Source organism: Pseudomonas fluorescens (genome assembly GCF_000968015.1).
Lineage (GTDB): Bacteria > Pseudomonadota > Gammaproteobacteria > Pseudomonadales > Pseudomonadaceae > Aquipseudomonas > Aquipseudomonas fluorescens_W.
The window spans coordinates 1-57,671 of record NZ_LACH01000061.1 but is presented as its reverse complement, the minus strand read 5'-3'; the positions used below and the strand labels follow the sequence as shown (position 1 = coordinate 57,671).

Annotated in this window: 51 protein-coding genes and 5 pseudogenes (1 of these 56 running past the window's edge); 25 read left to right on the top strand and 31 right to left on the bottom strand. The window is 59.6% G+C overall.

Annotated elements, in window-relative coordinates:
• The 3 genes and pseudogenes from VD17_RS25185 to VD17_RS25175 all read left to right on the top strand — a co-directional run.
• Positions 1–235: pseudogene (locus VD17_RS25185) on the top strand (PACE efflux transporter); its annotated part reaches 83 nt to the left of the window's first position; the annotation flags it as partial.
• 56 nt (positions 236–291) lie between these two features.
• A complete protein-coding gene (locus VD17_RS25180) occupies positions 292–924 on the top strand; it encodes a glutathione S-transferase family protein (RefSeq protein WP_046056179.1) in 633 nt (210 codons plus the stop codon).
• Positions 925–964: 40 nt separating this feature from the next.
• A complete protein-coding gene (locus VD17_RS25175; RefSeq protein WP_046056178.1) occupies positions 965–1,705 on the top strand; it encodes an NAD-dependent epimerase/dehydratase family protein in 741 nt (246 codons plus the stop codon).
• 118 nt (positions 1,706–1,823) lie between these two features.
• Here VD17_RS25175 and VD17_RS33205 read toward each other — a convergent pair.
• The 3 genes and pseudogenes from VD17_RS33205 to VD17_RS25165 all read right to left on the bottom strand — a co-directional run.
• Positions 1,824–2,249 (bottom strand): annotated as a pseudogene (locus VD17_RS33205) (methyl-accepting chemotaxis protein); the annotation flags it as partial.
• Positions 2,250–2,366: 117 nt separating this feature from the next.
• Positions 2,367–3,038, bottom strand: a pseudogene (locus VD17_RS33200) (PAS domain-containing protein); the annotation flags it as partial.
• Between the two features lie 496 nt (positions 3,039–3,534).
• Complete coding sequence (locus VD17_RS25165) at positions 3,535–4,407, bottom strand: LysR family transcriptional regulator (protein WP_046056176.1); 873 nt, start codon at positions 4,405–4,407, stop codon at positions 3,535–3,537.
• Between the two features lie 99 nt (positions 4,408–4,506).
• On the opposite strand from VD17_RS25165, the gene gstA reads away from it, so the two are divergent.
• Complete coding sequence (gene gstA / locus VD17_RS25160; RefSeq protein ID WP_046056175.1) at positions 4,507–5,103, top strand: glutathione transferase GstA; 597 nt, start codon at positions 4,507–4,509, stop codon at positions 5,101–5,103.
• A gap of 162 nt (positions 5,104–5,265) precedes the next feature.
• Here gstA and VD17_RS25155 read toward each other — a convergent pair whose 3' ends face one another.
• The 4 genes from VD17_RS25155 to VD17_RS25140 all read right to left on the bottom strand — a co-directional run bounded on the left by VD17_RS25155 (position 5,266) and on the right by VD17_RS25140 (position 8,920).
• Positions 5,266–6,279, bottom strand: coding sequence for an ABC transporter substrate-binding protein (locus tag VD17_RS25155; protein WP_046056174.1), 1,014 nt, complete (start codon positions 6,277–6,279; stop codon positions 5,266–5,268).
• Positions 6,276–6,818 (bottom strand): sigma-70 family RNA polymerase sigma factor, encoded by a 543-nt coding sequence (locus VD17_RS25150; RefSeq protein WP_046056173.1) that lies wholly within the window; start codon positions 6,816–6,818, stop codon positions 6,276–6,278. Before VD17_RS25150 ends, VD17_RS25155 begins: the two co-directional genes overlap by 4 nt.
• 226 nt (positions 6,819–7,044) lie before the next feature.
• Positions 7,045–7,836 carry a phosphate/phosphite/phosphonate ABC transporter substrate-binding protein gene (locus VD17_RS25145; RefSeq protein ID WP_046056172.1) on the bottom strand — a complete coding sequence of 264 codons (792 nt, stop codon included), beginning with the start codon at positions 7,834–7,836 and terminating at the stop codon, positions 7,045–7,047.
• A gap of 142 nt (positions 7,837–7,978) precedes the next feature.
• On the bottom strand, positions 7,979–8,920 hold the full coding sequence (locus tag VD17_RS25140; RefSeq protein WP_046056171.1) for a fatty acid desaturase: 942 nt from the start codon (positions 8,918–8,920) through the stop codon (positions 7,979–7,981).
• Positions 8,921–9,256: 336 nt separating this feature from the next.
• Between VD17_RS25140 and VD17_RS25135 the strand changes: the two genes are divergently transcribed.
• On the top strand, positions 9,257–9,682 hold the full coding sequence (locus tag VD17_RS25135) for a GNAT family N-acetyltransferase (protein WP_046056170.1): 426 nt from the start codon (positions 9,257–9,259) through the stop codon (positions 9,680–9,682).
• A gap of 130 nt (positions 9,683–9,812) precedes the next feature.
• Here the strand turns inward: VD17_RS25135 and def are convergent, their stop codons facing one another.
• From def to VD17_RS25120, 3 genes are all read right to left on the bottom strand, one after another.
• Positions 9,813–10,352, bottom strand: a complete 540-nt coding sequence (def, locus tag VD17_RS25130) for a peptide deformylase (protein ID WP_046056169.1) — start codon at positions 10,350–10,352, stop codon at positions 9,813–9,815.
• Complete coding sequence (locus VD17_RS25125) at positions 10,349–11,305, bottom strand: YihY/virulence factor BrkB family protein (RefSeq protein WP_046056168.1); 957 nt, start codon at positions 11,303–11,305, stop codon at positions 10,349–10,351. The genes def and VD17_RS25125 overlap by 4 nt, the downstream gene beginning before the upstream one ends.
• Positions 11,306–11,476: 171 nt before the next feature.
• Entirely contained in the window at positions 11,477–11,668 is a 192-nt protein-coding gene (locus VD17_RS25120; protein WP_046056167.1) for a CsbD family protein, read from the bottom strand.
• A 198-nt stretch (positions 11,669–11,866) separates the two neighbouring features.
• On the opposite strand from VD17_RS25120, the gene VD17_RS25115 reads away from it, so the two are divergent.
• Positions 11,867–12,244, top strand: a complete 378-nt coding sequence (locus tag VD17_RS25115; RefSeq protein WP_033056806.1) for a hypothetical protein — start codon at positions 11,867–11,869, stop codon at positions 12,242–12,244.
• Positions 12,245–12,368: 124 nt separating this feature from the next.
• Here VD17_RS25115 and fadD1 read toward each other — a convergent pair whose 3' ends face one another.
• Together fadD1 and fadD2 are read right to left on the bottom strand one after the other, a co-directional pair.
• The gene (gene fadD1, locus VD17_RS25110) at positions 12,369–14,069 is read right to left on the bottom strand and encodes a long-chain-fatty-acid--CoA ligase FadD1 (protein WP_046056166.1); all 1,701 of its coding nucleotides are present in this window, start codon (positions 14,067–14,069) and stop codon (positions 12,369–12,371) included.
• Between the two features lie 377 nt (positions 14,070–14,446).
• Complete coding sequence (gene fadD2, locus VD17_RS25105) at positions 14,447–16,135, bottom strand: long-chain-fatty-acid--CoA ligase FadD2 (protein WP_046056165.1); 1,689 nt, start codon at positions 16,133–16,135, stop codon at positions 14,447–14,449.
• 246 nt (positions 16,136–16,381) lie between these two features.
• Here fadD2 and VD17_RS25100 point away from each other — a divergent pair, with 246 nt between their 5' ends.
• Complete coding sequence (locus VD17_RS25100) at positions 16,382–17,326, top strand: alpha/beta hydrolase (protein ID WP_046056164.1); 945 nt, start codon at positions 16,382–16,384, stop codon at positions 17,324–17,326.
• A 41-nt stretch (positions 17,327–17,367) separates the two neighbouring features.
• Positions 17,368–17,838, top strand: a complete 471-nt coding sequence (locus VD17_RS25095; protein WP_046056163.1) for a MaoC family dehydratase — start codon at positions 17,368–17,370, stop codon at positions 17,836–17,838.
• A gap of 103 nt (positions 17,839–17,941) precedes the next feature.
• On the opposite strand, the gene VD17_RS25090 is transcribed toward VD17_RS25095, so the two are convergent.
• The 4 genes from VD17_RS25090 to VD17_RS25075 form a co-directional block, all read right to left on the bottom strand.
• Positions 17,942–18,802 (bottom strand): efflux RND transporter periplasmic adaptor subunit, encoded by an 861-nt coding sequence (locus VD17_RS25090; protein WP_046056162.1) that lies wholly within the window; start codon positions 18,800–18,802, stop codon positions 17,942–17,944.
• Positions 18,803–18,812: 10 nt separating this feature from the next.
• The gene (locus tag VD17_RS25085) at positions 18,813–19,019 is read right to left on the bottom strand and encodes a DUF1656 domain-containing protein (RefSeq protein WP_008151119.1); all 207 of its coding nucleotides are present in this window, start codon (positions 19,017–19,019) and stop codon (positions 18,813–18,815) included.
• Positions 19,006–20,994, bottom strand: a complete 1,989-nt coding sequence (locus VD17_RS25080; RefSeq protein ID WP_046056161.1) for an FUSC family protein — start codon at positions 20,992–20,994, stop codon at positions 19,006–19,008. Before VD17_RS25080 ends, VD17_RS25085 begins: the two co-directional genes overlap by 14 nt.
• Before the next feature lie 210 nt (positions 20,995–21,204).
• Complete coding sequence (locus tag VD17_RS25075) at positions 21,205–21,672, bottom strand: ferritin-like domain-containing protein (RefSeq protein WP_046056160.1); 468 nt, start codon at positions 21,670–21,672, stop codon at positions 21,205–21,207.
• A 203-nt stretch (positions 21,673–21,875) separates the two neighbouring features.
• On the opposite strand from VD17_RS25075, the gene VD17_RS25070 reads away from it, so the two are divergent.
• Both VD17_RS25070 and VD17_RS25065 read left to right on the top strand, forming a co-directional pair.
• Positions 21,876–22,112 carry a DUF3820 family protein gene (locus VD17_RS25070; protein ID WP_007949456.1) on the top strand — a complete coding sequence of 79 codons (237 nt, stop codon included), beginning with the start codon at positions 21,876–21,878 and terminating at the stop codon, positions 22,110–22,112.
• A gap of 36 nt (positions 22,113–22,148) precedes the next feature.
• On the top strand, positions 22,149–23,330 hold the full coding sequence (locus VD17_RS25065) for an aminotransferase class V-fold PLP-dependent enzyme (RefSeq protein WP_046056159.1): 1,182 nt from the start codon (positions 22,149–22,151) through the stop codon (positions 23,328–23,330).
• A 2-nt stretch (positions 23,331–23,332) separates the two neighbouring features.
• Here VD17_RS25065 and VD17_RS25060 read toward each other — a convergent pair whose 3' ends face one another.
• The 4 genes from VD17_RS25060 to zwf form a co-directional block, all read right to left on the bottom strand.
• The gene (locus tag VD17_RS25060) at positions 23,333–24,058 is read right to left on the bottom strand and encodes an intradiol ring-cleavage dioxygenase (protein WP_046056158.1); all 726 of its coding nucleotides are present in this window, start codon (positions 24,056–24,058) and stop codon (positions 23,333–23,335) included.
• Between the two features lie 171 nt (positions 24,059–24,229).
• Positions 24,230–24,895 (bottom strand): bifunctional 4-hydroxy-2-oxoglutarate aldolase/2-dehydro-3-deoxy-phosphogluconate aldolase, encoded by a 666-nt coding sequence (locus VD17_RS25055; RefSeq protein ID WP_046056157.1) that lies wholly within the window; start codon positions 24,893–24,895, stop codon positions 24,230–24,232.
• Positions 24,896–24,912: 17 nt separating this feature from the next.
• Positions 24,913–25,626 carry a 6-phosphogluconolactonase gene (gene pgl, locus VD17_RS25050; RefSeq protein WP_046056156.1) on the bottom strand — a complete coding sequence of 238 codons (714 nt, stop codon included), beginning with the start codon at positions 25,624–25,626 and terminating at the stop codon, positions 24,913–24,915.
• Positions 25,613–27,082, bottom strand: coding sequence for a glucose-6-phosphate dehydrogenase (gene zwf, locus VD17_RS25045; RefSeq protein WP_008151108.1), 1,470 nt, complete (start codon positions 27,080–27,082; stop codon positions 25,613–25,615). The genes pgl and zwf overlap by 14 nt, the downstream gene beginning before the upstream one ends.
• A gap of 243 nt (positions 27,083–27,325) precedes the next feature.
• Here zwf and VD17_RS25040 point away from each other — a divergent pair, with 243 nt between their 5' ends.
• Positions 27,326–28,186, top strand: a complete 861-nt coding sequence (locus VD17_RS25040; protein WP_185753217.1) for a MurR/RpiR family transcriptional regulator — start codon at positions 27,326–27,328, stop codon at positions 28,184–28,186.
• A 139-nt stretch (positions 28,187–28,325) separates the two neighbouring features.
• Here VD17_RS25040 and VD17_RS25035 read toward each other — a convergent pair whose 3' ends face one another.
• The 11 genes from VD17_RS25035 to edd all read right to left on the bottom strand — a co-directional run bounded on the left by VD17_RS25035 (position 28,326) and on the right by edd (position 42,185).
• Positions 28,326–29,180: a D-hexose-6-phosphate mutarotase gene (locus VD17_RS25035; protein WP_046056154.1), complete on the bottom strand. Its 855-nt coding sequence runs from the start codon at positions 29,178–29,180 to the stop codon at positions 28,326–28,328.
• Between the two features lie 277 nt (positions 29,181–29,457).
• A complete protein-coding gene (locus VD17_RS25030; protein ID WP_046056153.1) occupies positions 29,458–30,804 on the bottom strand; it encodes a carbohydrate porin in 1,347 nt (448 codons plus the stop codon).
• A gap of 194 nt (positions 30,805–30,998) precedes the next feature.
• Positions 30,999–32,159 carry an ABC transporter ATP-binding protein gene (locus VD17_RS25025; RefSeq protein ID WP_046056152.1) on the bottom strand — a complete coding sequence of 387 codons (1,161 nt, stop codon included), beginning with the start codon at positions 32,157–32,159 and terminating at the stop codon, positions 30,999–31,001.
• 2 nt (positions 32,160–32,161) lie between these two features.
• Positions 32,162–33,007: a carbohydrate ABC transporter permease gene (locus VD17_RS25020; RefSeq protein WP_046056151.1), complete on the bottom strand. Its 846-nt coding sequence runs from the start codon at positions 33,005–33,007 to the stop codon at positions 32,162–32,164.
• On the bottom strand, positions 33,000–33,908 hold the full coding sequence (locus VD17_RS25015) for a carbohydrate ABC transporter permease (protein WP_046056150.1): 909 nt from the start codon (positions 33,906–33,908) through the stop codon (positions 33,000–33,002). The genes VD17_RS25020 and VD17_RS25015 overlap by 8 nt, the downstream gene beginning before the upstream one ends.
• Before the next feature lie 148 nt (positions 33,909–34,056).
• Entirely contained in the window at positions 34,057–35,358 is a 1,302-nt protein-coding gene (locus VD17_RS25010) for an ABC transporter substrate-binding protein (protein ID WP_046056149.1), read from the bottom strand.
• A 117-nt stretch (positions 35,359–35,475) separates the two neighbouring features.
• Complete coding sequence (locus tag VD17_RS25005; protein ID WP_046056148.1) at positions 35,476–36,735, bottom strand: D-mannose isomerase; 1,260 nt, start codon at positions 36,733–36,735, stop codon at positions 35,476–35,478.
• 298 nt (positions 36,736–37,033) lie between these two features.
• Positions 37,034–38,503 (bottom strand): ATP-binding protein, encoded by a 1,470-nt coding sequence (locus VD17_RS24995; protein WP_046056146.1) that lies wholly within the window; start codon positions 38,501–38,503, stop codon positions 37,034–37,036.
• Positions 38,493–39,224: a response regulator gene (locus tag VD17_RS24990; RefSeq protein WP_033056827.1), complete on the bottom strand. Its 732-nt coding sequence runs from the start codon at positions 39,222–39,224 to the stop codon at positions 38,493–38,495. The genes VD17_RS24995 and VD17_RS24990 overlap by 11 nt, the downstream gene beginning before the upstream one ends.
• 178 nt (positions 39,225–39,402) lie before the next feature.
• Positions 39,403–40,362 carry a glucokinase gene (locus VD17_RS24985; RefSeq protein ID WP_046056145.1) on the bottom strand — a complete coding sequence of 320 codons (960 nt, stop codon included), beginning with the start codon at positions 40,360–40,362 and terminating at the stop codon, positions 39,403–39,405.
• Positions 40,359–42,185 carry a phosphogluconate dehydratase gene (edd, locus tag VD17_RS24980; RefSeq protein ID WP_046056144.1) on the bottom strand — a complete coding sequence of 609 codons (1,827 nt, stop codon included), beginning with the start codon at positions 42,183–42,185 and terminating at the stop codon, positions 40,359–40,361. Before edd ends, VD17_RS24985 begins: the two co-directional genes overlap by 4 nt.
• A gap of 220 nt (positions 42,186–42,405) precedes the next feature.
• Here edd and gap point away from each other — a divergent pair, with 220 nt between their 5' ends.
• From gap to VD17_RS24915, 14 genes and pseudogenes are all read left to right on the top strand, one after another.
• Positions 42,406–43,407: a type I glyceraldehyde-3-phosphate dehydrogenase gene (gap, locus tag VD17_RS24975; protein WP_046056143.1), complete on the top strand. Its 1,002-nt coding sequence runs from the start codon at positions 42,406–42,408 to the stop codon at positions 43,405–43,407.
• 215 nt (positions 43,408–43,622) lie between these two features.
• On the top strand, positions 43,623–44,087 hold the full coding sequence (locus tag VD17_RS24970) for a methylglyoxal synthase (RefSeq protein WP_008155845.1): 465 nt from the start codon (positions 43,623–43,625) through the stop codon (positions 44,085–44,087).
• Positions 44,088–44,164: 77 nt separating this feature from the next.
• Positions 44,165–44,683, top strand: coding sequence for an RNA polymerase sigma factor (locus VD17_RS24965; protein WP_046056142.1), 519 nt, complete (start codon positions 44,165–44,167; stop codon positions 44,681–44,683).
• A gap of 124 nt (positions 44,684–44,807) precedes the next feature.
• Complete coding sequence (locus tag VD17_RS24960; RefSeq protein WP_046056141.1) at positions 44,808–45,773, top strand: FecR family protein; 966 nt, start codon at positions 44,808–44,810, stop codon at positions 45,771–45,773.
• 122 nt (positions 45,774–45,895) lie between these two features.
• A complete protein-coding gene (locus tag VD17_RS24955) occupies positions 45,896–48,460 on the top strand; it encodes a TonB-dependent receptor (protein WP_046056140.1) in 2,565 nt (854 codons plus the stop codon).
• A gap of 114 nt (positions 48,461–48,574) precedes the next feature.
• Positions 48,575–49,165 (top strand): biliverdin-producing heme oxygenase, encoded by a 591-nt coding sequence (locus VD17_RS24950; protein WP_046056139.1) that lies wholly within the window; start codon positions 48,575–48,577, stop codon positions 49,163–49,165.
• 163 nt (positions 49,166–49,328) lie between these two features.
• Positions 49,329–49,724 carry a YbaN family protein gene (locus VD17_RS24945; protein WP_046056138.1) on the top strand — a complete coding sequence of 132 codons (396 nt, stop codon included), beginning with the start codon at positions 49,329–49,331 and terminating at the stop codon, positions 49,722–49,724.
• Between the two features lie 178 nt (positions 49,725–49,902).
• Positions 49,903–51,183, top strand: a pseudogene (locus VD17_RS33195) (PDC sensor domain-containing protein); the annotation flags it as partial.
• Positions 51,184–51,285: 102 nt separating this feature from the next.
• Positions 51,286–52,041, top strand: a complete 756-nt coding sequence (locus VD17_RS33190) for a methyl-accepting chemotaxis protein (RefSeq protein ID WP_440130583.1) — start codon at positions 51,286–51,288, stop codon at positions 52,039–52,041.
• A 129-nt stretch (positions 52,042–52,170) separates the two neighbouring features.
• On the top strand, positions 52,171–53,502 hold the full coding sequence (locus VD17_RS24935) for a CoA transferase (RefSeq protein ID WP_046056136.1): 1,332 nt from the start codon (positions 52,171–52,173) through the stop codon (positions 53,500–53,502).
• A 180-nt stretch (positions 53,503–53,682) separates the two neighbouring features.
• Positions 53,683–54,042 carry a DUF5064 family protein gene (locus VD17_RS24930; protein ID WP_046056135.1) on the top strand — a complete coding sequence of 120 codons (360 nt, stop codon included), beginning with the start codon at positions 53,683–53,685 and terminating at the stop codon, positions 54,040–54,042.
• A gap of 175 nt (positions 54,043–54,217) precedes the next feature.
• Complete coding sequence (locus tag VD17_RS24925) at positions 54,218–55,726, top strand: sigma-54-dependent transcriptional regulator (RefSeq protein ID WP_046056134.1); 1,509 nt, start codon at positions 54,218–54,220, stop codon at positions 55,724–55,726.
• Between the two features lie 449 nt (positions 55,727–56,175).
• The gene (gene gcvH / locus VD17_RS24920) at positions 56,176–56,559 is read left to right on the top strand and encodes a glycine cleavage system protein GcvH (protein ID WP_008027813.1); all 384 of its coding nucleotides are present in this window, start codon (positions 56,176–56,178) and stop codon (positions 56,557–56,559) included.
• 11 nt (positions 56,560–56,570) lie between these two features.
• Positions 56,571–57,671: pseudogene (locus VD17_RS24915) on the top strand (glycine dehydrogenase); the annotation flags it as partial.

Sequence of the window (57,671 nt, the reverse complement as noted above, 5' to 3'; positions counted from 1 at the left end):
GCCTTCGCGAGCCCGCACCGTTAAACGGCGCATCGCCCATGCCGTGGGTTTTCAACTAACCTTGATAGTGTTCCTCATCCCGTTGATCGCCTGGTGGATGAACATCAGTCTGGCGCAAGCCGTCCTGCTGGACGCGGCGCTGATCATTTTCATCCCGTGCTACACCTTCGCCTTCAACTGGCTGTTTGATCGCACGTTTGGTTTGCCAACTTCGGCGCTGCCGGATCCGGTTTGAATACGCTGAATGTCTGTTAGATTCCTGAAGCGTCGAATCGCTAACGGAGTAGCTCAATGGAACATGCACTGAAGATTCTGGGTAAAGCCTCGTCCATCAACGTCAGAAAAGTCCTGTGGACCTGTGAGGAACTGGGTGTTGCCTACGAACGTGAAGACTGGGGCGGCGGTTATGCGTCGACTCACACGCCGGAGTTTCTCAGGCTCAATCCCAACGCACTGGTGCCGGTGATCATCGATGAGGCCGGTGTGCTGTGGGAGTCCAACACCATCTGCCGCTATCTGGCCGGCAAACACCACAACACCGATCTGCTACCCCACGATCCCGCGGCCCGCGCTCGGGTGGAACAGTGGATGGATTGGCAAGCGACTGAACTCAATGCCTCCTGGAGCTATGCGTTCACGGCATTAGTACGCAAAGATCCGGAGTTCCAGGACCCGCATCACATTGCCGCCGGTGTACACGGCTGGAATCAGAAAATGGGTATCCTCGAACATCAGCTCGCGGCCACCAAAGCGTATGTCGCCGGGCCACACTTCACGCTGGCGGACATCGTCATCGGGCTGTCGATCAACCGCTGGCTGATGACACCGATGGAGCGTCCCGACTACCCCGCCATCGATGAGTATTTCCAACGGTTGGCACAACGCCCGGGATTTCTGAAACATGGCTGCAACGGCCTGCCATAACGCCAAACCCGCAACGCCCCTACCCTGAAAAGAGAGACTCATGAACGGACTCAACGTACTGCTGACCGGTGCCTGCGGCAGAATCGGCAAAACTTTTTTCGAAGCCTCAAAAGACCGCTACACCTTCGTCCTGACGGATCGCGTCGAGCCCGACTTTGTGGTCGATGCGCCTCACCGTTTCGTCAGCCTGGACCTGTCCAGCCCCGCGGCCATGGGCGAAGTATTGAAAGGGATCGACGTCATCGTGCACCTGGCCGGCATTCCTCACGCCACTGCCACTTTCAATGAGCTGCTGCCCAATAACATTCTGGCCACCACTTACCTGTTCGAAGCTGCGGCAACGGCTGGCTGCAAACGACTGGTGTTCGCCAGCAGTGCGCAAACCATCGAAGGCTATCCGGTGGACCGGCAGATCACCCCGGGCATGCAGGTCATGCCGGCCAATCTGTATGGCGTCAGCAAGTGTTATGGCGAAGCGTTGTGTGCGTTCTATGCTGCCAAACGCAACCTCTTGACTATCGCGATACGGATCGGCGCTTTCGAATTCCCCGACCGTCATGAACTGACCAATGCCCGAGACCTGAGCGCCTGGCTGAGCCCGCGCGATGCGGTGCAGTTGCTGCAACGTTCGGTGGAGGTCGAAGGCGTGCAACACCTGATCGCCCACGGCATTTCCAACAACCGCTTCAAGCGTCTGGACCTCAGCGAAACCATGCGGGTGTTGGGTTACCGGCCGGTGGATGATGCGTTTCAGACGTTCGATATCCCGATTGCGCCATAAACCCTCCGATCAGGCCGCCTTCGCCTCGGCGACGTTTCTCGGGTTGTTCCTTGGCGCGAGCGAACCTGCAATCAATAAAAGAGGGTCCCTTCGAGGGACCCTTTTCAATGTGCCGCTATCAACTTATCTGCAAGGTCGAGTTGAACTGACTGATTGCATCCACCACATGCCGCGACCCTTGTTGAATCTCCAGAATCACCGCTCCCGCCTCATTCGCCAGTTCCACCCCAAGCCCGGTTCGACTCAAACTGGACTGCATGCTCGACACCGCACTCAATGACAAATCGTGGTTCTTGCGCACCACTTCAACGATCTCCACCGTTGCCTGGCTCGTTCGTGCCGCAAGGCTGCGAACTTCATCGGCGACTACCGCGAACCCCCGCCCGTGTTCCCCGGCCCGGGCCGCTTCGATCGCGGCGTTGAGCGCCAGCAGGTTGGTCTGATCGGCAATTCCGCGAATGGTCTGAACGATGGTGCCGATGATGTCTGACTGTTTGCTGACAGCATCAATGCTCTGCGCCGCTTGGTTCAAGTCTTTGGAAATGTCCTGGATGGTCTGCACCGTTTGCTGCACCACCTGAGAACCTTTCTTCGCACAAGCGTCGTTTTGAACCGAGGTGCTGTGGGCCGACTCCGCGGCGGTTTGCAGAGTGGTCACTTGATCGGTGATGTCGCTGGCGAACTTGACCACTTTGTACAACCGCCCCTTAGTGTCGAACAGCGGGTTGTAGGAAGCCTCCAGGAAAACCGTATGACCGTGCTTATCTTTGCGCTCGAAACGTTGCGAGTGATATTCGCCGCGATTGAGCGAGGTCCAGAACGCTTTGTAGGCCTGAGATTCGGCTTCGGCACGATGACAAAACAGGCTGTGGTGCTGGCCAACCACTTCGTTGAGCGAGTAATGCATCGTCTTCAAGAAGTTGTCGTTGGCCGTGATGACGTTGCCATCCGGGGTGAATTCGACCACGGCCATGGAACGACCGATCGCCACGAGCATGCTCTCGTTTTCGTGTTCTTTGTAGGTCCTGGCTGAGATGTCGGTGGCGACTTTGATCACACTCCGGACCTGACGATCAGCGCCGAACACCGGCATATAGCTGGCTTCGAGCCAGATCTCCTTGCCGCTCCTGTTCAAGCGTAAAAAGGTCCCGCTCACCGGTTCGCCACGGGCCAGGTCACGCCACAACTTGGCGTAGGCCTCGCTTCGATGAAACGCTTCTTCGCAGAATATCCGGTGATGCTTACCGCGCACTTCTTCGACGCTGTAACCCATGGCACTGCAAAAGTTGTCGTTGGCATCGAGCACGATCCCTTCGGGGGTGAACTCAATCATCGCCATCGAGCGGCTGACCGCTGCCAACTTCGCGTTAGCCTCGGTCAGCGCGCAACTGAATCGTTCGATTTCCAGCAAGTCAGACTTGCGATGTCGGTTAAACATAGTCGTATCACCTTCAGCGGGGTCTTTTGTTTGATGAAAGTTCGTTGGTCTTTCAACAGGCACACGCATCCCTCCACAGGAAGGACTTGGTCAGGTGATCAATGATGTTTAATCGGAGAGTCCATGCTGCAACGCTCTCATCAAGACATCCTTCTCTTGATAGCCCGGAATCGGGCCAGCCCTAACGTTCTGATAAGACATTCCATTGACCGGACAGCTCCGTGTTGTTCAGTGTCGGTGCCTTGGGTTGCGCACACTTCTAACGTGTAGGACGGCCTGCTCTTGGCGGCCGACATAGTTAGTTACGAGTCAGCATAGACAGGCGAGAAAGGTAAGCAAGGCCACTAGTCGGCCAGTATTGAGGACAAAATCGGTTCAGCTTCGATATGCGTCATTTCTCAGCGAGCATGCCCATCAACGCCTGCACCGCCGCCGAAGGTTGCTTATTCGCAGCGGCCACCAAAGCAAACTCTCGATCGATACGCGGTTTGACCGGCACCACACGCAGCCCCTGAAGTTGGCTCGGCAGTGTCATCTCCGGCACCAGCGTCACGCCGATGTTTTCCCGCACCAGGGTGAACGCACTGCTCCATTCACGAACCTCGACCCGCACATCAAGCAGTTGCAGTCCGGCATCCTCCGCCAGGCTACGAGCGTTGGTCGAGCAACCGCCCGTGGCCACTACAAAAGGTTGTTCCGCCAACTCAGCCAGGGAGACGCCTTCTTCATTGGAACGGCGAGCCAAGGGATGGCCGCCGGGCACCACCGCCATCCAGGCATCACGTCCCAGGCGACCGGCATTGCGCTCCGGCGCCGGGTTCAACACTACGCCGACATCCACCAATCCGGCGCCGAGCAGCGTTTCCACCTCATCGTCGCTGACCTCCAGCGCGACCACCTGAATGCCGGGATAAAGCCGGTTGAACTGACGCAGCAGCGGCGGCAGGAAAGTCGCCAACACCATGGGGAAACTGGCCAGGCGAATCGTCCCGCGCTGAATGTCTTTGGTGGAATCGACAGTGCTGCGAATGGTGTCCAGAGCACCAAGCATGGTTCTCGCGTGTTCAATCACAGACAGGCCGATTGCCGTCGGCAAGGTCTGGCGATTCTCTCGACTGAACAGTTGAACGCCCAGGGTTTCCTCGATCAACGCCAAGGCCTGGCTGGCACCGGACTGCGTCATGCCGACCCGCTCGGCAGCCCGGGTAATGTTGCCCGTGTCAGCCACCGCCACCACCATTCGCCAGTGCATCAGATTCATCATGACAGTAGCTTTCCTTATGGCGGCTTTCTGAAAGATTAATTTTACCGAGGGTGCCGCACACTATGACACTGGCGCAAATCCCCAACCAGAGCCCCGCCGATGAAGTTGTATTACGCCCCGCACGCCTGCTCGCTGGCGCCGCATATTGTCCTGCGCGAACTCGATCTGCCGTTCGAATTGATCCGCGTCGACAACACCACCAAGCGAACCGCCAACGGCGACGACTTCCTCGCCATCAACCCAAAGGGCTACGTCGCGGCACTGCAACTGGACAACGGCCAAGTACTGACCGAAGGCCCGGCGATCCTGCAATACCTGGCAGACCTGCGACCCGATGCGAACCTGGCACCCTTGAGCGGGACGTTCGAGCGGGTACGGTTGCAGGAGTGGCTGAATTTCGTTTCGACGGAGATTCATGGCGGGTTGGGTTGGCTGTTCAGTTCGCAATTCCCGGATGAGGTCAAAGCGCTGATCAAGGAGAAACTGTTCAAGCGGTTCGCGGTGTTGTGTCAGACGCTGGAGCGCCAGGATTATTTGATGGCTGACGGGTTCAGCATTGCCGATGCGTATTTGTTTACGGTGTTGCGCTGGGCGCCGTTGTTTGCGATTGATCTGGATCAGTGGCCGGCGTTGGTGCGGTTTCAGATGCGGGTTGATCAGCGGCCCGCCGTAAAGGCTGCATTGGCCGCTGAGTAGGTGTAGGCCTCAAGACCATCGCGAGCAGGCTCGCTCCCACAGGTGATTTCGGGTGATCACGAAGTTGTGATCGACAGAGATCCCCTTGTGGGAGCGAGCCGGCTCCGGGCGGCGTTCCGACGAATACGGTAGCTCATGCACCGCAAAAACATCAGGAAAAAACTACAAACTCGCACTCACTTTGGTGGCCACTTCACCGGGCACCCAGCCCTTCCAGATCTGCGGCTGATCACGCAAAAACGCTTCGGCCACCTGACGCGGTTGCAGGCGTTTTTCGCTCATCTGGCCGAGCGTCTGGTTCAAAAGATCAATCGGCAGGTCGACCTTTTCGAAGAATGCCACCAGGTCCGGGTACTGCGCCTTGAACGGCGCGGACACGCCGATTGCCAGGTTCGCGGGCATCGAACGCGTGCCTTTTGGATTCGGGTTGTTGGCGTCGGCCAGGGTCTTCCAGGCGTCGGCGTCGAAGGCCGGCTCATCGAGCTTCACCAGTTTGAAACGCCCCAACAGCGGCGTCGGTGACCAGTAGTAGAACAGCACCGGTTTGCCACGACGGATCGACGAAGCCACCTCGGCATCCAGTGCAGCGCCAGATCCCGTGCGGAAGTTGACGAAGCTGGCGGTCAGGTCATAGGCCTTGAGTTTTTGACTGTTGACGATCTCCGAGGTCCAGCCGGTCGGGCTGTTGAGGAAGCGTCCTCGGCTCGGGTCTTCCGGGTCGCGGAACACATCTTTGTAACGCACCAGGTCGGCGACGGATTTCAGCTCCGGGGCCAGGGGTTTGATGCCGCGTTCGGGATCGCCCTTGATCACGTATTCCGGCACCCACCAGCCTTCGGTGGCGCCTTTGACCGTGTCACCCAGCCCAAACACTTTGCCTTCCGAGGCGGCTTTGACCCACGCAGGACTGCGCCCGGCCCACTCTTCGCCGATCACTTGAATATCGTTCTTGGCCAGTGCCGCTTCGAGGCTGACGGTGCTGCCCGGCAGGGTATCGGTCGGGTAGCCGTAACCTTTCTCGACAATCAATCGCAGGATTTCGGTGATCAGGCTGCCGCTTTCCCAAGTGATGTCACCGAAGTGGATCGGCGCGGTTTTTTCCGCTGCGGGAACGTGGGTAGCCACAAGGCTCAGGGCCAGCAGCGAACTGCCGAGCAGGGTTTTGATCGATCTCATGCGGACCTCCGGGTCAGGGAATTCAAGGATTGGTTGGCGCTGTGCCGGGCGCACAGGGCTTGAGTACGCGTCATGTAAACGCTGACCGAACGTTGGGAAATGCCCAGTTCGGCAGCGATTTGCGGGTAGGTCAGACCGTCGATTCGCGACAACAGGAACGTTGCCCGCACCTTGCCCGGCAAGCGCTTAAGCGTGCGGTCGAGTCCATGCAACGCCTGGGTCAGTTGCACCCGTTCTTCGGGCGAGATCGCTTGCTGCTGATCGAGGTGTTGCCACTGATCGAGGTGTTGGCGTTCCAGATCACGGCGGCGCCAGAGCTGATAAATCAGCCGCTGGGCAATGGTGGTGAGCAAGGCGCGAGGCTCGCGGATCGGGGTCAGCCCCGGCGATTCAAGCAGTTGTAGAAAGGTTTCGGCTGCGATGTCTTCGACGCTGGAACTGGCGCCCAGATGTCGGCGCAACCGTGCGCATAGCCAGGGGTAATGCGCGTGGAACAAGCCGCCCACGTCGTTGCGATGGGAAAGGTCGGTGCCGGACATAGAGGCTCCAAGGGTTAGGGGTCGCTGAATGTCCGGTGATCCGGTGACGCGATCCTAGCAAGGAGCCTTATTCATTAATAATACTTAAAAAGCATTTTTATATTCCATTGGAGAATTAAACATCAAAAGATCGCAGCCTCGTTTCACTCGACAGCTCCTACAGGTGCACGCCGATATCCTTGTAGGAGCTGTCGAGTAAAACGAGGCTGCGATCTTTTGATTCTGCCTACCGTAATCGTCCAAACCCCAACGCCTCAGCCTCTAGCTGATAGTCGAGCACAATCTGATAGTCGCTTTCGCTGGCCGGCAATACCTCTCGCAGACCAAGTATTTCCCTGACTTCGGGCAACGCCTGCAACGTCGTGTTCATCACCTGCCGTAACTCCTCGGCCTGTTCATCAGTGACGGTCGCGACGGTGATATACGGCAAGGTCGGACTGAACGCACTTCGCGCAATGACCCGCAGGCCGGCCACTTCTTCTTCGGCGTGCCGCGCCAGATAGGCGAAGGTGACGCTGTCGATGGCCGCCAGGTCCGCCCTCTCTTCACGCAACCAGCGCAAGCTTTCGCGGTGGCTGCCGCTGATACCGACGCTGGCGAAGAACTGACCGTCTCGATGCAGCGGCGCCAGCCGGTGACGCAACAGGTTCATGCCGCTGTTCGAGTCTTCGCCATTGATCACCCCACGGCTGTCGCGAAAGGCCGGCAAGCTGCGCCGTGGATCATCGGCGCGACTCAGCAACAGGCTGCAATGGTTGCCGCCGTTGGCGTCCGGCAGTTCATAACGAGGACGACCGATGACCCGGACCCGACCGCGCAACGCGGTCATCAGCGGGTAGCCGCAGGTTTGGGTCAGCAGCAGATCCGGCGAGAGCCAGAGTTCGGGCAGCGACAGGCCTTCGGCACTCAAACGGGCATGGCCCAGATGATCGAGGATGCTCGAGAGCCAGCGCTCGTTCGCCGCGCGGATCGGCTCGGGGGCGACGTACATCAGTAGTTCAGCAAAGTGTTGTGTCATCAAAATGTTCCCATGCAACAACGCACCCTGTGGGAGCGAGCTTGCTCGCGATAGCTATTTCACATCCAACACACCTGGTGACTGATCCAAAGCTATCGCGAGCAAGCTCGCTCCCACAGGGGTTAGGTGTCGATCATGAAAATCAGTGAAACGGATGCCGAGGGCTGTCGATGGCCTTCACCCCGTACTCACGCCACAACTGACCATAACCCTGCACCAGAAACCCGCCGCTGCGCGCCAGCCACTGCTCACGACGCGCGTGATAGGCGCGGGGCAAGTCGTACCAAGGCAGCCCCGGCAAGTCGTGATGCACCAAATGCAGATTGAGGTTGAGGAACAGCCAGCGCCACGGCCAGGCGGCTTCATTGAGGACCGTCCTTTGCTCGGGCTCGGCGTGGGGACGGTGTTCATAGTAGGAGCGAATCATTGCAATCGATAGCGCCGGCACGCTGATCAGCAACAGGTAATGCCACACCGGCAGCACGCTGTAGCGGGCGATAAACAGCAACATCAGCAGGGTCAACGTACCGTGGCTCAACCACATCAACCAGGCCTGCCGCTCACCTGCATTCAGACGTTGCAGCTCTTCCCGGGCCAGCGCCAGCAAGGCCAGCGGTGCACCGAGGGCGAAGCGTCCGAGCACGGTTTTGTTCAGCCAGTGCAGACCCTGTTCAAACAGTGAACTGCCCTGCCACTGCTCGGCGCTCAGGTAACGGCTTTCCGGATCGCGACCCGGAAGGGTCAAGTCTTCATCGCGGTGATGCAGCAAATGGCTGTCGCGATACAGGGTGTAGGGATACCAGACGGCGAACGGCGCGTAGCCGAGGACCTTGTTCAGCCATGCCCAGCGGGTGGGATGACCGTGCAGCAGTTCGTGCTGCACCGACAACCAGAGCACCACCAATGGAATCAGCAACACCGTGCTCCACCAGAGCCCCAGCCGATGGCTCCCCAAAACAATGCTGAACCAACCTGCGTACACGCCGATCAGCAGCAACCAGGTCGGCCACTCGGTACGAGCGGTGAGGCGTTGGCGCAGGGTGTCGATTTCTTCACGGTGGGCGGTATCGAAGTAATGGGGCATGGCGTTGCTCAGATCGGGGACCAGTCCCCTTCTGTGCAATGGCGCAGGGTTTTCTTGCAGATTACTTGGTTATTTCGTTAGAAGCAGCGGGAGCCCGAGGGCCGGGCTCCCTTGTCGCGGGATCAATGACCGAACACATCCACCTTCTTGGCCTTCTTGTCCGCACGCTTTTCATCGGCGGTTTTTGCCGGTTTCTTCTTTGCCGCTTTTTTCGAATCCATGCCTTTGGCCATGATACTTACTCCACTCATACGGGATGTGAGATCAGGTATACACCTATCGCTGCGCGCGCGTTCTTTTATAATCGCCCGCTTTGCGCACCGACAGTCGAAGACCATGCCCAACACCCAGTACACCTTGCTCGCCGAGCCTTTGTGGCCCTTGATGAACAAGTTTTATCGCGCTCACCAATCGTCGATGAAAGCCGTCCGCGACGCTCAACTCTGGGTGGCCAGGCGCGAGGAGATCATTGGTGCGCTGTGTTTGCGACCGGTGGCGGACGGGCATTGGCTGACGGGTTTGTTTGTCGATCCGGCCTGCCGTGAACAGGGCATCGCTGCGGCACTGATCGCCGAGGCGCTGAAGGAGCTTGATGGCCCGGTGTGGCTGTTTTGTCATCCGGACTTGCGCGGGTTTTATGAACGTCGCGGTTTTACCTTCGACCCGCCACTGCCCTACTCCATGGCCGAACGCTTGAGCCGTTATGCACGCAGCAAACCGATGATCGCCATGGGGTTTGGAACCGGCCAGATAGAGCTCTAAAGCCTTATGAAGATCAAAATGTGGGAGCGAGCTTGCTCGCGATGAGGCCCTGGTAGTCAACATTGATGTTGTATGACAGTCCGCCATCGCGAGCAAGCTCGCTCCCACAGTAGTTTGAGGTGTTTTCGAATCAGTCGTCTGCAGCAGGATCGAGGTCCGGGAACATGACGTCGGTAAACCCGAACTTGCTGAAGTCACTGATGCGCGACGGGTATAAGCGGCCGATCAGGTGATCGCATTCATGCTGCACCACCCGCGCATGGAATCCCGAGGCGATGCGCACAATCGGCTGCCCTTTGGGATCGAAACCTTCGTAGCGGATGTGCTGATAGCGATCCACCGCGCCGCGCAGGCCGGGCACCGACAGGCAGCCTTCGAAACCCTCTTCCAGCGTCGGGCTCAACGGTGTGATCAGCGGGTTGATCAGAATCGTCTGCGGTACGGCTTCGGCGTCCGGATAGCGTTCGCTGTGCTCGAAACCGAAGATCACCAGTTGCAGATCAACGCCGATCTGCGGTGCGGCCAGGCCGACCCCGCCGACGCTTTCCATGGTCTGGAACATGTCGTCGATCAGTTGCCACAGCTCCGGGCTGTCGAACATTTCGGCCGGTACCGGTGGGGCGATGCGCAGCAGGCGCTCGTCGCCCATTTTCAGGATTTCACGGATCATTTGATGACTTCGTCAGTGGTCGGCTTGATCGAGTGGTCCCGACCCAGTCCCGACACGTGTTGTTTGGGTTCGTGGCTGTGCTCGCCGGGGACTTTTTCGCCATCATTTTTGCCCTCGGTCGACATGTGTTCGATCACGGCATTCATCTCCGCGCCGAGCAACAGCACCGCGGCGGAAATGTAGAAGTACAGCAACAGCACGATGATCGCGCCGATACTCCCATACATGGCGTTGTAGTTGGCGAACATCTTGACGTACAGACCGAAGCCCAGCGACGCGATGATCCAAACCACCACCGCCAGCACCGAGCCGGGGGTAATGAAGCGAAACTCTTGTTTGACGTCGGGCATGACGTAGTAAATCAGCGCCACCGCCATCATCAACAGAATCACGACCACCGGCCAACGCACGATGGTCCAGAGCGTCACGATGAAGTCTTCGAGGCCGACTTGCGAGGCGATCCAGGCCATCACCTGCGGCCCGAGCACCATCAGCGCAGCAGCCACCAACAGCATGCCGGCGATGCCGACGGTGTAGATGATCGACAGCGGAAAGCGCTTCCACGCCGGCCGACCTTCAACCACGTCGTAGGCGGCGTTCATCGCGCTCATCATCAACCGCACACCCGCGGATGCGGTCCACAGGGCAATCACGATACCGACCGACAGCAAGCCACCCTTGGATTGCTGGAGCTGGTCGATGACCGGGTTCACCTGCTCCAGCGCCTGGGGCGGCAGGACCAGTTCCGATTGCAGGCGCAGCCAGGAAAAGAAGTCAGGGAGGTGCAGGAAACCGATCAGGGCGATCAGGAACAGAATGAAGGGAAACAGCGAGAACAGCATTTGATAGGCCAGCGCCGAGGCATAGGTCGACATCTCGTCGTCGACGAACTCGGTGATCGTGCGCACCATGACACGGTGCAGGCGCTGACCTTTCATGTGTGGGAAAAACATTAGCGTCTCCTTTCGCCGCAAATTTGGTCGAAGTCGTGGCGACTCAGGGGCCGTTTTCTACATCAAAGTAGCCTACTTGGCGAGTTTGAAACAATTTCCTTGTGCAAGTTCAGGCTGACACAAAAACGGCCATCCGAGGATGGCCGTTTCTGTTGCTCATCAAAGGCCTGATCACGCCTTGTCGATGCCTTTTTTGAGAGCATCCTTGGCTTTGCCGACCGCTTGCTGGGCTTCGCCTTTCTTTTCCTGAACGACGCCTTCGGCGCGCATCTTGTCGTTACCGGTAGCCTTGCCGACGCCTTGCTTGACGTTGCCGGCGGCTTCGTTGGCCATGCCTTTTACTTTATCGCCAGTGCTGCTCATGGTGTTTCTCCTGTGAACAATTGAACGGAAAGGTCGTTACACAAGGTTGACCGGAGGCATTTGCGCGGAGTTTCATTTATTTTCCCGGCGACATTTCATCGTTCAGTGCAGGTTGGGCTTTATGTTTGCCGACCAACCCCTGAGAATGCGCAACGTATTCAGGCCATGGCGCTGAAGATCCAATCCCGTAGGAATGTTATGAAACTCGATAAAAAGCAGGCCATTGCCCGCAGAAACCAGGAACTTGGCGGTGCTGTGCTTGGCGTCAACAACTGCCATTTCACCGAATTGAACCGCAACCGTAATATCTGGTGGTTCGATATTCCGGTCGCGCGGCTGGCCATTGGTCAGTACGAGTGGGTTCACCTGCTGATGCACACCCCGGACACCGACGAACTGCTGCACCTGAAAGTGCCGACGGTATTCCTGCGCGAGAAGCTCGAAGGTCTGGTGGTGCGCAACGAAGGTAAACGCAAAGCGGCCTTGAGCCTGGAACTGAGCGCCGACAAGGACTCGTACCTCCAGGACATGCGCCCGGCGGGTACCAACGTCAATTTCGCGCAGTTCCGCCTTTAAAAGCAAAAGATCGCAGCCTTCGGCAGCTCCTACATGGGATTGATGTACACCCTGTAGGAGCTGCCGAAGGCTGCGATCTTTTGATCTTCAACAAAAAGCCCCGCATCTGCGGGGCTTTTGTTTGTTACGCGCTGACCTTTTTGACGCCGAGCCTCTTCAGCTCTTCATCGCGCAACTCGCGGCGCAGGATCTTGCCGACGTTGGTGGTCGGCAGCGCGTCGCGGAACTCCACGGAGCGCGGAACCTTGTAGCCGGTGACGTTGGCGCGCATGTGCTCCATCACCTGTTCCTTGGTCAGGGTCACGCCCGGTTTGGCGACGATGAAGATCTTGATCGCCTCGCCCGACTTCTCGTCCGGCACGCCGATGGCTGCGCATTGCAGCACGCCCGGCAGGGTCGCGAGCACGTCTTCCAGTTCATTCGGGTACACGTTGAAACCGGAGACCAGGATCATGTCTTTCTTGCGATCGACGATGCGCATGTAACCGTCAGGCTGGATCAGCGCGATGTCACCGGTCTTCAACCAGCCTTCGCTGTCGAGGATTTCATCGGTGGCGTCCTGACGCTGCCAGTAGCCCTTCATCACTTGCGGACCTTTCACACACAGCTCGCCGATGTCGCCTAACGGCTGTTCAACGCCGGCATCGTCGATAACTTTGCACAGGGTCGACGGAACCGGAATCCCGATGGTGCCGATCTGGATGTTCTGGATCGGGTTGACGGTGGCCACCGGGCTGGTTTCGGTCATGCCGTAACCTTCGCAGATGGCGCAACCGGTGACCGCTTTCCAGCGCTCGGCGGCGGCCAGTTGCAGCGCCATGCCACCGGACAGGGTGACTTTCAGCGCCGAGAAGTCCAGCTTGCGGAAGCCTTCGTTGTTGCACAGGGCGACGAACAGCGTGTTGAGGCCGACGAAACCGCTGAATTTCCACTTCGACAGTTCCTTGACCATCGCCGTCAAATCGCGCGGGTTGCTGATCAGGATGTTGTGGTTGCCGATCAGCATCATCGCCATGCAATGAAAGGTGAAGGCATAGATGTGGTACAGCGGCAGCGGCGTGATCAGGATCTCGCAACCTTCATTGAGGTTGGAACCCATCAGCGCCTTGCACTGCAGCATGTTAGCCACCAGGTTGCGGTGGGTCAGCATCGCGCCCTTGGCCACGCCGGTGGTGCCGCCGGTGTATTGCAGCACGGCAACGTCGCTGCTGGCCGGGTTGGCTTCAGCGACTGGCTGGCCGTGGCCCTTGCTCAGTACGTCGTTGAACTTGATGGCCTTGGGCAAGTGATACGCCGGGACCATCTTCTTCACGTATTTAATGACGCTGTTGACCAGCAGGCGCTTGAGCGGTGGCAGCAGGTCGGCCACTTCGGTCACGATCACGTGCTTGACGCCGGTTTTCGGCACGACGAGCTGGGCCAGGTGCGCCATGTTGGCCAGGCAGACCAGGGCTTTGGCACCGGAGTCGTTGAATTGGTGTTCCATTTCCCGCGCGGTGTACAGCGGGTTGGTGTTGACCACGATCAGCCCGGCGCGGATGGCGCCGAAGACGGCGACCGGGTACTGCAACACGTTGGGCAGCTGCACAGCGATTCGATCGCCCGGCTTCAAGTCGGTATGCTGTTGCAGGTACGCGGCAAAGGCACCGGACAATTCGTACAGTTCACCGTAGGTGATTGTCTTGCCCAGGTTGCTGAACGCCGGTTTGTCGGCAAAGCGTTGGCAGGACTGCTTCAACACCGCCTGAATATTCGGATACTCGTCCGGATTGATGTCGGCAGCAATCCCGGCAGGGTACTTATCCTTCCAAAAGTCTTCGATCATGGAAGCCCACTCCTCAGCAACGCGAATTCATCACCGCATTTGATGCGATTATTATTGGTGTGTGTGTTTTTATTGGTGTTTCTTTGTTGGTGAGTCTGGCTTTTTTACTAGGCCGAGAAGTCACAAAGCGCGCCGAGAGTAGCAGCTTTGCCAGAGGCCGACTAGAGCCAAAAGCCGCCTCTACAGTCACTTTAATGACTCAAGAGTATCAAGCAGTCATTTTAGAGCAAAAATTCTATACACCCCCTGAAAGCCCCTGAATCCGGGGCTTAAAAGCAAAAGATCGCAGCCTTCGGCAGCGCCTACAAAGGAATGCGATCCCCTGTAGGAGCTACCGAAGGCTGCGATCTTTTGGCAGCACCTCGGTCTACGACCGGTTACGCGATATCGCGCAACTCCCGCCTAAGAATTTTCCCCACCGGCGTCATCGGCAACGACTCACGCAAGACGATGTGCTTGGGCACTTTGTACGCTGTGAAGTTTTCCTTGCAGTAAGCCTTCAGCTCTTCAAGGCTGACACCTGTTTCACGGGCCACCACAAACAGCTTCACCGCCTCCCCCGAACGCTCGTCCGGCACGCCGATCACCGCACAGTTGGCGACTTTCGGGTGAGCCATGACCACGTCTTCGATCTCGTTCGGGTACACGTTGAAGCCCGAGACGATGATCATGTCTTTCTTGCGATCGACGATGCGCACAAAACCGTCCGGGTCGATCACCGCGATGTCACCGGACTTGAACCAGCCTTCGGCATCCAGCACTTCGGCGGTGGCTTCGGGTTTCTGCCAGTAGCCCTTCATGATCTGCGGGCCCTTGATGCACAGTTCGCCGCGCTCGCCCAGCGCCTGTTCGACACCTTCATCGTTGATGACCTTCAGCGCGGTGCCCGGCACCGGCAGGCCGACTGTACCGAGGCGCGACTTGTCGCCGTACGGGTTGGTGCAGGCCACCGGCGAGGTTTCGGTCAGGCCGTAACCTTCGGTGATGCGACAACCGGTGAGCTTCTCCCAACGCTCGGCCGTAGCCTTGACCAGCGCGGTGCCGCCGGAGTTGGTGAGTTTGAGGCTGGAGAAATCCAGGGTCTTGAAATCCGGGTGGTCCATCAGCGCGACGAACAGGGTGTTAAGCCCCAGCAGCGCCGAGAACCGCCAGTTCTTCAGTTCCTTGATGAAGCCGCCGATGTCCCGCGGATTGGTGATCAGCACGTTGTGGTTGCCCGAAACCATCATGCACATGCAATTCGCGGTGAACGCATAGATGTGGTACAGCGGCAGCGGCGCGACCATGACCTCTTGCCCTTCGCGCAACAGCGGCTGGCCGTCATTGCCGAACTGCTCCAGGCACGCCCGCACTTGCTGCATGTTGGCCACCAGGTTGCCGTGGGTCAGCATCGCGCCCTTGGCCAGCCCGGTGGTGCCACCGGTGTATTGCAGCACAGCGATGTCGTCGAGCCCGACCTTCAGCGGCTTGATGCCCAGGCCCCGGCCCAGGCGCAGCGCGCTTTTGAAGGAAATGGCCTGCGGCAAGGAGTACGCCGGGACCATCTTCTTGACCTTGCTCACCATCGTATTGACCAGCCAGCCCTTGGCGGCGGGCATCAGGTCGCCCATCTTCGCTTCGATCAGGTACTGGATGTCGGTGTCGGGCAGTACTTCCTGGGCTTTGGCCCCGAACATGTTCAGGTAGACCAGCGCCCGGGCACCGGAGTCCTTGAATTGATGACGCATCTCCCGCGCGGTGTACAACGGGTTGGTGTTGACCACGATCAGCCCGGCGCGCAAGGCACCGAACACGGCAATCGGGTAATGCAGGACGTTGGGCATCTGCACCGCAATGCGATCCCCCGGCACCAGGTCGGTGTGGGCTTGCAGGTAACCGGCGAACGCTGCGCTGTAGCGTTCCAGTTCGGCATAGGTCAGGGTTACGCCCATGTTGCTGAATGCCGGGCGGTCAGCAAATTTCTTGCAGGAACGCTCGAACACCTCGATCACCGACTTATAGGCCCCTTGATCGATGTCCAGGGGCACGCCGGCCGGGCGTTTGTCATTCCAGAAATCAGGTTGCATTGTTCTTGTCCTCTTTACCTGAACCTATCCGGGGCCGCTTTTCTGTCCTTCCTCAAAACAAAGAGCGAAAAAGCGGGGCTCCACGGACACTAGCAGCAATGGCGAATCAGGCAAATATGCGCACGGTCGACATTGATCGTGTGAATCTTGCTGCCGTGGCGTGGCCTGATCAGACGGCGCGCTTTGGATGCGCTATACAATGCAACGACGCCCATGCCACATGCAGCCCTATGCAAAGGAACCGCCATGATCCACGACACTTTCTGGCTGACCGCGAGCGACCGCAGCCGCCTCTTCGTCAACCAGTGGCTGCCCGCTGCGCCTTTAAAAGCAGTGATCCTGCTGGCCCACGGCATGGCGGAACACAGTGGCCGCTACGCGCGTCTGGCGGAAAAACTCTGTGAACAGAGCTACGGTGTGTATGCGCCGGACCTGCGTGGACATGGCAAAACTGCCGAAAACGGGACACTCGGCCATTTCGCCGACGATGACGGTTGGTGCAAGGTGGTCGGCGACCTGGCGAGCCTCAATCAGCACATCGGCCAACAACATCCGGGAGTGCCGATTGTGCTGCTCGGTCACAGCATGGGCAGCTACATCGCCCAGGCCTATCTGCTGCACCACAGCGCCAGCCTGCACGGGGCCGTTCTCAGCGGGTCGAACTTCCAACCTGTGGCGCTCTATCGCGCGGCGCGGCAGATTGCGCGGCTAGAACGCTTGCGCCAGGGCCCGAAGGGTCGCAGCGCGCTGATCGAATGGCTGTCGTTCGGTTCGTTCAACAAGAAATTCAAACCGGTACGCACCCGGTTCGACTGGCTCAGCCGCGACCCGGCGGAGGTCGACCTGTACGCCAACGACCCGCTCTGCGGCTTTCGCTGCACCAATCAGCTGTGGATCGATTTGCTCGGTGGGTTGCAGCAAATCAGCAAAGCGTCCAATCTCGCTCAGATTGATCCGGGCCTGCCGTTGTTGGTGATTGGCGGTGAATGTGATCCGGTGAGCGAAGGCAAGCGTCTGAAAGATCTGGCCCATGCGCTGCAAGCGGCCGGCAGCCGGAGCCTGCAACTGACAATTTACCCGCAGGCACGGCATGAACTGTTCAACGAGAGCAACCGCGATGAAGTGATCAATGACGTGTTGAGCTGGATCGCCCAGGCGCTGAGCCACCGTCGGCCACCCAGATCGGAATAGTTTTTTCTGAATTTATTTATTCGTGACAGGAATTGAAACAGATGACCCAGGTTACCAACACCCCTTACGAGGCCCTTGAAGTCGGCCAGACCGCCAGCTACAGCAAGACGGTCCAAGAGCGCGACATTCAGTTGTTCGCCGAGATGTCCGGCGACCACAACCCGGTGCACCTGGACGCTGAATTCGCCGCCGGCACCATGTTCAAGGAGCGCATTGCTCACGGCATGTTCAGCGGTGCGCTGATCAGCGCTGCCGTTGCCTGCGAGTTGCCTGGGCCAGGGACTATTTATATCGGTCAGCAAATGAGTTTTCAGAAGCCGGTGAAAATTGGCGACACGCTGACCGTGCGTCTGGAGATTCTCGAGAAGCTGCCGAAGTTTCGTGTGCGCATTGCCACTCGCGTGTTTAACCAGCGTGATGAGTTGGTAGTGGATGGCGAGGCAGAGATTCTGGCGCCGCGTAAACAGCAGACGGTGACGTTGCCCAAGCTGCCGGCAATCAGCATCGGCTGATTGCCTCAAAAGATCGCAGCCTCGTTTCACTCGACAGCTCCTACAGGGTTTTGCGTATACCTGTAGGAGCTGTCGAGTGAAACGAGGCTGCGATCTTTTGATCTTAAGGCCGTTCCTGCACCTGCACACTCGCCGTCATCCCCGAACTCAGATTCATCCCTTCCGGCAACTGATCAATCTTGATCCGCACCGGAATCCGCTGCGCCAGCCTCACCCAGTTAAATGTCGGCTCGACCTCTGCCAGCAACTGCCCATCCGGCGTGGTGTTGCGATCGGTAATCCCGCGACTGATGCTTTCCACATGCCCCTGCAACGCCTCCCCCGCGCTCATCAACCAGACCTTCACCGGATCGCCGACGCGAATCCGTGGCAGTTTGGTTTCTTCGAAATACGCCTGCACATAGAAAGTCGAATCGTCGATCAACGCCATCACCGATTGCCCGGCATTCACGTAGTTGCCTTCAGCCAGACGCAGGTTGGTGATGTGGCCATTGCGCGGCGCATGGACCTGGCTGCGGGCCAGGTTGAGTTCGGCAACCTTGGCTTCGGCCTGGGCTTCGCGCAGTTCGCCACGGGCGATGCCGGCGTTGATTTGCGCGTTCTCGCGCAGTTCGGCGCTGATGGCCTGCGGACCGAGGGCAGCGCGGCGGCTGGCTTCATGTTCACGCAGATTGAGTTGCTGCTGACGGGTCTGCACCACCGCTTGAGCTTTCTCCAGCGCCGCTTCGAAACGGTCGCGATCAATGCTCAGCAATAAATCGCCGGCCTTGACCTGCTGGTTATCAAAAGCCTTGAGCTCACGCACCCAACCCGAGACGTCCGGCGCGATCACCACCACGTCGGCGCGGATCCGCGCATCCCGAGTCCAAGGCGTGAGCATGTAGTACTGCCACAAATGGAAGCCGGCAAAAATCGCCGCCGCCACCAGGCACAAGGTCACCGCGACACGTATCGGTGTACGCATTTTCAACTCCTTATAAAGGTCCGAGGACGACAGTGATCAAGGTCAATACACAGACGTACAAGGCGCAATCAAACAATGCTTCGTGCCAGATCCAGCGGCCCACCGGCGTCAGGCGCAAGAGCATGCGCAAGGCTCCAGTGACGAGCAGCGCCAGCAGCACATAAATCAGAAACGGACTGAGCAGCACGCCACCCACCGACCACTCACGCAAGCCCATGGCTTTGCTCCTGTTGACGGCACCAGGCGCGCCAGCTGCTTTGCAATTGCAGCACCGCGCCTTGGGCCAGTTTCACCGCGTCGCTGGGGGGCAACGCGTACAAGGTCTTCAAAAAGTCTTCGCTCGGCTGCGCCAACGCCTCGGCGCGACTGCCGGCCGGGCCTTGCTCGAGGATTTTTTCCAGCTGTTCGAGATAACGCCGCTGAGGCGCGCTGACCGGCACCTGCGCCACCGCCAGACTTAAACGCAAATGCAGCAATTCGTCGCCGATGTCCAGGCCGAGCAGTCCATCGTCCCAGCGACTGCGCGCCGGTTCCGGCAACTCGGGGTAGTGTCGCGCCAATTGCAGCAAGCGATCGGCCATGCGCCCGCCAAACCAGCTTTCGGCACCGCGCAGATTGCGCCGGGTCAGGCGCACCAGATCATCGAGAGTTGCCGCCAGCAAACGTCGGCCATGCCACGTCGGGTCGCGCAGGATCAACAAATGGAACGCCAGCACGGCCGCGCCGACACCGACCAGCATGGCCTGAGCGCTGTTGAAAAAGGTGGCGACGTCGAACTTCATCGTGTTGAGCGGCGATACCAACACAATGAAGTGCAGGCAAAAGGAGGTAGCCGTGGCGCCGATCTGCGGTTTGGCCATGCCCAATGCACCGAGAAACAACGGCACGCCCATGCCCATGCACAGCAACGCAAAACCACTCCATTGCGGCAGCAGAATCTGGCCGACGAAAAACGCCGCAGGAATCGCCAACAGGATCCCGCGCAGGAAACTCATGCCGATTTGCGCACCGTTTTCGCGGCTGGCGAACAGACTGCAAACCACACATGTCAGCACCAATGCACCCGAAGCGGCAGGCCAGGCCGTCGCCAGCCAAAAGCACGAGACCACCAGAAAGGCCAGCGCACTTCGGGTACCGAACATCAGCGCCAATGACAGGTCGCGGTGCGGGGTCAGCGTTCTCGGTGGATCGACCGCTTCCTTGCCCTCCTCCACCGCTTTCAACGCCGCAGTCGCTGCCATGGCGGTATCGACCAGCAAGGTGAAACGGACCAGGCAATAACTTTGTGCAGAACTGATGTGCGGACCGTGGGAGGCGTCCAGCAGCCGCGGCCGCAAGACCAGGAGGGTGGCGGTATCGGAGCCGGCGAGCGTCTCTTGAACCTCGGTCATCCAGGGCAACAGTTGCTCGGCTTCCCGGGGTTCCAATTGCTTCCACTGACGGCGCACCGAACGGGCAATGCGCAGCAGCATCAACAGCTTCTGGCTCAAGCCGCTGATCGCTCGTGCTCGTTGCCGACCCAGGCTTCCTTCAAACCAGGCATGCTCGCGCTGGGCATCGACGGCGACGATTCTCCCGAGGATTTCCAGCAAGCCTTTACGCGCCTGACTATCACCGGCCAGGGTCGCACGCGCGGCGTTCATACCGCTTTGCCACGCTGCTCGCGCCTGATCCGCCAGTTGCCGTTCGACCCGCATCGGCCAGAGCAGCGCACTGGCAGCGGTGGCGCAAAGAATGCCCAGGCAGATTTCTGTGCAGCGGGCCACGGCTTGATCGAACACCGTCAGCGGATGAGTAATGGCCGGCAGCGCGATGATCGCCACCGTATAACCCGCCAGCACGAATGAATAGGACCAAGCGCTGCGCAGCAAGGTCGAACTCGCCGTACACAGACCCAGCCATAACGCCAAGGCCAACAAAAACAGCCAAGGCGTCTGGGCAAACAACCCCATGAACACCACGGACATGATCGTCCCGACCAGCGTCCCCAACAATCGCGCCAGGCCCTTCTGCACCACCATCCCCGACAAGGGCTGGGCGACGATGAACGCCGTCATCAATGCCCATGCCGGTTGCTCCAGGCCCCAGCGTAATGCCAGCCACAGCGCCAGGCCGCCGCCGATCAAGGTCTTGATTGCGAACTGTAAGGCGCCGCGGTCAGGCGCAAACAAAGCCTGCAGGGTGATAGGCACGTAATGGACTCTTGGAAAGACGATTTAACGGTAGGAGCTGCCGAAGGCTCGGGCCGCGTTCGGACGATCTTTTGATCTTGCTGTTCGGCGACCTCTATTCCGTCAAAAGATCGCAGCCTTCGGCAGCTCCTACAAGTGCCGATTTCAGTGCTAATTCCAGGACACAAAAAAACGCCAGACTGGCTGGCGTTTTTGACAGACAACGAACGCTTACGAGCGTGCGCGAGCCTGGTTGCGCAGGGCTTTTACCTGATCGTGATTGCGTTGCACGCCGTGGTACTGACGCTCAACCAGGTCACGAATGCCCACCAGGTTGTGTTTGTTGATTTTTTCGATGGCTTCTTTGTAAGCCTTCAGAGCATGGTCTTCACCCCGCTCCGCTTCGTTCAGCACGGCTTCTTCATCCTTGCCGGTGAACATCGCTTTCACGTCGACCCAGCGACGGTGCAGGTCACCGCTGACACTGGTGGACGTTTCCGGATCACCGCCTAGCGATCGCACCTGCGCTTGCAGTTCGGAAGCCGCATTGGCGCAGTCCGCCGAGCGTTGCACGAACAGGGTTTTGAGTTCAGGGTGTTTGATGTCTTCAGCGCAAGTCTTGAACCCTTCCTGACCGTCTTTGCTGGTTTCAATCAGGTCGTTGAGTACAGAGATGGCTTCTTTATTGATGTCGGTCATTTTCAATTCCTCGCGGGTTGATGAAAGATGCAATAGATGTTGCACCCTGCATGCCAGCTTTGAACTGACTATTTACTTCTTATATTTCAATAACTTATGATTTAACGCGAAATCTGTATCCGCTTTATTTGCATGATCTGTCATTTGGCCTGCATGCAGAATGCCTGTATTTTCCAGACTGTTTGAATCAAGACGACTGATTGATGAACCCTGAAAAGCTCGAACTGTTGATTACCCGTGAAATGCCCTTCGGCAAATACAAGGGCCGGATCATTGCCGACCTCCCCGGCCAATACCTGAACTGGTTCGCTCGGGAAGGCTTCCCCCATGGCGAACTCGGCGGCTTGCTGGCCTTGATGCAGGAAATCGATCACAACGGCCTTTCGGAGCTGCTCGAACCGCTACGCGCCAAACATGGCAAACCCGCCCCTCGCCATTGACCCGACACCCATACCTGGCCCCTGATTGAGTAGCCCATGCCCGATAACACCCGCCGCGCCCGTGATGAAGCTTTCTGGCGAACCTTTGCCGACCGATTCGCGGTTGAACCCGGCCCGGTCAACCTCGAAAACGGGTACTTCGGGCGCATGTCGCGCACGGTGGTCGAGGAGTATCAGCGCAATATCGAGCTGATCAATTGCAGCAACTCGGTGCACGTGCGACAACGCTTCGAACAGGGCGAAAGCCTGGAGATTCGCAAACAGCTCGCCGATCTGGTGGGCGTACCCGCCGACACCGTTGCCCTCACCCGCAACGCTTCGGACGGTCTGCAATCGCTGATCCGCAACTACAATCGCCTGTCGCCGGGCGATCAGGTGCTGATAGGTGATCTGGAATACGACACGGTCAAAGGGGCCATGCGCTGGCTGGCACGTCATCGCGGCGTCGAGGTGATCGAGATCGAACACTCGCACCCCGCCAGTTTCGACAGTTTGCTGGCGACTTACCGCGAAGCTTTCGTGCGTTATCCGCGACTCAAACTGATGGCCCTGACCCACGTGACCCATCGCTCCGGGTTGGTGATGCCGGTGCAGGCCATTGCCGCAGCCGCCAGGGAACATGGCATCGACGTGATCCTCGACGGCGCCCATGCGTTCGGCCAGCTCGAGTTCAATCTCGATAAACTGGGCATCGCCTTTGCTGGCTACACCCTGCACAAATGGATCGGTGCACCGCTGACGCTGGGCTTCATTTATATCGCCCCCGAGCGCCTGGCCGACATTGACCCGGACATGGGCGAGATGCATTTCCCGATTACCGATATTCGCGCCCGCACGCCGTACAGCACACCCAACATCCCGGCGCTGCTGACCCTGCCGCTGGTGTTCGAGGAACATCGGGCCATGGGCGGTTCCGCCGCCAAGGGCGCTCGGCTCAATTACCTGCGCAACCGCTGGGTGAGCGCGGTACGCGAGTTGCAGGGGATCGAAGTCATGACCCCGGACGACCCTCGACTGTATTGCGGCATCACTTCGATGCGCTTTACCCGGCATGCCGATCAACAGGTGATGGTCGAGCGGCTACTCAAGGACTACAACCTGTTTACCGTGGCGCGCAGTGGCGCCGCGAGTGGTCCGTGCATTCGCATAACCCCGGGGCTTATCACCACAGGTGCAGACATGGATCTACTGGCCCGGGCGTTGACCGAACTGCGCTGACGTCACACGGTGTATTTGTCGAAGTCCTCGGGCTTGATCTGCGTCGATACCGCGAAGGTGTCGATGCCAATGGTCGTGTGCCCGAAGTAGCCGTCTTTATTCGAATCTCGACTCAGGGTGTGAACGTTCAAGGTCGAAGCTTCGCCGCCCATGTTTTCATAGAAAAAGTCTTGATCGTTGGTCCGCGGCGAAACGGCTCGACCGCGGTACTCCCTGGCGTTGAGTACCGAGCGCGAGGCCACCTCGGGAAAGTAGAGCTGACCGACCCAGGCAACATGCCGCTCTTGCAGGTAGTTGTTGCCTTCCATGATGCGTACCACGACGTGAATGTGCAGGGCACGGCCGGCGTAGAACCCCGGATAGATCGTGGTAAACCGCACGATGCCGTTCTTGTCCGTGAATTGCCCGCCTCGCAGGTAAGTGTCGTCGTCGGTGCGCGGGATCGAGCCTATGTCGCCAACGTCGACTTCCTTGTCTGGATTGACCTTGCTCCAACCCGAATACGCCCCGCGTGCATTGCAATGCCAGATATCCACCAGAGCGTCTGTCACCGGCTGCCCCGTCATGGCATCGACGATTGCCAGCCTCAGCACTAGGGGGATGCCATCCATGCCTTCGCTGATGTTTCTTCTGATCAATTTCGGATTTCGGAAATAAGGACCGGCGATCTGTTCGGGTGAAAGCAGGTAAACCGCTGGTGAGGGTGAAACCGGAGTGTTGTCGTCCATGACGTTCTCTCTTCCATAAGATGAACGCAGGTTAGGGCGGGGCCAGGCTCGATGTGCGGTAACTATGTATCGCATCGCTCCCACGGTTTTTTGCAGGCAAAAAAAAACGGTGCACCGACCAAGCGCACCGTAAAGCCGTAGAACACACAACGAAGTGTTTGGTAAAGCCGATCAGTCCAGCAGCGCCAGTGCCTCGGCGGTGCATTCCTGAATGCGGGCCCAGTCGCCGTTCTTGATCCACTCGGGATCAAGCATCCAGCTACCGCCCACGCACATCACGTTTTTCAACGCCATGTAGCTCTTGATGTTGGCCGGGCTGACGCCGCCAGTCGGGCAGAATTTCACTTCGCCGAACGGGCCGCCCAGGGCCTTGATCGCCGCGACACCGCCGCTGACTTCCGCCGGGAACAGCTTGAAGCGGCGATAACCCAGGCCATAGCCTTCCATGATGCCGGAGGCGTTGCTAATGCCCGGCAACAGCGGAATCGGGCTGTTGACGCTGGCTTCCAGCAGGTCACGAGTGATGCCTGGCGTGACGATGAACTGCGAACCGGCCGCTTCGGCAGCCGCCAGCATGTTGCGATCCAGCACAGTACCGGCACCGGTCACCAGCTCCGGACGCTGCTCGCGCAGAATCCGGATAGCCTTGAGGCCGAACTGTGAACGCAACGTCACTTCCAGGGCTGTCAGGCCACCGGCCGCGAGGGCGTCGGCCAGCGGCAGGATGTCCTGTTCGCGAGCGATGGTAATCACCGGCAGGATCCGCGCCTTGGCGCAGAGGCTGTCGATCAGGGCAACTTTGTCCGCCATGGAAACGGTCGGGGATGGGGTTGTCATAGCGGCTGTTCCTTGGCTCATGGGCACCAGTAAATCTCTAACGTAGGTTGCAGAAACGCGCGAATCGGCATGGCGGCGACATCGTCACCGGCCAATGCGGCACTCAGGGTGGTCAGCTTGGACTGACCGGAAATCGATAGAACGGTGGTCTTGGCCGAGGCCAGAAGCGCGCGGCTCATGGTCAGGCGCTGATGCGGCACGGTCGGCGCCAGCATCGGGTAGCAACGACGTGTGCCGTCGGCTTTCAAGGCATCGGCCAGGTTCGGGCTATTGGGGAACAGCGAAGCGGTGTGACCGTCGTCGCCCATGCCGAGTATCAGCACGTCGATCGGCGGCAATTCCACGAGCAAGCGATCCGCCTGCTCGGCCGCCAGTTCAAGGTTGGCCGTGGCGCTGTACAGACTCAGAAACTGAGCCTTGGCCGCCGGGCCTTGCAACAGGTAACGCTTGAGCAGACCGGCATTGCTGTCGGCGTGTTCAACCGGTACCCAGCGCTCGTCGGCCAGGGTGACGACAACCTTGGACCAGTCCAGCGTCTGCTTGGCCAGGTGCTGGAAAAACGCCACCGGGCTGCGTCCACCGGACACCACCAGCGTCGCGGTGCCGCGCGCGTCGATCGCGTCACTCAGCTGCTTGGCCACATTCAGCGCCAGGCCTTCGGCCAGCAGCACTGGGCTCTTGAACTCATGAGCGCTGACGCCCTGAGGCAGTTTCAATTCAGATATCGCCATACCACGACCTCCCATCCCGCGTGATCAATGCAATGGAGCTCATTGGCCCCCAGGACCCGGCCGCGTAGGGCTTGGGCGCATCACCGGACTTTTTCCACCCGGCGATCAACTGGTCACACCACTTCCACGCGGCTTCGATTTCATCTTTACGGACAAACAGGTTCTGATTGCCGCGCATCACTTCCAGCAACAACCGCTCATAGGCATCGGGAATCCGTGCGCTGCGATAAGTGTCGGAAAAATTCAGCTGCAACGGACCGCTGCGCAGCTGCATGCCCTTGTCCAGGCCTTGTTCTTTGGTCATCACGCGCAAGGAAATACCTTCGTCCGGTTGCAGGCGGATAATCAGCTTGTTGCTGATTTGCAGGCGCTGCTCGGGAGCGAAGATGTAGTGGGACGGTTCCTTGAAGTGGATGACGATCTGCGACAGCTTCTGCGGCATGCGCTTGCCGGTACGCAGGTAAAACGGCACACCGGCCCAACGCCAGTTGCGGATATCGGCACGCAGCGCAACAAAGGTTTCGGTGTCGCTCTGGGTGTTGGAGTTCGGCTCTTCCAGGTAACCGGGAACCGATTTGCCTTCGCTGTAACCGGCGATGTACTGACCGCGCACGACCTGAGTAGTCAGGCCTTCCGGGCTGATCGGTGCCAGCGCCTTGAGCACTTTGACTTTCTCGTCACGGATGCTGTCGGCGGACAGGTCGGCCGGCGGGTCCATGGCGATCAGGCAGAGCAGTTGCAGCAGGTGATTCTGGATCATGTCCCGCAGTTGGCCGGCCTTGTCGAAGTAACCCCAGCGACCTTCGATCCCGACTTTCTCGGCCACGGTGATTTCCACGTGGGAGATATAATTCTGGTTCCACTGGGTTTCGAACAGGCTGTTGGCGAAACGCAGGGCGATCAGGTTCTGGACGGTTTCTTTGCCCAGGTAGTGGTCGATGCGGTAGGTGCGGTTCTCCGGGAAGAACTGCGCCACGGCGTCGTTCACCTTGCGAGAGGATTCCAGGTCCGAACCGATGGGTTTTTCCAGCACCACGCGGGTATTTTCGGTCAGGCCGACCTTAGACAGGTTCTCGCAGATCGCACCGTAAACGGCGGCCGGTGTCGCGAAGTAGGCAATCACTCGCTGGGCGCTGCCGGCCATTTCGGCCAGGGCGACGTAATCGTCAGCCTTGAGGAAGTCGACGTGCAGGTAACTCAGGCGGGCCAGAAAGCGTTCGACCACGGCTTCGTCCAGCTCTTTGGCGACGACGTAGCGGCGCAGCTCGGAGGCGATGAACGCCAGATGCTGCTGCTCGCTGCCAGGCTCACGGGCCAGCGCGATAATTCGCGTGTCCTCGTGCAAGAGGCCTGCGCCATCGAGCTGATAAAGGGCAGGAAACAGCTTGCGCAGGGCCAGATCGCCGAGGGCGCCGAACAAGGCAAAGGTGCACGGTTCAACCGTAATCGAAGGCATGATGTTTGTTCTTTTATCAAGTTAAGCTACAAATACCTTTTTTCAAGGCATCACTCAAGGGAAAATGTAGTAATAACCACAACATTTTCGCAAAATACAGATTCCGAGTGGTGGACGGTCGGAGCCATCAGTAGGATAGGCCACCGTTTGGGGCCGCATCAAAGGCCCAATTTGCATAGCAACACGCTTGTTTGCATTGCAGATGCACTCTTGTAGGCGAACCAAGGAAACCATATGGACCGCGTGCGAAATTTACTGGAACAGATCCAGAATCGCCTTGAAGACCTGAACAAGGCAGAACGCAAAGTCGCCGAGGTGATCCTGCTCAACCCACAGCAGGCCACCCGGTTCAGCATCGCCGCCCTCGCCCAGGCCTCAAAGGTCAGCGAGCCGACGGTCAACCGTTTCTGCCGTTCGTTCGGCGTCAGCGGCTACCCGGAACTCAAGCTTCAATTGGCCCAGAGCCTGGCCAGCGGCGCGGCGTATGTCAGCCGTGCGGTCGAGGCCGACGACAATCCGGAAGCGTATACCAAAAAGATTTTCGGCAGCGCCATCGCCTCGTTGGACAGTGCGTTACAGGCGCTTGACCCGAACCTGATCAGCCGCGCCGTCGACCTGTTGATCCAGGCCCGGCAGATCCACTTCTTCGGCCTCGGCGCCTCGGCTCCGGTGGCACTGGATGCGCAGCACAAGTTCTTCCGCTTCAACCTGGCGGTCACCGCCCATGCCGACGTGCTGATGCAGCGCATGATTGCGTCGGTGGCGCACACCGGCGAGTTGTTCGTGATCATTTCCTACACCGGGCGTACCCGCGAACTGGTGGAAGTGGCGCGCATTGCCCGGGAGAACGGTGCTTCGGTACTGGGCCTGACGGCCGAGGGTTCGCCACTGGCCAAGGCCAGCACGTTGAGCCTGAACATTCCGCTGCCGGAAGACACCGACATCTATATGCCGATGACGTCGCGGATCATTCAGCTGACCGTGCTGGACGTACTCGCCACCGGCATGACCTTGCGCCGAGGCGTGGACTTCCATCCGCATTTGCGCAAGATCAAGGAAAGCCTGAATGCCAGTCGGTATCCGATTGGGGATGAGTTTAACTAGGCCAACTTCTTCATTGCCGGATCCGGCCTCATCGTCGGAACGCCGCCCGGAGCAAGCTCGCTCCCACATTTGGAATGCATTCCCCTGTGGGAGCGAGCTTGCTCGCGATAGCGTCAGCCGCTACAACGCAAGCCCTGGACTAAACCCCAACCCGCGCCTGCAAACTCAAATGCGCCCTCTCCCCCGGTGCCAGGCTCAGGCTATCGGTCCCGCCACTCGCGGCTTCCACACAGACAAACTCCGAAATCTCATTCCAGCTCACCCCCAGCAACGGTCGCGAGCCCGGATGCCAGACCACCGTGTCCGCATGGTCGCCGGTATCGATGCACAATTCGCGTTGCCAGGCATGGTCCTTGATCTGCAATTCGCCGTCATGCTGGAACACTCGCTGACAGCCACCCTCGACCCGCAACTCGCCTTCCTGATGACAAATCTGCCGGTTCAACTGGTCGTAACCCTGCGCCCCGTCGAGCCCAGACAGCGCTACCTCACCGACATCGCCAATACGCCAATACGCATGCAACGCCTGACTCAATTGGCACGGCAGGCTGTCCTGATGCTCGGTGCTCAGGCGTAAATCCATGCGTTCACCCAAGTGCGCGTGCAGGTCCACTTGCCAGTCGCACAACTGAAGTTGCCAATGCAGACGCACGCCATCGTCGTCACTGCTGCTGTCCAGCAGCTTCCAGTCGATCAGCCGTGCCCAACCGTGGGACGGCCAGGCGTTTTCGCTCGGATGACGGCCATACCACGGCCAGCACACCGGAACGCCACCACGAATCGCGCCCACCTGCGGCCACTTCGCCGCGCACCAGAGCCAGGGTTTCTGGCCCTTTGGCTGGAAGTGCAGCAACTGCGCACCCTGCCGACTGAACACCGCCTGACACAGCGGATGGTCGATCACCAGCACGTCGCGCTTCTGATAGCGCTCCCACGCAAACACCGGATGTTCGCGCAAGGATTTGAAGAAGCGTTGTAGCGGATGCTCATGCATGTGCCACGGTCCTGAAATCATGGGTGTACTCATACGTGTGCCCAGTGAACCACTGTGGCGAGGGGATTTATNNTCCCCGTTGGGTTGCGAAGCGGCCCCCAAACCTGACACTGCGGTGTGCCAGGAACACCGCATGCAATGGTTTACGACTGCTTCGCAGCCGAACGGGGATAAATCCCCTCGCCACAGGTTGCTTTGGCATACCACACAAAAAAAAGCGGACAGCCTGGGCTGTCCGCAAAAATGCGCACATGGAGAGGAGCTTATCGCAACAGCGTTAGAACACCGACTGAATTTTCAGGCCGGCGACCAGCGCGTTGTCGACTTCATCAACACCGCCCGGGTGAGTGATGTATTGCAGGTTAGGGCGCACGGTCAGCCAGTTGGTCACGTGGAAGCCGTAGTTGATCTCGTAGTTGTACTCGGTGGTACGCAGCGGCGAGAACAGTGGATCCTCGTACTCGGTAACACCATTGGCGGCGTTGACCAGTTCGGCGTTTTTCTTCACGTCATCGTTGACATGGATACGGGCGAAACCGATACCCATGTCATCTTTTGGACGTGCATCGAACGGGCCCTTGTACACAAACATCAGCGACTGGTAGTTGTCGACGAAGTTGGTGTCCTTGTCGTGGAAAGTGGCGTTGGCGGCAATGTTCAGACCGCGAGATTTGTCGCCGTTGTGGCTGGTGAGTTGTTGTTGGGCAACAAACCAGTAGCCGTGCTTGCTGTCGTGGCTGCGGTAGGCGTTGCCGCTGGTTGCCGCGTCATTGCCATTGTCATCCTTGCGGACGTCATCGGCATTGGCCGTGCTTTTGTAGTAACCGACACGGTATTCGCCCGGCAGGTTATTCGGGTTAGGCAGCCACACCAGTTCGACTGGCAAAACGGTGCCGGCAGTGCCGCTGCCGCTGAGCTTGAAGCCGTTACCGTGTTCCAGTTGCGTCGGGTTCTGGTTATACGCGCCGATCTGCGCATAGAACTCAGGCGAGATGTTGTACTTCACGCGGACCGCAGCCTGCATGACCGGCCAGTTGTACCAGATGTTGGTGGCCCAGTTACCCGCTTGGGAACCGCAGAATGCCAGGTTCTGGAACTCGCAAGGGAAGGTGTTGAAGTCCTCGCCTTCGCCGAAGTAACCGGCCTTGACGTCCAGTTTACCGTCGAGGAACTGGTGCTTGATCCACAATTGGGTCAGACGGACCATATGGCCACGGCCGTAGACTTCCTGGGACGAACTCAAGGTGCCGGCACGCGGGTCGCCGACACGGTCATTGGAGATGTTCTGACCGTTACGGTTGGTCAGCTGGATCTTGGCCTGGGTGTTATCCCAGCCCCACAGTTTTTGCAGGTCCAGCGCCACGCCCAGACCAAACTGGTCGGCGTAACGCGCCGTCTTGTCATCATTAAACCCGCCGTGGAGGTTACCGCCCACTTCACCGACGTAGTCCATCTTGATGTCGATACCCTGCTCGATCAGCTTGGTCCGCTCACCACCCCAGTCCCCGGTCATCCATTCTGAATCAGCGCTGAACGCGTCAGCCGCGTGCACACTACCGGCCAGCATCATCGCCGCGACGGCTGACAACTGGCAGATAAGCTGAGCGTTGTTCTTCTTCTTCATCCCTATTTCCTCGTTTTATTGTTATTAACTGTTTTTATCTAACGCGGTTACATCCGGTGCAGCGGGTGACAGGCCACCCGCCGCATATCCCCCTGTAGGAGTGAGCCTGCTCGCGATTGCGGACTTTCATTCAACATTTTTGTCGACTGATACACCGCTATCGCGAGCAGGCTCGCTCCTACATTTTTTGATCTTCAGCGACCTTTGAATTGCGCTACGTTGGCACTGTGAGTCTCGGTTTTAGGCTGACCAGCCACCCCCAGGCGCTCCCCGGTCTTGGCATCGAACAACAGCACTTTCGATGGATCGAATTGCAGGGTCAGGGTCTCGCCCACGGCCGGTGCAACGTCCGGTGCCAGACGGCAGCAGACTTTGGTTTCGTTGAGATTGACGAACACCAGGGTGTCGGGACCGGTGGGCTCGGTGACCTGGACTTCGGCGCGAATGATCGGCAAACCATTCGGCTCGCTGCCTGCCAAAACGATCTGCTCCGGGCGCATGCCGAGGATCACTTCGCGGTCTTCAAGACCGGCGTCCTGCATGCCCAACGGCAATTCGCAGCGCGCCTGACCACTGTCGAGCAGCGCCACCAGACGACCGTCCTTGCGCTGCAAACGCAGGGGGATGAAGTTCATCGGCGGCGAACCGATGAAACTCGCCACAAACAAGTTGGCCGGGTTGTTGTAGATGTCTTTCGGCGTGCCGAATTGCTGAATGATCCCGTCCTTCATCACCGCCACCTTGTCGCCCAGGGTCATGGCTTCAATCTGGTCGTGGGTCACGTAGACCGTGGTGGTTTTCAGGCGCTGGTGCATCAGCTTCATTTCCGTGCGCATCTCTACGCGCAGCTTGGCGTCGAGGTTGGACAGCGGTTCGTCGAACAGGTAAATCTTCGGCCGCCGCGCCAGAGCACGACCCATCGCCACGCGCTGTTGCTGACCACCGGAGAGCTGGCCGGGCTTGCGGTTGAGCAAATGTTCGATCTGCAGCAGCTTGGCTACCCGCGCCACTTCCGCTTCGATGTCGGCGGCGGGCATTTTGCGGATCTTCAAGCCAAAGGCGATGTTCTCGCGCACGCTCATGGTCGGGTACAGCGCGTAGGACTGGAACACCATGGCGATGTCCCGGTCTTTCGGGCTCATGCCGCTGACGTCCTGGTCACCGATCATGATCGCGCCGCCGGTGATGGTCTCCAGACCGGCGATGCAATTCATCAGGGTCGATTTGCCGCAACCCGAAGGTCCGACCAGGATCAGGAACTCACCGTCCTTGATCGACAGTTCGATGTTCTTGAGGGTATCCGGCAAGCCGGGGCCATAAGTCTTGTTTACATTGCGAAGTTCGAGCGTAGCCATGATTACCCCTTGACTGCGCCGGCCGTCAGCCCGCGCACGAAATACTTGCCTGCGACCACATAGACCAGCAGGGTCGGCAGCCCGGCGATCATCGCCGCCGCCATATCAACGTTGTATTCCTTGGCCCCGGTACTGGTGTTGACCAAGTTGTTCAACGCCACCGTAATGGGTTGCGAGTCACCGCTGGAGAACACCACGCCGAACAGGAAGTCGTTCCAGATCTGGGTGAACTGCCAGATCAGGGAGACCATGATGATCGGGGTGGACATCGGCAGGATGATCAAGCGGAAGATGGTGAAGAAACCCGCGCCATCCAGCCGCGCCGCCTTCACCAGCGCATCGGGAACGCTGACGTAGTAGTTACGGAAGAACAGCGTGGTGAACGCCAGGCCGTAGACCACGTGCACGAACACCAGGCCCGTGGTGGTGCTCGCCAGGCCCATCTTGCCGAGGGTGAACGAGGCCGGCAGCAGGACGGTCTGGAACGGCAGGAAGCAACCGAACAGCAGCAAACCGAAGAACAGTTGCGAGCCTCTGAAGCGCCACATCGACAGCACGTAGCCGTTCAGCGCACCGATGGCAGTGGAGATCATTACCGCCGGGACGGTGATTTTGATCGAGTTCCAGAAATACCCGTCGACAGTGCCCCAGGCCTTGACCCAGCCAATGCCGCTGACCACGGTCGGCCAGCTCAGCAGGTTGCCGGAGTTGATGTCTTCCGGCGTCTTGAAACTGGTCAACAGCATGACCACCAGCGGTATCAGGTAAAGGAATACGGCAAGGATCAGCACGCCGTAGATCGCGATGCGACTCAGGCTGATGGAAGGTTTGGCAGCGAAACTAGTCATGGCGCTTGGTCCTCAGCTCGGAGTACAGGTAAGGCACGATGATTGCGAGAATCGCACCGAGCATCAGAATCGCACTGGCCGAACCCATGCCCATCTGGCCGCGACTGAAGGTGAAGGAATACATGAACATCGCAGGCAAGTCAGAGGAGTAACCCGGGCCACCGGCAGTCATTGCCGCCACCAGGTCGAAACTCTTGATCGCGATGTGGGCCAGGATCATCACCGCACTGAAGAACACCGGACGCAGGCTGGGCAACACCACTTTCAGGTAAATGCGCGGCATGCTCGCGCCATCGATCTGGGCAGCACGGATGATCGATTGATCAACGCCACGCAGGCCGGCGAGGAACATCGCCATGATAAAGCCCGAGGCTTGCCATACCGCAGCGATCACCAGGCAGTACACCACGCGGTCCGGATCGATCAGCCAGTCCAGGCGAAAGCCTTCCCAGCCCCAGTCACGCAGCAATTTGTCCAGGCCCATGCCCGGGTTGAGCAGCCACTTCCAGGCGGTACCGGTGACGATCATCGAGAGCGCCATCGGGTACAGGTAAATGGTGCGAATGAAACCTTCGCGACGAATGCGCTGATCAAGAAACACCGCCAGCAGTACACCGATCACCAAGGTGATACCGATGAACATCCCGCCGAACACTGCCAGGTTCTTGCTCGCTACCCACCAACGGTCGTTGTCGAACAGCCGCTCGTATTGCGCCAGGCCCGCCCATTTGTAGGTCGGCAGGAAGGTCGACGTGGTGAACGACAAGACGAACGTCCACAGGATATAGCCATAGAAGCCGACCAGGACGATGAACATGCTGGGCGCCAGCACCAGTTTGGGGAGCCAGCGCTGCAGTGCATCGAACGGCGAGGCCTTGCTGAACACAGCAACAGAACTCATGGGAAGATCCCGTACGAAGAGAAATTTACGTTGGAAATGCTTCCCCTTGCAGGAGTGAGCCTGCTCGCGATAGCTGAGTGTCAGACTCTGGATGTATCAACTGATACACCGCTATCGCGAGCAAGCTCGCTCCTACAGGGGTCAAGCATTACTTGGCCGCTTTGATGGCCGTACCGAGCTGCTTGGCGGCAACGGCCGGATCGGCTTTCGGATCGTTGATGAAGTTGGTCACGACATCAAAGAACGCACCTTGTACCGCCAGCGTGGTCGCCATGTTGTGCGCCATGCTCGGCTGCAGGCCGCCGGACTTGGCGTCCGCCAGGAAGTCCTTGGCAGCGGTCTGGGCGCAGGAGTCGAAACCGTACTTGCCCATGTCGCTCAGCATGTCGATTCGAACCGGAATCGAACCCTTGTTGATGCTGAAGACTTTCTGGAAGTTCTCACCCAACACGATCTTGGCAATGTCCTGCTGAGCGGCAGCAGTGCCCTTGTCTTTCTGCTTGAACACCGCCAGGGAGTCGATGTTGTAGGTGAAGGCCTTGTCGGTGCCTGGGAAGGCTACGCACTCGTAGTCCTTGCCGGCGACTTTCTTGGCCGCTGTCCACTCGCTCTTGGCCCAGTCACCCATGATCTGCATGCCGGCCTTGCCGTTGATGACCTTGGCCGCTTCCAGGTTCCAGTCCTGGCCTTTGCCGTCGGCGTCCATGTAGGTCGCGACTTTCTTCAGCTCGGTCAGCGCCTTGACCATTTCAGGGCCGGTCAGTGCAGCGTTGTCGAGGTCGACCAGGGCTTTCTTGTAGCCGTCGACGCCCATGACCGAAAGGACCACCGCTTCGAACACGGTGCTGTCCTGCCAAGGCTGGCCGCCGTGAGCAAGCGCAATGAAGCCCGCCGCCTTGAGCTTGTCACCGGCCGCGTAGAATTCCTGAAGGGTGGTTGGCGCTTTTTCGATGCCGGCTTTCTTGAAGACTTCCGGGTTGATCCACAGCCAGTTGACGCGGTGGATGTTCACCGGCACGGCCACGTAGTCACCGTCGTACTTCACGGTATCGGAGACTTTCTTGTCGAGCAGGCTGTCCCATTTTTCTGTTTTGGCAGCGTCTTTCAGGACGTCGGTGTCGAGCAGACCGGTAGACGCCCATTCCTGGATGTCCGGACCTTTGATCTGCGCCACACCTGGCGGGTTACCGGCAACGGCGCGGCTCTTGAGTACGGTCATGGCCGTAGCACCGCCGCCACCGGCGACTGCGCCGTCCTTCCAGATAAAGCCGTCTTTTTCGACTTGAGCCTTCAGAACATCGACCGCGGCCTTTTCACCACCAGAGGTCCACCAGTGAACGACTTCCACCGAACCTTTGGAATCGGCAGCAAGCGTACTCAGCGGGAATGCAGACAGGGGAAGCAATGAGGCGAGAGAAATGACAGTAGCGAGGCGAGAAATCGCATTCATCTAGTAGTACCTTTCTTGTTGTTATGCATGCAAGTCTGGTGCTTGCGCTGCATAGGATTCTAAACAGGAGTGATCCCTTCGCAGGTAACGAAGGGACGTTCGAATGTCACCGCATGGTTACACAGGAGCGCTCTGGCATAACTGTGCCAGGGCAGTCGCCATACTCGGCGCCAGAGGCAATCGCGGGATCAATACGGCTTGCCAGGCGTGATAAAGGTCGGGTTTACCGGCCCAGATATCGGCGCTCGGGCGATTCTGCGGATCGAGTTCGTGGCGCCAGCTACCGCTTTCACGGTCGATAAAATGGCTGTCGCAGAATTCCCAAAACAGTCGGTACCAGCTTTCGTATTGCGCATCGCCTGTGCGTTTAAGCAGCGCACTGGCGGCGGCGCTGGCTTCGCAATGGGTCCAGTGCAGGCGATGGCGAACCACGGCGCGATTGTCCCAGTCGAGGGTGTAGACAATCCCTGGCGCCCCGTCGACATCCCAGCCGTGACGGCAGTTGTGGTCGAAGAGTTTTTGCGCGTCGGTGGCGAGCCAGCCCGGCGTCAGCATCCCGGCCTTAACCCGCGCCGCTTCGAGATGCAGCACCAGCCGGGCCCATTCGAAACCGTGCCCCGGCGTGGTGCCGTAGGGGCGAAATCCATCGGCCGGGTTGTCGTGGTTGTAGTCGCGCAAGGGTTGCCAGTCGCGGTCGAAATGCTCGACCACCCGGTAATCGTTGGCAGCGGCGTGACCGTGGATGACGCGCTCGACGATGCGCTGGGCGCGGCACAGCCAACGGTTCTCTTCGGTGACATCGGCCAACGCGAGAAAGGCTTCGGTGGCGTGCATGTTGCTGTTGGCGCCGCGATAACTTTCCTCTTCACTCCAGTCGCGGTTGAAGGACTCGCGCATCGCGCCCTCCTCCTCGCTCCAGAAATGCGTGTCGATGATGTCGATGGCATCGTCGAGCAAGGCCTGCGCGCCGGGACGCTGAGCGACGACCGCAGAACTGGCGGCCAGCGCGACGAAGGCGTGCAGGTAAGCCGCCTTGCCGGTGTTGCCGTCGCGATGTTCGGGGGCCGAAAACCAGCCACCGTGTTCGCCGTCACGCAATGGGCCGCTGAGGGCTTTGATGCCGTGATCCACCAGCTCGGCGAAACCCGGCAAGCCCTGAATGTGAGCCATGGCGAAGCTGTGGGTCATGCGCGCGGTGTTCATGGTTTCCGCGTGGGCGTTAGCCGAGAGGCAGCCCTTTTCATCGAGATTGCCGAAACCTTCGGGAAGCTTTGAAGCCTTGGCAAACGACAGCAGGCGCAAGCCTTCGGCGGCGAGCCATTGCTGATGGGCAGGTGCGTTCAGCCAACTGCTGAACGCGGGTTGGAAGGAGTCCATGGGGTGCCTTTTTTGTTGTTATGACTGAGGGCAGTCTAAACAACGGGCGGTGGAGGGCTTGTAACGAAGGGGGCAGGTTTTGTCACTGGGTTGTGACAAAGAGCCACCCCTCACCCCAGCCCTCTCCCCACGGGGGAGAGGGGGAAAGGGAGCCGATCTTCATGTTCTTCAAACCCGAGTTCGACTCGGAATTTCAGGTCGATGTAGATCAAATAGCCCACACGGTCAGTCCCCTCTACCCCTGGGGAGAGGGTTAGGGTGAGGGGTCGATCTCAAGACAGACACAAATATCGAAACCTCAATCAATCGACCGAGGCAAATGCAACGTCACCCTTAACCCACCCTCACGCAGATTTTGCAGGCTGACTTCACCGCCATGGCTATGCGCAATATTTCGCGCAATCCCCAACCCCAACCCATAACCCTGCTGCTGCCCGGCCAGGCGGAAGTGCGGCTCGAACACCTGCTCCATCCGCTGTTCCGGCACGCCTGGGCCTTCATCGTCCACATGCAGGATGAACGCACTCTGGTCGTCATCAATGTGCAAATGCGCTTTCTGCCCATACTTCAAGGCATTGTCGATCAGGTTGCCGATGCAACGCTTGAGCGCCAGCGGCTTTCCGGGATACGCCGCCAGCGCACGCCCTTGCTGGGTGACACGACCATTGCCGTTGGGCGCCAGGTACGGCTCCACCAGACAATCAAGCACGTGATTGAGGTCCACCGGCTCGATGTTTTCGTGGATGTCGGTGTCTTTCACGCATTGCAGCGCGCCTTTGACCAGCAGCTCCAGCTCATCCAGATCACGGCCGAACTTGGCTTGCAGCGTTTCGTCTTCGAGCAATTCAACCCGCAACCGCAAGCGGGTAATCGGTGTGCGCAAGTCATGGGAAATCGCGCTGAACAACTGGCTGCGCTCGGTCAGGTAACGGCTGATACGCTCGCGCATCGCATTGAAGGCGCGGCCGACCTCGACCACTTCACTGCCGCCGCCCTCGGCCACGGGCTCGACTTCCGCGCCGAGGGACATGTCCCGTGCTGCCCGCGCCAAACGCTTGAGCGGCCGGCTCTGCCAGTGCACCAGCAGACCAATGAACAACAGCAAGAAACCGCTGGTGAGCACGATGAACCAGACTTGCTGCGCCGGCAGGCCTTGTTCTTCAAGACTGGTGTAGGGCTCGGGCAACAGTGAGGCGATGTACAGCCACTCGCCCGGTGCCATCTGGATCTGGGTGACCAATACCGGCGGGTTCACCGGCTCCAGGGTCAGCGCGTAATGCGCCCAGGAGCGCGGCAACTCATCGAGTTTCAGCCCGCTGTTGAAGATCCGCAGGTCTTCGGGGCTAACAAAAGTCACCGAGATATCGGTGTCCTGGCCCAGGGACTGGCGCAGCACTTCGTCCACCGCTTTGAGCACGGCTTCCTTGCGTGGGGTGATCGGCAGCACTTCCATGCCCAAGGGTTTGTCGTTGAGTGTCACCACAAAACGGGTGCCGCCCATGCTGCGCAACTGGTCGAGTACCAATGGCCGAAACGCTACCGGCAGAGAGCGGAAGTAACTGACGCTGGCCGTCATCGAATGAGCGAGGCTTCGGGCACTGGTGACCAGGCCTTCAAGTTGGGTGGCGCGCAGTTGCGAGACCCAGATCACGCTCGACAGCGTCTGGGCGAACAGGACCGCCAACAGCGTCAGCAGCAACATCCGCCCGAGCAGAGAACGCGGCACGGGAATCCGTGCGGCGAGCTTGCGGAAAAACTCAGTGGCCATTGCTGGCAACCACATTGGCGGCCAGTTGGTAGCCGCTGCCGCGTACGGTACGGATCAGCCGCGCTGGTTTTTCGGTGTCGCGAAGGCGCTGGCGCAGACGGCTGACGGCCATGTCGACGATGCGATCCAGCGGCATCAAATCACGACCACGGGTAGCGTTGCCGATGGTGTCGCGGTCGAGAATTTCCTGGGGGTGATCGAGGAACAGTTTCAGCAGCGCGAAATCGGCGCCGGAGAGAATCACTTCTTCGCCGTCGATGTGGAACAGGCGATGGCTGACCATGTCCAGCCGCCAGTCATCGAAGGCCAGCACTTCACTGCCGGAACGTTCCTGACCGAATTGCGCGCGACGCAACAAGGCTTTGATGCGCGCCTGCAATTCACGCGGGCTGAAGGGTTTGCCGAGGTAATCGTCGGCGCCCAATTCCAGACCGATGACGCGGTCGGCCTCGTCGGAGCTGGCCGTGAGCATGATGATCGGCACCTGCGCCTGACGTGGGTGCTGGCGGATCCAGCGGCAGAGGCTGAAACCGTCTTCGTCCGGGAGCATCACATCGAGGATCACCAAATCGCTCGGTGCCTCGTTCATCGCCTGACGAAAGCCTGCGCCGTCGGGCGTGGTACGCACCTGGAAACCCGCGCGGGTCAGGTAGGTGTCCAGCAACTCGCGTATCTCTTGATCGTCATCGACCAACAAAATCGACTTGTTGACTGAGCTCACAGGGGCGGCATCCTTGTTGTTTGAATTGGGCGGATTATGCCTTAAGCACCGATTTTACAAACACCGCAAAACTACTGTAGGAGTGAGCCTGCTCGCGATTGCGGTTTGACTTCCAATATTTCTGTCTACTGACACACCGTCATCGCGAGCAGGCTCACTCCTACAGGTTGATTGCATTTCAAACGGGGATGGATTGCTCCAGTGCTACCCCTGCGCCCATCAGGCCGGAATACGGCGCCGTCACCAGCCACACCGGGATGCCTTTGAAGTAATCGCTCATGCAGCCCTTGTCGGCAAAGCACCGGGCAAAGCCGCTTTCGATGAAGAAATCGGCAAACCGCGGAATCACCCCGCCCACGATGTACACGCCACCCCGTCCGCCCGTGGTCAGCACGTTGTTGCCAGCCACACGCCCCAGCCAGCAGCAGAACTGCTCAAGCACTTCCAGGGCAATCGGGTCGCCCGCCAGACCGGCCGCGGTAATCGACTCGGGGGAATCCAGCACGGGTTCATGACCGTCCACCGCACAAATCGCCCGGTAAACCCGCGGCAAGCCGCTGCCGCTCAACGCCGTTTCAGCGCTGACATGGCCGATCTCATTGAAGATGTGCTGCCACAACTGAGTTTCCCGCGGGCTGCTCAGTGGCAAATCGACGTGACCGCCCTCCCCCGGCAACGCGGCGAAACGACCTTCGCCGAGGTCGAGCAAGGTGCCGACACCGAGGCCAGTCCCTGGACCGATCACCACCGCCGGCCGCAACGGTTCCGGCGCGCCTTCGCAGACCACCCGAAACTCGTCCGGCTGCAAACGGGTCATGCCCAGCGCCATCGCCGAGAAGTCGTTGACCAGCAACAGTTGATCCACCTGCAAGGTCTTGCAGAAACCCTTGCGGCTGAGTCGCCAGTGATTGTTGGTGAACTTGAATTCATCGCCGCTCACGGGGCCTGCGACCGACAGGCACACCGAACCGATCGAACCCGGTTCCAGGCCAAGCCCGCTCAGGTAGAGAGCAATTGCCTCTTCCGGGCTGGCGTGGTCGGCCGTTGCCAGCACCTGGATCGATTCCAGCTGCTGGTTTTTCCACAACGCGAAACGTGCGTTGGTCCCACCGATGTCACCGACCAAAGCCAGTTTCAATTAAGCGTCTCCAGGGCAGAAGTAAAGGCGCTGGCGCCCTGCTCCGCCGAGCTGAAGGCCATGCGCATGAAACCAAACAGTTCGCGACCGCTGCCGATGTTATTACCCAACAGGCCCTTGGCAGGTTCGCGCGCTGCGAATTCTTCGGCGTCCACCTTAAGCTCCAGAGTGCCTTTGACGCCATCGACGCGGATGATATCGCCCTCTTGGACGCGCGCCAAAGCGCCGCCCACATACGCTTCGGGGCTGACGTGAATCGCCGCCGGGATTTTCCCCGAGGCACCGGACATGCGCCCGTCAGTGACCAGCGCGACTTTGAAGCCGCGATCCTGCAGCACGCCGAGAAACGGCGTCATCTTGTGCAGCTCCGGCATGCCGTTGGAACGCGGGCCCTGGAAGCGCATCACCGCGACAAAATCCTTCTCCAGCAAACCGGCCTTGAACGCATCGGCCAGATCCTGCTGATCCTGGAACACCATGGCCGGTGCTTCGACGACCTGGTTTTCCAACGCGACGGCAGACACTTTCATGACCCCGCGGCCGAGGTTGCCTTCCATCACTCGCAAGCCGCCCTCTGGCGAGAACGCACGCGCGACAGGACGCAGGATCGTTTCGTCGAGGCTTTCGATCGGGCCTTCGCGCCAGACCAGTTCGCCGTTTTCGAGGAACGGTTCCATGGTATAGCGGCTCAGGCCGTGGCCCAGCACCGTGTTGACGTTTTCGTGGAGCAAGCCGGCTTCCAGCAGTTCGCGGATCAGGAACGACATGCCGCCCGCCGCCTGGAAGTGGTTGATGTCGGCTTTGCCGTTCGGGTAGACGTGGCTCAGGGTCGGCACCACCTCGGAGAGGTCGGCCATGTCCTGCCAGGTCAGTTGAATGCCCGCCGCCATGGCAATCGCCGGCATGTGCAAGGTGTGGTTGGTCGAGCCGCCGGTGGCGTGCAACGCAACAATCGAGTTGACCAGCGAACGTTCGTCGACGATTTCGCCGATCGGCATGAAGTCGCCGCTCTGTTTGGTCAGACGCGTGACCTGATGCGCGGCTTCGCGGGTCAGGGCATCACGCAACGGGGTGTTCGGGTTAACGAAAGAGGCGCCCGGCAAGTGCAGGCCCATGACTTCCATCAGCAACTGATTGGTGTTGGCGGTGCCGTAAAAGGTGCAGGTACCCGGGCTGTGGTAGGACTTCATCTCCGATTCCAGCAGCTCTTCGCGGCTGGCCTTGCCTTCGGCATAGCGCTGGCGCACGTCGGCTTTCTGCTTGTTGGAAATGCCCGAGACCATCGGCCCGCCCGGGACGAAGATCGTTGGCAGATGACCGAAACGCAACGCGCCCATCATCAGGCCCGGCACGATCTTGTCGCAGATGCCGAGCATCAGCGCGCCGTCGAACATGTTGTGGGACAGTGCCACGGCGGTGGACAGCGCAATCACTTCGCGGCTCGGCAGGCTCAGTTCCATGCCCGGCTCGCCCTGAGTCACGCCATCGCACATGGCCGGGGTGCCACCGGCGAACTGGCCGACGGAGCCGATTTCACGCAGGGCCTTTTTGATCTGTTCAGGAAAGACTTCGTACGGCTGGTGCGCTGAGAGCATGTCGTTATAGGACGAAACAATCGCAATGTTCGCGGCGTTCATCATCCGCAGACTGTTCTTGTCGTCGGTGCCACAACCGGCTACGCCGTGGGCGAAGTTGGCGCATTGCAGCTTGCCGCGCATGGGACCGTCGCTGGCAGCACCACGAATCAGTGCAAGGTAAGCCTCACGCGTGGCGCGGCTACGGGCGATAAGCCGTTCGGTGACCTCAAGGACGCGGGGATGCATGTTTAGAACTCCAGGCTAACGGATGTGGCGACCTGATTGTCTATGCTGATCAAGAGCTGTTGTCGATGGGATGACAGACGGTTTTCTTGATCGGTCGGACCAGTTGATTCAGGTCACTCGTTGTAGATTGAACAAAATATTGCCATTAAAAAGGCTTGTTTTCTATTTTTATGCGAATAATCTTGTAATTCCAACAACAAAACGACGGCGGCCCTGTTAAATGACTCTTCGAATCGCAATCAATGGTTTTGGCCGAATTGGCCGTAACGTCCTGCGCGCACTGTATACCCAAGGTTATCGCCAGGATCTGCAGATCGTTGCCATCAATGATCTGGGCGACAGCGCGATGAACGCTCATCTGCTCAAGTACGACACTGTTCATGGCACGTTCGATGCCGATGTCCAGCACGATCAGGAAAGCCTGACCGTCAACGGTGACCGTATTTCTGTCAGCGCCATTCGCAACCCGGCCGAACTGCCTTGGGCCGCCGAGAAGATCGACGTCGTATTCGAATGCACGGGTTTGTTCACCGACCGCGACAAAGCCGCCGCGCATATTACGGCCGGCGCACGCAAAGTGATCATCTCGGCCCCGGCCAAAGGCGCCGACGCGACTGTGGTGTATGGCGTTAACCACGACATTCTGCGCCAATCGCACCAGATCATTTCCAATGCTTCGTGCACCACCAACTGCCTGGCCCCGGTGGCCCAGGTGTTGCACCGCGAGCTGGGAATCGAAAGCGGCCTGATGACCACGATCCACGCCTATACCAACGATCAGCACCTGACCGACGTCTATCATGTCGATCCGTATCGTGCGCGTTCGGCCACCCAGAACATGATCCCGAGCAAAACCGGCGCGGCTGAAGCGGTCGGTCTGGTACTGCCAGAACTGGCGGGCAAACTGACCGGTATGTCGGTGCGCGTGCCGGTGATCAACGTGTCGCTGGTGGACCTGACCGTGCAACTCAAGCGCGAAGCGTCGGCCGATGAAGTGAACGCGCTGCTGAAAGAAGCCAGCCAGCACTCGAAGATTCTCGGTTACAACACCCTGCCGCTGGTCTCCAGCGACTTCAACCACAACCCGCTGTCGTCGATCTTCGACGCCAACCACACCAAGTCCAGCGGCAAGCTGCTCAAGGTATTGGCCTGGTACGACAACGAATGGGGCTTCTCCAACCGCATGCTCGATAACTGCCTGGCGCTCTGCAACGCTGAATAACCCACGCCTCACTCTGTGTTGACACAACTTCATTACGTGTCGACGCACGGACATGTAGGAGCTGCCGAAGGCTGCGATCTTTTGATCTTGATCTTCATTGGCCTCATGGCAGCCAAGATCAAAAGATCGCAGCCTTCGGCAGCTCCTACCCGGTGTTTGCAAAGCCGAATAGAGCGTCACGCCATGTCGGTGTATGACGCCGGGAGCAGCAACCGATGATCGGTATCAGTTTTACGCAAAAGACCATGGCAGCGCGTAAGCGTATTGCCTTGGTCGCCCATGACCACTGCAAAGTGTTTTTGCTGGACTGGGCCGAGCGGCAGAAAGACAGGCTCGCGCAACATGAACTGGTCGCCACCGGCACCACCGGGTTGTTGTTGCAACAACGCCTGGATTTGCCTGTGGAGAGCATGATCAGCGGCCCATTGGGCGGCGACCAGCAACTCGGCGCGCGAATCGCCGAGCAGCGGGTCGACATGCTGGTGTTCTTCTGGGACCCGTTCGAACCACAGCCGCACGACCCGGACATCAAGGCGTTATTGCGCGTCGCGGCGGTCTGGAACATTCCCGTCGCCTGCAACGAATGCAGCGCCGACTACCTGCTCAGCAGCCCGATGATGGAGCAGGCGCACGAACATCGGATCCCCGATTACGCGACCTATCTGCTGGGCCGTGCCTAAAGCTTCACAAATCAATACTTGACCACTCGAGCGGATGATAAGCATTATCATTCGCTCGAAATGGATCAGGTCCTCCCGTGAGTCAATCTCGCTTCAATCACGTCTTCATCGCCCAGCGAGTCTCTCTGCTGCGCACGTTGGAGCGGATGGTCAACAATCACAGCACCGCCGAAGACCTCCTGCAGGAGACCTACCTGCGAGTGACCCGGGCGCTCAGTGAGCGGACCATCGATCACCTTGAACCGTTCGTTTTCCAGACCGCCCGCAATCTGGCGCTGGACCATTTGCGTGCGCGGCGCATCCAGTCCCGCACGATGCTCGACGACGTGCCGCTGGACGTGGTGGAAAGCGTCGCCGCCCCCGCCAGCAGTGCCGAAGACGCCGCCCATGCCGAACAATTGCTTGAGCATTTGAACGTGAGCCTCAATGAACTCAGCGCCCGTCAGCAGCAGATTTTCATCCTCAGTCGTCTGCACGGGCACAGCTATCTGGAGATCGCCGAGAGGCTCGGCGTGTCATTGAGCACGGTGCAAAAGGAGCTGAAATTGATCATGGCGATCTGCATCGGCGTGGCCGAACGGTTAAACGGCGAGTGAATCTGTAGGCTAATTCTCTATGTGTGAGGATGACCTGCACTGACTATCGGGCTTTGCTACCCTTGCCCCACCTTCAAGCTTCACTAAAAAAACAGCGGTGCCAAGACACTGCCGAGGAAACACCGTGACGGACACCCAACGCTCCCTTCCGCCCTCCCCGGCACGGGACCCCGCAAGCGCGATGGACCAGGCCCTGGACTGGCTGATCGTGCTGGACAGTCCGAGCGAAGAACAGACCCGACAGTTTAATGACTGGCTGGCCGCCCATCCGTCGCATGCCGAGGCCTTCGCCAAGGCTCAAGCGATCTGGGAGGGCCCGCAGGTCGTGCAATGCGCGCAAAGCCTGGCCGCCCGGCCGCCGAAAGTGACCGTCCTGTCGCGCCTGCGCCCCCACTGGAAACCCTTGGCCACCGCCGCCGTGCTGATCCTCGGTTTGTTCAGCTTCAGCAATCTGCCGATTCGCCTGCAGGCTGATCACCTGACCGTGGTTGGTGAACGCCAGCGTCTGCAACTGGAGGATGGCTCGAAGGTCCTGCTCAATACCAACTCGGCGTTCTCCAGCACCATCAACGATCAACAGCGCGTGGCCCGTTTGTATCAGGGCGAAGCGTTTTTCGAGGTGGCGGCCAATCGCGGCCAGCCGCTGGAAATCGACGCCGGGCCGGTCAGGGCCAGCGTGCGGGACACCGCGTTTGCGGTGCGTTATCTGGACGGCGTGGCACAGGTTCGGGTGCAGCGTGGGGATGTCGACTTGCGAGCGACCCGCGACGACGCGCGAATTCGATTGTCCGCCGGAGAAAGTATCCGCATCGGCCCCAACGGTTTCGATCGCCCCGCCAGACTCGATGCCGCGACCGACCTGGCGTGGGTCCAGGGCCGACTGGTGTTCGAAAACTGCCCGCTGAGCCAGGTGCTGGCGGAGCTGCGTCGTTACTATCCAGGCTGGATCATCAACAACAACGAGCAGTTGGCCGACATCGCCGTCACCGGTAATTACCGCCTCGACCAGCCGCTGGACGTGGTCCGCTCGCTGGCCCACATCACCTCGGCGCGACTCCAGGAATTCCCGGCCTTGGTGATTTTGAACTAAATGAGAATTATTTTTACTCGATAGCCAAACCCCGTACGTCTCGTTATAGCCAATGCAATTGATTCGCATCTTCAGATGCCAATCAGCACCTATAAAGATTCGTGCGACACGGAGCGCTATCGATGTCCTCTCGCCTTACCCGCCAACCATCTTCACCTTCTCGCGTGCTGTCGCTGCTGACCGCCGCCATCCTGATGGCCGGCAGCGCGCAGCTCTGCGCCGCCACCGCTGCAGAGCAACCGACCCGCAACATGGGTGATTACGCGTTCGCCATCCCTCAGCAGTCGTTGGTCTCGGCACTCAATGCCTTTACCGCCGTGACCGGTTGGCAGGTCGGCTTGCCGGCAGAACTGGCTGAAGGCGTGGCCTCGCCGGGCGTACGCGGTTCGCTGCCGCCGGAGAAAGCCCTCGATCGCCTGTTGGTCGGGACCAACCTGAGCTATCGCAAACTGGGCACCAACAACATCGTGCTGGAGAAGCGCAGCAACAGCAACGCGCTCAACCTGGACCAGGTGACCATCAGCGCCACTCGTAACGAGCAGGACGTCAACAGCGTTCCGGCTACGGTCACCGTCCAGACCCGCGAATATCTGGACCGCAACAACGTCAATAACATCAAGGATCTGGTGCGCTACGAACCGGGCGTATCGGTGGGCGGTGCCGGTCAACGCGCCGGCCTCACTGGCTACAACATCCGTGGCATCGACGGCGACCGCGTACTGACCCAGGTCGACGGTGTGCAGGTGCCCGACAGCTTCTTCAACGGCCCTTACGCCCAGAGCAACCGCAACTATGTCGACCCCGAGATCGTCAAGCGCGTCGAGATTCTGCGCGGCCCGGCGTCGGTGCTCTACGGCAGCAACGCCATCGGCGGCGCGGTCAGCTACTACACGCTGGACCCGGACGACATCATCAAACCGGGCAAGGATGTCGGCGCACGCCTGAAAACCGGCTACAGCTCGGCCGACGACAGCTGGCTGACCTCTGGCACGGTGGCCGGCCGCACCGGCGACTTCGACGGCCTGTTGCACTTGAGTCAGCGCAATGGTCATGAAACAGAGTCCTACGGCGAAACCGGCGGCACCGGCCTGAACCGCACCGAGGCCAACCCCGAGGACGTGCGCACCACCAACGTGCTGGCCAAACTGGGCTGGGACTACGCCGACGATGCGCGCTTCGGTCTGACCTACGAACACTACAAGGACGACCGCGACACCAATCAGCTGAGCGCAGTGGGCGGGCCATTCAACGCAGGACGCGGTTTCGGCTTCTATAAATCCCGTACCGGCAACGACACCGTCACTCGCGAACGCTTCGGCCTGGAACACAGCTTCGGCCTGGACAGCGTCCTGGCTGACAACATCAAGTGGACGCTGAATTACCAGATCGCGAAGACCGACCAAAGCACCGAAGAAATCTACGCGCCATCACGCACCGTGCTGCGTAACCGCGATACCACCTACAAGGATCGCCAATGGGTGTTCGATGCCCAGGCTGACAAGTCGTTTGCCATCGCCAACACCGACCACCGCGTCACCTATGGCACGACCATCAAACAGGACAAAGTCACCGGCCTGCGTACCGGTAGCGGCACCTGCCTGACCGTGGCCGGCGCATGCCGGGTCATCGGTGCCCCGAGCGCCGCCGACACCCTCAAACCGGCCAGCGACTTCCCGGACCCGACCATCAACAGCTACAGCCTGTTCGCCCAGGATCAGATCAGCTGGGGCAACTGGACCTTCCTGCCCGGCGCCCGCTACGACTACACCGAGCTCAAGCCGCACATCACCGACGAGTTCCTGGTCACCGCCGACCAGAGCGGCAATGGCGTGGTGAGTGACAAGACGAAGACCTGGCATCGTCTGTCACCTAAATTCGGCACCACCTATAGCTTCAACGACCACTACACCTGGTATGGCCAGTACGCCGAAGGCTTCCGCACGCCGACCGCCAAAGCCCTGTACGGTCGCTTTGAGAACCTGGCTGGCGGCTATCAGGTCGCACCTAATCCCGACCTGGAACCGGAAAAGAGCAAGAGCTATGAAACCGGCCTGCGCGGCCAGTTCGACGCAGGCACTTTCGATGTGGCGGTGTTCTACAACAAATACCGCGACTTCATCGACGAGAATGCCATCACGCCCGGCTATACCGAGACCACCTTCCAGAGCAACAACATCGCGCACGCCACCATCAAAGGTGTGGAGCTCAAGGGTCGCCTGAACCTCGACAGCTTCGGCGCCCCGACCGGTCTCTACACCCAAGGTTCGGTGGCCTATCTGTATGGCCGAAACGATGACAGCGGCCAGCCGCTGAACAGCATCAACCCGCTGACCGGCGTGTTCGGCCTGGGTTACGACCAGGACAACTACGGCGCCCTGTTGAGCTGGACACTGGTCAAGCGCAAGACCCGCGTCGACAGCACCAGCTTCAAAACCCCGGACGGCACCAGCACCCAGTTCAAGACCCCGGGCTATGGCGTGCTCGACCTCGCCGGCTTCTACAAGGTGACCGACGACGTAACCGTCAACGCCGGTTTGTACAACCTGACCAACAAGAAGTACTGGCAGTGGGACGACGTGCGCGGTTACGACAGCGTCGGCGAAGCCTCGGTCACTCAGCCGGCCAACCTCGACCGTCTGACCCAACCCGGTCGCAACTTCGCGATCAATCTGGTCTGGGATATCTGACCCCATCACCTCACTGCGTTGCTTTTAGAGAAGTAGCGCAGTGAGGTTTTTTTACTGTCTGGCGCCACGTCATTCGTCTCGTTACCAAGCGCCTCATTTTCCCAAGGACTTCTCATGACCACTCAGGACACTGCTTTGCGTTCACAACGTTTGAACCAGATCACCAACGAGCCTCACACCAAGCTTGATGCCTTGGTCAAAGCCCACGCACCGTTTGAAACCCAGGCCAACTTCGCGCGTTTCGTGGTGGCTCAATATTTGTTTCAGTCGGAACTGGTGTCGCTGTACAACGATGCCGAATTGACCGCCATCGTCCCGGACCTGCCCGCTCGCTGCCGGGCTGAAGCAGCCAAGGCGGACCTGGCGGATCTGGAAACTGAAGTTCCGGAGCCAGTCGCAGGCGCCGTAAAGAATCCAACCAAAGCCGAGGCGCTGGGTTGGCTCTTCGTGTCGGAAGGTTCGAAACTCGGCGCAGCATTCCTGATCAAGCGTGCCGTGGGCCTTGGGTTGAGCGAAACCTTTGGTGCCCGCCATCTCGGCGAACCGGCCGGTGGTCGCGCTGAAGGCTGGAAGCGCTTCGTCAAAACCCTCGATTCGCTGGAATTCAGCGCTCAGGAAGAAGCCGAAATCGAGCAAGCCGCCGTCGATGCGTTCAACCGCTTCACCGTGCTGCTGGAACAGGCCTACACCCCAGAACTCGCTTGAAGAAACACAATCCCCTGTAGGAGTGAGCCTGCTCGCGATGACGGACTGACATTCACCAAAATATTGGCTGAAAGACCGCTATCGCGAGCAGGCTCGCTCCCACAAGGGAACCGAGCCAGTCTTGTAGATCCCGATCCCGCCTCACTTGCGCCAACCTGAGCCCATGCCTCACCCAACTTCCTCAAAACTCACCCGAATCCTCTTCGGCCTGCTCGCCTACATCAGCCTCGGCATCGGCCTGATCGCCATCGTCGTGCCGGGCCTGCCGACCACCGAGTTCATCCTGCTGGCCGCCTGGGCCGCGACCAAGAGTTCGCCGCGCCTGAGCGCCTGGCTGGAAAACCATCGGCTGTTCGGTTCCATTCTGCGCAACTGGCGCAACGGCAAAATCATCGCCCGCCGAGCCAAGGTCAGCGCCACCGTCAGCATGCTGCTGTGCGCCGGGTTGATGCTGGTGATGCTCGATCCTGGCTGGCCGATCTTTCTGACGATTGCCGGCATGAGCCTGGGCAATCTGTGGATCTGGTCGCGGCCGGAATCGTTGCCGACAATTTCCTGAATTTCTGCCCTTTTCAGGGCATTTTCCTGCGCAAACGTTCACCTGTTACCGTTCGTCGGCTTCGCGTTCATGCAACCTCTGCCCACGCCGATGTGCATTAAATGGCGCTGAATGGACTTGGCGAACCGGGTCGATCCCGACTCACAGCCAACACCTCATCCATTCGCGAGTTCGTCCTATGTTCGACTCTCTCTCCATCCGCCTGAAAATCGTCCTGCTGTCCGGTCTGTGCCTGCTGGGCGTGGTCGTCCTGATCGTCGGCATGAACATCTACCAGACCGATCAGAACGATGAACTGGTCAGTGCCTCCAGCAGCAAGATGCTCACCGCCAGCGTGCAGAACCTGCTCCAGGCCAAGGCCGCCGAGCAAGCGGTGCGGGTGCAGAAGACCTTCGGCGAAAGCCTGCTGGTGGTGACTGCCCTGGCCGATCAGATCAAGGACATGCGCAGCATGGCGAGCAAGCGCTCCCTTGAAGCCGGCGCCCTGCGTGAAGAGTTGAACCAGAGCCTGAAAACCGCCTTCGAGCGCAACAGCAAAGTGCTCGGCATCTGGCTGGCATTCGAACCCAATGGCCTGGACGGCAAGGACAGCGAATTCGCCAACGATGCCGCTCGCCAGTCCAACGAAGCCGGTCGTTTCGCCAGCTACTGGAGCCGTGCCGGCGGTGTCGGGATCAACACGATCATGGTCGAAGACGACATGACCAAAACCACCTTGAGCCTCAGCGGCACACCCTATAACAGCTGGTACACCTGCCCTCGCGACAGCAAGCGCACCTGCCTGCTCGACCCCTATGCCGATACCGTCGCCGGCAAGGAAATGCTGATGACCACCATTTCCGTACCGCTGCTGGTGGATGGCAAATCCATCGGCGTGGTCGGTGTGGACATTGCCCTCGACGCGCTGCAAGCGGCGGCTGTCGACTCCCAACGCGATCTGTTCAACAGCGCCGGGCACATGCTGATCGTCTCCGGCAGCGGCGTACTCGCCGGTTACAGCGTCGATGCGAGCAAGGTCGGCAAAAGCATCGGCGACACCCTGGGCGCAGACGGCAAGGACGTTCTGCAATTGCTCAGCGCTGGCACGCCGAAAATTCTCGAACAAGGCGATCTGATCCGCTCGGTGTACCCGGTCAGTCCGATTGCCGAGTCCAAAGCCTGGGGCGTGGTGATCGACCTGCCGAAACAAGTGTTACTGGCCGACTCGGTCAAGCTGCAAGCCGTACTCGATGACGCCCAGCAAAGCGGCACGATCAAAGCCGTATTGGTGGCGGTGATTGCCGGCCTGGTCGGACTGTTGCTGATCTGGCTCACGGCGTCCGGCGTGACCCGGCCGATCAACAGCGTGGCCGAGATGCTCAAGGCAATTGCCAGTGGCGACGGCGACCTGACGCAGCGTCTGCACTACAGCAAGAAAGACGAACTGGGCGAACTGGTGAGCTGGTTCAACCGTTTCCTCGACAAGCTGCAACCGACCATCGCGCAGATCAAACAAAGCATCACCGATGCGCGTGGCACGGCCGACCAGTCTTCGGAAATCGCCCGCCAGACCAGCGAAGGCATGCAGGTGCAGTTCCGCGAAATCGACCAGGTCGCCACCGCGTCCAACGAAATGAGCGCCACCGCCCACGACGTCGCCAACAGTGCCTCGAACGCGGCGAACGCGGCCAAGGGTGCCGACCAGTCAGCCCGCGATGGTATGCAGATCATCGAACGCAGCACCCGCGACATCAATCAACTGGCCGACGAAGTCAGTAAGGCGGTGACCGAAGTCGAAGCATTGGCGGTCAACAGCGAGCAGATTGGTTCGGTGCTGGAAGTGATCCGCAGCATCGCCGAACAAACCAACCTGCTGGCGCTCAACGCGGCGATTGAAGCGGCGCGTGCCGGCGAGAGCGGTCGCGGGTTTGCGGTGGTCGCTGATGAAGTGCGCAACCTGGCCAAACGCACACAGGATTCGGTGGAAGAAATCCGCATCGTGATCGAACGCATCCAGACCGGCACTCGTGGCGTGGTCGCCACGATGCATTCGAGCCAGACCCAGGCTCACAGCAACGCCGGGCAGATCCAGCAAGCCGTCCAGGCCTTGAGCAAAATCAGCGACGCGGTGACGGTCATCAGCGACATGAACCTGCAAATCGCCAGTGCCGCCGAACAGCAAAGCGCCGTGGCCGAAGAGGTCAACCGTAACGTCTCGGCGATCCGCACCGTCACCGAAACCCTGACCGGCCAGGCCACCGAATCGGCGCAGATCAGCAGTCATCTCAACTCGTTGACCTCCCAACAGATGAAATTGATGGATCAGTTCCGGGTGTAACCCTCAAAAGATCGTCCGAACGCGGCCCGAACCTTCGGCAGCTCCTACACCGATCCCTGTAGGAGCTGCCGAAGGCTGCGATCTTTTGATCTTTTGATCTATGCTGCCCTCTCTCCCGGAGGGCCTTCGATGACTGATTTACTCACGTCCATTCAAGCCGCACTCGGCTTGCCTCACACCCAGGTCAAGTTCACCTCGAGCGGCGCCCTGCCCTCGGCGTTTGCCGTCACCGACCTGGCGTGTGCCAGCATTGCCGCTGCCGGTCAGGCTGTCAGCGAATGGGTGCAACAACAAACCGGTCGCTTGCCAAGCCTTGAGGTCGACCGCCGCCTGGCCTCTTTCTGGTTTGCCACGTCGATCCGCCCGATAGGCTGGAGCGTCCCGCCGCTCTGGGACCCCGTCGCCGGTGACTACGCGACCAATGACGGCTGGATTCGCCTGCACACCAACGCGCCCCATCACCGCGCCGCTGCCGAAAAAGTGCTCGGCGCCTGTGCCGACCGTGCCGCGATGGCGAGCAAAGTTGCTCAATGGGACAAAAGCGATCTGGAGCTGGCCGTGGTCGAGGCCGGTGGCTGCGCCGCCGAAATGCGTAGCTGGGCGCAATGGCAGGCGCATCCCCAAGGTCAGGCGGTGAATGCCGAACCGCTGATTCAGTTTGCGGACAACAGTCGCCAGAACGCGAAACCGTGGCAAGGCTCGGTGGCGCAACCGTTGGCCGGGATCAAGGTGCTGGATTTGACCCGAGTACTCGCCGGACCGATCGCCAGCCGTTTTCTGGCAGGCCTCGGCGCCGACGTTTTGCGGATCGACCCACCGACCTGGAACGAACCGGGGGTAGTGCCGGAAGTCACGCTGGGCAAACGCTGCGCACGCCTGGACCTGCACGACAAGACGGATCGCGCGGTGTTCGAAAGCCTGCTCAAGGACGCTGACATTCTGCTCCATGGCTACCGCGCCGACGCACTGGAACGCCTGGGTTACGGTGTCGCCGAACGCCAGAAACTGGCGCCCGGCCTGATTGACGTCAGCCTCAATGCTTACGGTTGGAGCGGCCCGTGGCAGAACCGCCGCGGCTTCGACAGCCTGGTGCAAATGAGCAGCGGGATCGCCGACGCCGGCCTGCAGTGGAAGCGCGCGGACAAACCGACGCCATTACCCTTGCAAGCGCTCGATCACGCCACCGGGTATTTGATGGCGGCCAGTGCGATTCGATTGTTGGGGCGTAGTGGATCGGCGCGGTTGTCGTTGGCGCGTACGGCGAAGTTGCTGATTGAAAATGGTGCGGGAACAGATGAGCCGTTGCGGGCGGAGGATGACAACGATCAAGGACTGTTGATTGAGCAGACGCCTTGGGGACCGGCGCATCGGTTGCAGGTGCCGCTGAAGATTACGGGGACGCCGTTGCAGTGGACACTTGCTGCTGGAGAATTAGGTTCACATCGCGCGCAGTGGTGGTGACTGCCGGATGGCTATCGTCGGAACGCCGCCCGGACCAAGCTCGCTCCCACAGGTGACTGACAAAAAACCCAGCATCGTCGGCCACGGCCCCCCCCTTGGATAAGCTATCAATAAAAGAAACTCCGAGGGCAGGCCTGAGGTCTGCCCTGATTCAATGCCTTTTTGAAGGAGAGACGCTAAATGGCAACGTTCGAGCCCGGTCACCTGCACATCGAGCGCCACGCGCTGAACAAGGAAGATTACAGTTTCAGCCTGAGCATCGACTATGAAGTCAGCCAGGACCCCAAGGAAGGTCAAGGCATGCTCTTCAAGATGCATGGTTCGGTCGAGGGTAAGGACCTGAAGGAAGAGTTTTTCTTGCCCAAGGATCAGGCGTTCGACTTCGCCCGACATGCCACGCGCATCGCGCAAAAATACGGCTTGCCCAAGGAAGCCAGCATCGTTTCGATTCACAAGCAATATGACGAGATGTTTGAAGATGTGCGCGAGCAACTCCACGTCAAATCCGGCGACCCGGTCAAACCCGAGCATCTGGAATAACGCTTGGAAGATCAACAGATCGCAGCCTTCGGCAGCTCATACGCCGAACGCATCCCCCTGTAGGAGCTGTCGAAGGCTGCGATCTTTTCAAGCCATCCCCATTGCCGATTTCACCTCCCACCCTCCTCCAAGGCATACTTGCCACCCTCCGCACTCCAGAACCCAACAACGCCCCATGCGTATCCACGTCAGCTTCATCGACCGCGTCGGCATTACCCAGGAAGTCCTGGCCTTGCTCGGTGGGCGCAATCTCAATCTGGATGCGGTGGAAATGGTCCCGCCCAACGTCTACATCGACGCCCCGACCCTGAGCCCGGAAGTCCTCGAAGAACTACGCGATGCGTTGTTCAGCGTGCGCGGTGTGCAAGCGGTGACGGTGGTCGACATTCTTCCCGGTCAGCGTCGGCACCTGCAGCTTGATGCGTTGCTCGCGGCCATGACCGACCCGGTCCTGGCGCTGGACAGTGCCGGTAAGGTGCTGCTGGCCAACCCGGCACTGATCGCCTTGTACGGTCGCGAGCCTGACGGCGAAAGCATCGCCGACCTGTTCGCCGACCCGACACTGCTCGAAGCCCTGCTGGAAAACGGCTTCCGCCTGCCGCTGCGGGAAGTCACCGTCAACGGTCAGACATTGCTGCTGGACGCCACACCGATTACCGACGCCGGCGCCCTGCTGACCCTGTATCAACCCAACCGTATCGGCGAACGCCTGTCGGCGCTGCACCACGACCATGCCGAAGGTTTCGATGCACTGCTCGGCGAATCTCCGGCGATTCGGACCCTCAAGGCCCGCGCCCAGCGCGTTGCGGCGCTTGATGCGCCGTTGCTGATCCAGGGCGAAACCGGCACCGGCAAAGAACTGGTGGCGCGTGCCTGCCACGCCATCAGCGCCCGGCACAGTTCGCCATTTTTGGCACTGAACTGTGCAGCATTGCCGGAGAACCTCGCCGAGAGCGAACTGTTCGGCTACGCCCCCGGCGCCTTTACCGGCGCGCAACGAGGCGGCAAGCCAGGGCTGATGGAACTGGCCAACCAGGGCACGGTGTTTCTCGATGAGATTGGCGAGATGTCGCCGTACTTGCAGGCCAAGTTGCTGCGTTTCTTGAACGACGGCAGCTTCCGCCGGGTGGGCGGGGATCGTGAGGTAAAGGTCAATGTGCGTATCCTCAGTGCCACGCACCGCGACCTGGAAAAAATGGTCAGCGAAGGTTCGTTCCGCGAAGATTTGTTCTATCGCCTCAACGTCCTGAACGTCGAAGTCCCGCCCCTGCGCGAACGTGGCCAGGACATCCTGCTGCTGGCCCGTTACTTCATGCAGCAGGCCTGCGCGCAGATCCAGCGTCCGGTCTGCCGCCTGGCGCCCGGCACCTATCCGGCACTGCTGGGCAATCGCTGGCCGGGCAATGTGCGGCAATTGCAGAACGTGATCTTCCGCGCCGCTGCGATTTGCGAAAGCAGCCTGGTGGACATTGGCGACCTCGATATCGCCGGAACCTCTGTGGCGCGTCAGAGTGACAGCGATGTCGATAGCCTCGAACAGGCGATGGAAGAGTTCGAGAAGACCCTGCTGGAAAAACTCTACGTCAGCTACCCCTCGACCCGCCAACTGGCCAGCCGCCTGCAAACCTCCCACACCGCCATCGCCCATCGATTGCGCAAGTACGGCATTCCCAGCAAGCCGTAAGCCTGACAATTCAATCTCTCTACCAACACAAAACCACTGTAGGAGTGAGCCTGCTCGCGATAGCGATATGTCAATCGCTGCATGTATTGACTGATACACCGCTATCGCGAGCAGGCTCACTCCTACAGGTTTTGTGTCCGGCTTGAAATCTGTTCAAAAACGACCTCCATCTGTACTGAAAGCGCTACAGCGGAACGATATCGATACACCCTCTTCCGATCACCGCTGTGCAAGGCTTTGATCCACTTAGGCTTTTTTCTCCACCTTGTGCTGTAGCGATTTCGCTACAGCCAGTAAATCGCCGCACCTCGAACAAACAGATAAGTTATTGATTTTTAACAATAAAAAAACATTGGCCGCGATTTTGCTTAGTAACCACCCATAAAGCAGGGCTTTGCCCAGTAATCAATCGCGTCCACCAGACGAGTCTGGCCCCCTTAGGAGTTTCCATGAGCGAGTTGCGTTTTACTGAAGATCACGAATGGCTGCGTACTGAAGCTGACGGCAGCGTCACAGTCGGCATCACCGCTTTCGCACAGAACGCCTTGGGCGACGTGGTTTTCGTACAACTGCCTGAGCTGCAGTCCTACGACAAAGGCGCTGAAGCCGCCACCGTGGAATCGGTCAAAGCCGCCAGCGGCGTGTACATGCCGCTGGACGGAGAAGTGCTGGAAGTGAACCCGGCGCTGGACAGCAGCCCTGAACTGGTCAACGAAGACCCGCTTGGCGAAGGCTGGTTCTTCCGCTTCCAGCCAACCGATGCATCGGCTGTCGCCAAACTGCTGGATCAAGACGCTTACGACCGTCTGATCAAAGCCAACGCCGAAGCCTGAGGAGCGCTGACATGACACAAGTAAGCCTGACCACCGCCAACGAATTCATCGCCCGCCACATCGGCCCGCGTGCCGGTGATGAGCAAGCCATGCTCAACAGCCTGGGCTTCGACTCGCTGGAAGCCCTGAGCGCCAGCGTCATCCCCGACAGCATCAAGGGCACCAGCGTCCTCGGCCTCGAAGACGGCCTGAGCGAAGCCGATGCCCTGGCCTTGATCAAGTCCATCGCCGGCAAAAACCAGCTGTTCAAGACCTACATCGGCCAGGGCTACTACGGCACCCACACGCCGTCGCCGATCCTGCGCAACCTGCTGGAAAACCCGGCCTGGTACACCGCTTACACCCCGTACCAGCCGGAAATTTCCCAGGGTCGTCTCGAAGCGCTGCTGAACTTCCAGACCCTGATCAGCGACCTGACCGGCCTGCCGATCGCCAACGCCTCGCTGCTGGACGAAGCCACCGCCGCCGCCGAAGCCATGACCTTCTGCAAACGCCTGAGCAAGAACAAGGGCAGCCACGCCTTCTTCGCCTCCGTGCATTGCCACCCGCAAACCCTCGATGTGCTGCGCACCCGGGCCGAGCCATTGGGCATCGACGTGGTGGTCGGCGACGAGCAAACACTGACTGACGTGACGCCGTTCTTCGGCGCCCTGCTGCAATACCCGGCGAGCAACGGGGATGTGGTTGATTACCGCGCCTTGACCGAACGCTTCCACGCCGCCAACGCATTGGTGGCGGTCGCCGCCGACCTGCTGGCGCTGACCGTGCTGACCCCGCCGGGCGAATTCGGTGCCGACGTGGCCATCGGCAGCGCACAACGCTTCGGCGTGCCGCTGGGCTTCGGTGGCCCGCACGCGGCGTATTTCTCCACTAAGGATGCGTTCAAGCGCGACATGCCGGGCCGTCTGGTCGGTGTCTCCGTCGACCGTTTCGGCAAGCCGGCGCTGCGCCTGGCGATGCAGACCCGCGAGCAACACATCCGCCGCGAGAAGGCCACCAGCAACATCTGCACCGCGCAAGTGCTGCTGGCCAACATCGCCAGCATGTACGCCGTGTACCACGGCCCGAAAGGCCTGACCCAGATCGCCAATCGCGTGCATCACCTGACCGCG

Excerpts from the sequence above, each read along its gene's own strand:
- VD17_RS25115 (WP_033056806.1), top strand. The coding sequence starts at position 11,867 with ATGAAACTCGATAAAAAGCAGGCCATTGCCCGCAGAAACCAGGAACTT.
- VD17_RS25005 (WP_046056148.1), bottom strand. The coding sequence starts at position 36,735 with ATGGACTCCTTCCAACCCGCGTTCAGCAGTTGGCTGAACGCACCTGCC.
- VD17_RS25125 (WP_046056168.1), bottom strand. The coding sequence starts at position 11,305 with ATGTTTTTCCCACACATGAAAGGTCAGCGCCTGCACCGTGTCATGGTG.
- zwf (WP_008151108.1), bottom strand. The coding sequence starts at position 27,082 with ATGCCTTCGATTACGGTTGAACCGTGCACCTTTGCCTTGTTCGGCGCC.
- VD17_RS25090 (WP_046056162.1), bottom strand. The coding sequence starts at position 18,802 with ATGCGTACACCGATACGTGTCGCGGTGACCTTGTGCCTGGTGGCGGCG.
- VD17_RS24970 (WP_008155845.1), top strand. The coding sequence starts at position 43,623 with ATGATCGGTATCAGTTTTACGCAAAAGACCATGGCAGCGCGTAAGCGT.
- VD17_RS25065 (WP_046056159.1), top strand. The coding sequence starts at position 22,149 with ATGCCCGATAACACCCGCCGCGCCCGTGATGAAGCTTTCTGGCGAACC.
- VD17_RS25020 (WP_046056151.1), bottom strand. The coding sequence starts at position 33,007 with ATGACTAGTTTCGCTGCCAAACCTTCCATCAGCCTGAGTCGCATCGCG.
- VD17_RS25070 (WP_007949456.1), top strand. The coding sequence starts at position 21,876 with ATGAACCCTGAAAAGCTCGAACTGTTGATTACCCGTGAAATGCCCTTC.
- VD17_RS25180 (WP_046056179.1), top strand. The coding sequence starts at position 292 with ATGGAACATGCACTGAAGATTCTGGGTAAAGCCTCGTCCATCAACGTC.
- fadD1 (WP_046056166.1), bottom strand. The coding sequence starts at position 14,069 with ATGATCGAAGACTTTTGGAAGGATAAGTACCCTGCCGGGATTGCTGCC.
- VD17_RS25010 (WP_046056149.1), bottom strand. The coding sequence starts at position 35,358 with ATGAATGCGATTTCTCGCCTCGCTACTGTCATTTCTCTCGCCTCATTG.
- gap (WP_046056143.1), top strand. The coding sequence starts at position 42,406 with ATGACTCTTCGAATCGCAATCAATGGTTTTGGCCGAATTGGCCGTAAC.
- VD17_RS33190 (WP_440130583.1), top strand. The coding sequence starts at position 51,286 with ATGCAGGTGCAGTTCCGCGAAATCGACCAGGTCGCCACCGCGTCCAAC.
- VD17_RS25100 (WP_046056164.1), top strand. The coding sequence starts at position 16,382 with ATGATCCACGACACTTTCTGGCTGACCGCGAGCGACCGCAGCCGCCTC.
- gstA (WP_046056175.1), top strand. The coding sequence starts at position 4,507 with ATGAAGTTGTATTACGCCCCGCACGCCTGCTCGCTGGCGCCGCATATT.
- pgl (WP_046056156.1), bottom strand. The coding sequence starts at position 25,626 with ATGGCGATATCTGAATTGAAACTGCCTCAGGGCGTCAGCGCTCATGAG.
- VD17_RS25120 (WP_046056167.1), bottom strand. The coding sequence starts at position 11,668 with ATGAGCAGCACTGGCGATAAAGTAAAAGGCATGGCCAACGAAGCCGCC.
- VD17_RS25145 (WP_046056172.1), bottom strand. The coding sequence starts at position 7,836 with ATGACACAACACTTTGCTGAACTACTGATGTACGTCGCCCCCGAGCCG.
- VD17_RS24930 (WP_046056135.1), top strand. The coding sequence starts at position 53,683 with ATGGCAACGTTCGAGCCCGGTCACCTGCACATCGAGCGCCACGCGCTG.
- VD17_RS25150 (WP_046056173.1), bottom strand. The coding sequence starts at position 6,818 with ATGTCCGGCACCGACCTTTCCCATCGCAACGACGTGGGCGGCTTGTTC.
- gcvH (WP_008027813.1), top strand. The coding sequence starts at position 56,176 with ATGAGCGAGTTGCGTTTTACTGAAGATCACGAATGGCTGCGTACTGAA.
- edd (WP_046056144.1), bottom strand. The coding sequence starts at position 42,185 with ATGCATCCCCGCGTCCTTGAGGTCACCGAACGGCTTATCGCCCGTAGC.
- VD17_RS25165 (WP_046056176.1), bottom strand. The coding sequence starts at position 4,407 with ATGATGAATCTGATGCACTGGCGAATGGTGGTGGCGGTGGCTGACACG.
- VD17_RS25140 (WP_046056171.1), bottom strand. The coding sequence starts at position 8,920 with ATGCCCCATTACTTCGATACCGCCCACCGTGAAGAAATCGACACCCTG.
- VD17_RS25060 (WP_046056158.1), bottom strand. The coding sequence starts at position 24,058 with ATGGACGACAACACTCCGGTTTCACCCTCACCAGCGGTTTACCTGCTT.
- VD17_RS25085 (WP_008151119.1), bottom strand. The coding sequence starts at position 19,019 with ATGGGCTTGCGTGAGTGGTCGGTGGGTGGCGTGCTGCTCAGTCCGTTT.
- VD17_RS25135 (WP_046056170.1), top strand. The coding sequence starts at position 9,257 with ATGCCCAACACCCAGTACACCTTGCTCGCCGAGCCTTTGTGGCCCTTG.
- VD17_RS24925 (WP_046056134.1), top strand. The coding sequence starts at position 54,218 with ATGCGTATCCACGTCAGCTTCATCGACCGCGTCGGCATTACCCAGGAA.
- VD17_RS25025 (WP_046056152.1), bottom strand. The coding sequence starts at position 32,159 with ATGGCTACGCTCGAACTTCGCAATGTAAACAAGACTTATGGCCCCGGC.
- VD17_RS25175 (WP_046056178.1), top strand. The coding sequence starts at position 965 with ATGAACGGACTCAACGTACTGCTGACCGGTGCCTGCGGCAGAATCGGC.
- VD17_RS25155 (WP_046056174.1), bottom strand. The coding sequence starts at position 6,279 with ATGAGATCGATCAAAACCCTGCTCGGCAGTTCGCTGCTGGCCCTGAGC.
- VD17_RS24935 (WP_046056136.1), top strand. The coding sequence starts at position 52,171 with ATGACTGATTTACTCACGTCCATTCAAGCCGCACTCGGCTTGCCTCAC.
- VD17_RS25075 (WP_046056160.1), bottom strand. The coding sequence starts at position 21,672 with ATGACCGACATCAATAAAGAAGCCATCTCTGTACTCAACGACCTGATT.
- VD17_RS25030 (WP_046056153.1), bottom strand. The coding sequence starts at position 30,804 with ATGAAGAAGAAGAACAACGCTCAGCTTATCTGCCAGTTGTCAGCCGTC.
- VD17_RS25055 (WP_046056157.1), bottom strand. The coding sequence starts at position 24,895 with ATGACAACCCCATCCCCGACCGTTTCCATGGCGGACAAAGTTGCCCTG.
- VD17_RS25015 (WP_046056150.1), bottom strand. The coding sequence starts at position 33,908 with ATGAGTTCTGTTGCTGTGTTCAGCAAGGCCTCGCCGTTCGATGCACTG.
- VD17_RS25035 (WP_046056154.1), bottom strand. The coding sequence starts at position 29,180 with ATGCATGAGCATCCGCTACAACGCTTCTTCAAATCCTTGCGCGAACAT.
- VD17_RS24995 (WP_046056146.1), bottom strand. The coding sequence starts at position 38,503 with ATGGCCACTGAGTTTTTCCGCAAGCTCGCCGCACGGATTCCCGTGCCG.
- VD17_RS24950 (WP_046056139.1), top strand. The coding sequence starts at position 48,575 with ATGACCACTCAGGACACTGCTTTGCGTTCACAACGTTTGAACCAGATC.
- VD17_RS24955 (WP_046056140.1), top strand. The coding sequence starts at position 45,896 with ATGTCCTCTCGCCTTACCCGCCAACCATCTTCACCTTCTCGCGTGCTG.
- fadD2 (WP_046056165.1), bottom strand. The coding sequence starts at position 16,135 with ATGCAACCTGATTTCTGGAATGACAAACGCCCGGCCGGCGTGCCCCTG.
- VD17_RS24945 (WP_046056138.1), top strand. The coding sequence starts at position 49,329 with ATGCCTCACCCAACTTCCTCAAAACTCACCCGAATCCTCTTCGGCCTG.
- VD17_RS25095 (WP_046056163.1), top strand. The coding sequence starts at position 17,368 with ATGACCCAGGTTACCAACACCCCTTACGAGGCCCTTGAAGTCGGCCAG.
- def (WP_046056169.1), bottom strand. The coding sequence starts at position 10,352 with ATGATCCGTGAAATCCTGAAAATGGGCGACGAGCGCCTGCTGCGCATC.